This window comes from Parabacteroides sp. D25, from assembly GCF_000307475.1.
Taxonomy (GTDB): domain Bacteria; phylum Bacteroidota; class Bacteroidia; order Bacteroidales; family Tannerellaceae; genus Parabacteroides; species Parabacteroides distasonis.
Genome location: NZ_JH976510.1, coordinates 1 through 57,671 on the forward strand (window position 1 = coordinate 1; position 57,671 = coordinate 57,671).

Annotated in this window: 48 protein-coding genes and 2 rRNA genes (1 of these 50 running past the window's edge); 26 read left to right on the forward strand and 24 right to left on the reverse strand. The window is 43.9% G+C overall.

Translation table 11 applies throughout. The annotated features are described in order from the left end of the window. Window positions 1-154 (forward strand): 23S ribosomal RNA (locus tag HMPREF0999_RS20215); the annotation flags it as partial. A gap of 83 nt (window positions 155-237) precedes the next feature. After that, window positions 238-348 (forward strand): 5S ribosomal RNA (gene rrf / locus HMPREF0999_RS20220). Between the two features lie 112 nt (window positions 349-460). Here rrf and cobC read toward each other — a convergent pair. The 6 genes from cobC to cbiB are packed head-to-tail and all read right to left on the reverse strand — an operon-like array spanning window position 461 to window position 4,866. Continuing rightward, a complete protein-coding gene (cobC, locus tag HMPREF0999_RS20225; protein ID WP_008780962.1) occupies window positions 461-994 on the reverse strand; it encodes an alpha-ribazole phosphatase in 534 nt (177 codons plus the stop codon). A 2-nt stretch (window positions 995-996) separates the two neighbouring features. After that, on the reverse strand, window positions 997-1,746 hold the full coding sequence (locus HMPREF0999_RS20230) for an adenosylcobinamide-GDP ribazoletransferase (RefSeq protein ID WP_005855052.1): 750 nt from the start codon (window positions 1,744-1,746) through the stop codon (window positions 997-999). A gap of 1 nt (window position 1,747) precedes the next feature. Further along, the gene (cobT, locus tag HMPREF0999_RS20235) at window positions 1,748-2,788 is read right to left on the reverse strand and encodes a nicotinate-nucleotide--dimethylbenzimidazole phosphoribosyltransferase (protein ID WP_005855054.1); all 1,041 of its coding nucleotides are present in this window, start codon (window positions 2,786-2,788) and stop codon (window positions 1,748-1,750) included. Between the two features lie 30 nt (window positions 2,789-2,818). After that, a complete protein-coding gene (locus tag HMPREF0999_RS20240; RefSeq protein WP_008774497.1) occupies window positions 2,819-3,334 on the reverse strand; it encodes a bifunctional adenosylcobinamide kinase/adenosylcobinamide-phosphate guanylyltransferase in 516 nt (171 codons plus the stop codon). Then, a complete protein-coding gene (locus HMPREF0999_RS20245; protein ID WP_009276779.1) occupies window positions 3,327-3,896 on the reverse strand; it encodes a S4 domain-containing protein in 570 nt (189 codons plus the stop codon). Before HMPREF0999_RS20245 ends, HMPREF0999_RS20240 begins: the two co-directional genes overlap by 8 nt. Before the next feature lie 10 nt (window positions 3,897-3,906). Then, a complete protein-coding gene (gene cbiB, locus HMPREF0999_RS20250; protein ID WP_009276780.1) occupies window positions 3,907-4,866 on the reverse strand; it encodes an adenosylcobinamide-phosphate synthase CbiB in 960 nt (319 codons plus the stop codon). A gap of 381 nt (window positions 4,867-5,247) precedes the next feature. Here cbiB and HMPREF0999_RS20260 point away from each other — a divergent pair, with 381 nt between their 5' ends. From HMPREF0999_RS20260 to HMPREF0999_RS20320, 13 genes are all read left to right on the forward strand, one after another. After that, a complete protein-coding gene (locus tag HMPREF0999_RS20260; RefSeq protein ID WP_009276781.1) occupies window positions 5,248-5,799 on the forward strand; it encodes an RNA polymerase sigma-70 factor in 552 nt (183 codons plus the stop codon). A 61-nt stretch (window positions 5,800-5,860) separates the two neighbouring features. After that, on the forward strand, window positions 5,861-6,841 hold the full coding sequence (locus HMPREF0999_RS20265; protein WP_009018595.1) for a FecR family protein: 981 nt from the start codon (window positions 5,861-5,863) through the stop codon (window positions 6,839-6,841). Between the two features lie 295 nt (window positions 6,842-7,136). After that, window positions 7,137-10,427, forward strand: coding sequence for a TonB-dependent receptor (locus HMPREF0999_RS20270; RefSeq protein ID WP_009276782.1), 3,291 nt, complete (start codon window positions 7,137-7,139; stop codon window positions 10,425-10,427). A 10-nt stretch (window positions 10,428-10,437) separates the two neighbouring features. Then, the gene (locus HMPREF0999_RS20275; RefSeq protein WP_005855070.1) at window positions 10,438-12,210 is read left to right on the forward strand and encodes a RagB/SusD family nutrient uptake outer membrane protein; all 1,773 of its coding nucleotides are present in this window, start codon (window positions 10,438-10,440) and stop codon (window positions 12,208-12,210) included. Between the two features lie 3 nt (window positions 12,211-12,213). Next, entirely contained in the window at window positions 12,214-13,938 is a 1,725-nt protein-coding gene (locus HMPREF0999_RS20280) for an FAD-dependent oxidoreductase (RefSeq protein WP_005855072.1), read from the forward strand. A 284-nt stretch (window positions 13,939-14,222) separates the two neighbouring features. Next, window positions 14,223-14,579 (forward strand): 30S ribosomal protein S6, encoded by a 357-nt coding sequence (gene rpsF / locus HMPREF0999_RS20285; RefSeq protein WP_005865478.1) that lies wholly within the window; start codon window positions 14,223-14,225, stop codon window positions 14,577-14,579. Window positions 14,580-14,581: 2 nt separating this feature from the next. Then, entirely contained in the window at window positions 14,582-14,851 is a 270-nt protein-coding gene (rpsR, locus tag HMPREF0999_RS20290) for a 30S ribosomal protein S18 (RefSeq protein ID WP_005637107.1), read from the forward strand. Between the two features lie 21 nt (window positions 14,852-14,872). Next, window positions 14,873-15,319, forward strand: a complete 447-nt coding sequence (gene rplI / locus HMPREF0999_RS20295; RefSeq protein WP_009276783.1) for a 50S ribosomal protein L9 — start codon at window positions 14,873-14,875, stop codon at window positions 15,317-15,319. Window positions 15,320-15,454: 135 nt separating this feature from the next. Then, a complete protein-coding gene (locus HMPREF0999_RS20300) occupies window positions 15,455-16,618 on the forward strand; it encodes an N-acetylmuramoyl-L-alanine amidase (protein ID WP_009276784.1) in 1,164 nt (387 codons plus the stop codon). A gap of 37 nt (window positions 16,619-16,655) precedes the next feature. Beyond that, window positions 16,656-17,540 carry an MlaD family protein gene (locus HMPREF0999_RS20305; protein WP_005855082.1) on the forward strand — a complete coding sequence of 295 codons (885 nt, stop codon included), beginning with the start codon at window positions 16,656-16,658 and terminating at the stop codon, window positions 17,538-17,540. Between the two features lie 366 nt (window positions 17,541-17,906). Beyond that, window positions 17,907-19,304, forward strand: coding sequence for a chromosomal replication initiator protein DnaA (gene dnaA, locus HMPREF0999_RS20310; RefSeq protein ID WP_008774487.1), 1,398 nt, complete (start codon window positions 17,907-17,909; stop codon window positions 19,302-19,304). Between the two features lie 257 nt (window positions 19,305-19,561). After that, on the forward strand, window positions 19,562-22,102 hold the full coding sequence (locus tag HMPREF0999_RS20315) for an adenosylcobalamin-dependent ribonucleoside-diphosphate reductase (protein WP_005855085.1): 2,541 nt from the start codon (window positions 19,562-19,564) through the stop codon (window positions 22,100-22,102). Window positions 22,103-22,125: 23 nt separating this feature from the next. Next, complete coding sequence (locus HMPREF0999_RS20320; protein ID WP_009276785.1) at window positions 22,126-24,813, forward strand: 4-alpha-glucanotransferase; 2,688 nt, start codon at window positions 22,126-22,128, stop codon at window positions 24,811-24,813. 39 nt (window positions 24,814-24,852) lie between these two features. On the opposite strand, the gene HMPREF0999_RS20325 is transcribed toward HMPREF0999_RS20320, so the two are convergent. Continuing rightward, on the reverse strand, window positions 24,853-25,224 hold the full coding sequence (locus tag HMPREF0999_RS20325; protein WP_005855088.1) for a polymer-forming cytoskeletal protein: 372 nt from the start codon (window positions 25,222-25,224) through the stop codon (window positions 24,853-24,855). Between the two features lie 91 nt (window positions 25,225-25,315). Here HMPREF0999_RS20325 and folB point away from each other — a divergent pair, with 91 nt between their 5' ends. The 4 genes from folB to HMPREF0999_RS20345 all read left to right on the forward strand — a co-directional run bounded on the left by folB (window position 25,316) and on the right by HMPREF0999_RS20345 (window position 29,190). Next, window positions 25,316-25,684 carry a dihydroneopterin aldolase gene (gene folB, locus HMPREF0999_RS20330; protein ID WP_005855090.1) on the forward strand — a complete coding sequence of 123 codons (369 nt, stop codon included), beginning with the start codon at window positions 25,316-25,318 and terminating at the stop codon, window positions 25,682-25,684. Window positions 25,685-25,761: 77 nt separating this feature from the next. Then, window positions 25,762-27,198 (forward strand): monomeric [FeFe] hydrogenase, encoded by a 1,437-nt coding sequence (locus HMPREF0999_RS20335; protein ID WP_005855092.1) that lies wholly within the window; start codon window positions 25,762-25,764, stop codon window positions 27,196-27,198. A 5-nt stretch (window positions 27,199-27,203) separates the two neighbouring features. Then, window positions 27,204-28,451 (forward strand): PNGase F N-terminal domain-containing protein, encoded by a 1,248-nt coding sequence (locus HMPREF0999_RS20340; protein WP_009276786.1) that lies wholly within the window; start codon window positions 27,204-27,206, stop codon window positions 28,449-28,451. A 94-nt stretch (window positions 28,452-28,545) separates the two neighbouring features. Further along, window positions 28,546-29,190, forward strand: a complete 645-nt coding sequence (locus tag HMPREF0999_RS20345) for a MarC family protein (RefSeq protein ID WP_005855096.1) — start codon at window positions 28,546-28,548, stop codon at window positions 29,188-29,190. Window positions 29,191-29,225: 35 nt separating this feature from the next. On the opposite strand, the gene HMPREF0999_RS20350 is transcribed toward HMPREF0999_RS20345, so the two are convergent. Further along, window positions 29,226-29,462, reverse strand: coding sequence for a hypothetical protein (locus HMPREF0999_RS20350; protein ID WP_022192094.1), 237 nt, complete (start codon window positions 29,460-29,462; stop codon window positions 29,226-29,228). 104 nt (window positions 29,463-29,566) lie between these two features. Next, window positions 29,567-29,977, reverse strand: a complete 411-nt coding sequence (locus HMPREF0999_RS20355; protein WP_224202054.1) for a glycoside hydrolase family 20 zincin-like fold domain-containing protein — start codon at window positions 29,975-29,977, stop codon at window positions 29,567-29,569. Window positions 29,978-30,305: 328 nt separating this feature from the next. Between HMPREF0999_RS20355 and HMPREF0999_RS23040 the strand changes: the two genes are divergently transcribed. Genes HMPREF0999_RS23040 through HMPREF0999_RS20370 form a run of 3 tightly spaced genes read left to right on the forward strand, consistent with a single transcriptional unit; the run spans window position 30,306 to window position 33,108 of the window. Beyond that, window positions 30,306-30,662 carry a two-component regulator propeller domain-containing protein gene (locus HMPREF0999_RS23040; protein WP_226769916.1) on the forward strand — a complete coding sequence of 119 codons (357 nt, stop codon included), beginning with the start codon at window positions 30,306-30,308 and terminating at the stop codon, window positions 30,660-30,662. 2 nt (window positions 30,663-30,664) lie between these two features. Continuing rightward, window positions 30,665-32,650: a response regulator gene (locus HMPREF0999_RS20365; RefSeq protein ID WP_009276788.1), complete on the forward strand. Its 1,986-nt coding sequence runs from the start codon at window positions 30,665-30,667 to the stop codon at window positions 32,648-32,650. Between the two features lie 35 nt (window positions 32,651-32,685). Further along, window positions 32,686-33,108, forward strand: coding sequence for a phage integrase SAM-like domain-containing protein (locus HMPREF0999_RS20370; protein WP_009276789.1), 423 nt, complete (start codon window positions 32,686-32,688; stop codon window positions 33,106-33,108). A gap of 94 nt (window positions 33,109-33,202) precedes the next feature. Here HMPREF0999_RS20370 and HMPREF0999_RS20375 read toward each other — a convergent pair whose 3' ends face one another. The 5 genes from HMPREF0999_RS20375 to HMPREF0999_RS20395 all read right to left on the reverse strand — a co-directional run bounded on the left by HMPREF0999_RS20375 (window position 33,203) and on the right by HMPREF0999_RS20395 (window position 39,651). Further along, window positions 33,203-34,228 (reverse strand): glycosyltransferase family 2 protein, encoded by a 1,026-nt coding sequence (locus tag HMPREF0999_RS20375; RefSeq protein WP_009276790.1) that lies wholly within the window; start codon window positions 34,226-34,228, stop codon window positions 33,203-33,205. Further along, complete coding sequence (locus HMPREF0999_RS20380) at window positions 34,225-35,115, reverse strand: lysophospholipid acyltransferase family protein (protein ID WP_005865563.1); 891 nt, start codon at window positions 35,113-35,115, stop codon at window positions 34,225-34,227. The genes HMPREF0999_RS20375 and HMPREF0999_RS20380 overlap by 4 nt, the downstream gene beginning before the upstream one ends. 1 nt (window position 35,116) lies before the next feature. Continuing rightward, a complete protein-coding gene (gene mtaB, locus HMPREF0999_RS20385; protein WP_009276791.1) occupies window positions 35,117-36,451 on the reverse strand; it encodes a tRNA (N(6)-L-threonylcarbamoyladenosine(37)-C(2))-methylthiotransferase MtaB in 1,335 nt (444 codons plus the stop codon). 331 nt (window positions 36,452-36,782) lie between these two features. Further along, entirely contained in the window at window positions 36,783-37,850 is a 1,068-nt protein-coding gene (locus HMPREF0999_RS20390) for a 6-bladed beta-propeller (RefSeq protein WP_005855182.1), read from the reverse strand. Between the two features lie 85 nt (window positions 37,851-37,935). Beyond that, window positions 37,936-39,651 carry a family 20 glycosylhydrolase gene (locus HMPREF0999_RS20395; RefSeq protein WP_009276792.1) on the reverse strand — a complete coding sequence of 572 codons (1,716 nt, stop codon included), beginning with the start codon at window positions 39,649-39,651 and terminating at the stop codon, window positions 37,936-37,938. Between the two features lie 82 nt (window positions 39,652-39,733). Between HMPREF0999_RS20395 and HMPREF0999_RS20400 the strand changes: the two genes are divergently transcribed. The 3 genes from HMPREF0999_RS20400 (at window position 39,734) to HMPREF0999_RS20410 (ending at window position 43,966) form a co-directional block, all read left to right on the forward strand. Continuing rightward, complete coding sequence (locus HMPREF0999_RS20400) at window positions 39,734-41,398, forward strand: AMP-binding protein (protein ID WP_009276793.1); 1,665 nt, start codon at window positions 39,734-39,736, stop codon at window positions 41,396-41,398. 165 nt (window positions 41,399-41,563) lie between these two features. After that, window positions 41,564-41,779, forward strand: a complete 216-nt coding sequence (locus HMPREF0999_RS20405; RefSeq protein WP_005855187.1) for a hypothetical protein — start codon at window positions 41,564-41,566, stop codon at window positions 41,777-41,779. Between the two features lie 81 nt (window positions 41,780-41,860). Continuing rightward, on the forward strand, window positions 41,861-43,966 hold the full coding sequence (locus HMPREF0999_RS20410) for an outer membrane beta-barrel family protein (RefSeq protein WP_009276794.1): 2,106 nt from the start codon (window positions 41,861-41,863) through the stop codon (window positions 43,964-43,966). Here HMPREF0999_RS20410 and HMPREF0999_RS20415 read toward each other — a convergent pair. From HMPREF0999_RS20415 to HMPREF0999_RS20450, 7 genes are all read right to left on the reverse strand, one after another. Beyond that, on the reverse strand, window positions 43,961-45,271 hold the full coding sequence (locus tag HMPREF0999_RS20415; RefSeq protein WP_008780983.1) for an NAD(P)/FAD-dependent oxidoreductase: 1,311 nt from the start codon (window positions 45,269-45,271) through the stop codon (window positions 43,961-43,963). The two genes, HMPREF0999_RS20410 and HMPREF0999_RS20415, sit on opposite strands and share 6 nt — an antisense overlap. A 444-nt stretch (window positions 45,272-45,715) precedes the next feature. Next, window positions 45,716-46,561 carry a helix-turn-helix domain-containing protein gene (locus tag HMPREF0999_RS20425; protein ID WP_005865576.1) on the reverse strand — a complete coding sequence of 282 codons (846 nt, stop codon included), beginning with the start codon at window positions 46,559-46,561 and terminating at the stop codon, window positions 45,716-45,718. 351 nt (window positions 46,562-46,912) lie between these two features. Continuing rightward, a complete protein-coding gene (locus tag HMPREF0999_RS20430) occupies window positions 46,913-48,334 on the reverse strand; it encodes a sialate O-acetylesterase (RefSeq protein WP_005855197.1) in 1,422 nt (473 codons plus the stop codon). 81 nt (window positions 48,335-48,415) lie between these two features. Further along, window positions 48,416-49,615 (reverse strand): AGE family epimerase/isomerase, encoded by a 1,200-nt coding sequence (locus HMPREF0999_RS20435; RefSeq protein WP_009276795.1) that lies wholly within the window; start codon window positions 49,613-49,615, stop codon window positions 48,416-48,418. Beyond that, the gene (locus HMPREF0999_RS20440; RefSeq protein WP_005855201.1) at window positions 49,608-50,999 is read right to left on the reverse strand and encodes an MFS transporter; all 1,392 of its coding nucleotides are present in this window, start codon (window positions 50,997-50,999) and stop codon (window positions 49,608-49,610) included. The genes HMPREF0999_RS20435 and HMPREF0999_RS20440 overlap by 8 nt, the downstream gene beginning before the upstream one ends. A gap of 18 nt (window positions 51,000-51,017) precedes the next feature. After that, entirely contained in the window at window positions 51,018-52,190 is a 1,173-nt protein-coding gene (locus tag HMPREF0999_RS20445; protein WP_005855202.1) for a glycosidase, read from the reverse strand. A 100-nt stretch (window positions 52,191-52,290) separates the two neighbouring features. Then, entirely contained in the window at window positions 52,291-53,397 is a 1,107-nt protein-coding gene (locus HMPREF0999_RS20450; RefSeq protein ID WP_005855204.1) for a glycoside hydrolase family 26 protein, read from the reverse strand. 256 nt (window positions 53,398-53,653) lie between these two features. Between HMPREF0999_RS20450 and HMPREF0999_RS23355 the strand changes: the two genes are divergently transcribed. Beyond that, window positions 53,654-53,803 (forward strand): hypothetical protein, encoded by a 150-nt coding sequence (locus HMPREF0999_RS23355; RefSeq protein ID WP_309567981.1) that lies wholly within the window; start codon window positions 53,654-53,656, stop codon window positions 53,801-53,803. Between the two features lie 212 nt (window positions 53,804-54,015). Here the strand turns inward: HMPREF0999_RS23355 and HMPREF0999_RS20455 are convergent, their stop codons facing one another. The 3 genes in view from HMPREF0999_RS20455 to HMPREF0999_RS20465 are tightly spaced (at most 7 nt apart) and all read right to left on the reverse strand, a layout consistent with a single transcriptional unit that may run on beyond the window. Then, window positions 54,016-55,482 (reverse strand): TolB family protein, encoded by a 1,467-nt coding sequence (locus tag HMPREF0999_RS20455; protein ID WP_009276796.1) that lies wholly within the window; start codon window positions 55,480-55,482, stop codon window positions 54,016-54,018. Window positions 55,483-55,488: 6 nt separating this feature from the next. Continuing rightward, entirely contained in the window at window positions 55,489-57,258 is a 1,770-nt protein-coding gene (locus tag HMPREF0999_RS20460) for a DUF6057 family protein (RefSeq protein WP_009276797.1), read from the reverse strand. A 7-nt stretch (window positions 57,259-57,265) separates the two neighbouring features. Further along, window positions 57,266-57,671 carry the final stretch of a TolB family protein gene (locus HMPREF0999_RS20465; RefSeq protein WP_009276798.1) on the reverse strand. 1,067 nt of this gene lie beyond the right edge of the window, so the window shows 406 of its 1,473 coding nt (coding positions 1,068-1,473); its start codon lies off the right edge, out of view; it ends in the stop codon at window positions 57,266-57,268.

The window sequence follows — 57,671 nt, forward strand, 5'->3', positions numbered from 1 at the left end:
GATCGGATAAGTGCTGAAAGCATCTAAGTACGAAGCCGGCCTCAAGATTAGATCTCCCTCAAGGGTGGTTATAGACGATGACCTTGATAGGCCACAGGTGTAAGGGCGGCGACGTCCGAGCCGAGTGGTACTAATAGCCCGGGACTTTCCTCACAGTGAAGGTTGATATATTTTAAGACGATAAGGCGAAGCGAGTCTCTTCGGATTGATGTCCGGTCAAAATCTTGATAATGATATTAAGGTGGCTATAGCACGAGGGATCCACCTCTTCCCATTCCGAACAGAGAAGTTAAGCCTCGTCACGCCGATGGTACTGCGTAACAGTGGAAGAGTAGGTAGCCGCCGTCTTAGGTGAAAGGAGTCAGTCGAAAGATTGGCTCCTTTTTTTGTTATATGGCACCAGCCGTTGTAGAGATGTGGCGTGCCGCATCTTATCCTTTCGAAATGTGCCGGATTTTGGTTAATCCAGCACTAATTTTACGATAGCCCCGTAAGAGGGTACGTTCTTAAAAGCATCTTGCAAAGGATATTCGCCAGCGTAGACCCGGGCACAAGTCAATACCCCGCCATGCGCGAATAGGCATACCTTTTGCAGCTCGCTTTTGCGAAGCTCATTCAAGAAGTCGCTAACCCGGTCGTATTGATCTTGTAGGGATTCACCGTTTGGAGTCGGGTTATTAACCCAATCCTTGAACCAAGCCTCTGAGCGGGGATCGGAGGATAGCTCATTCCACGATTTCATTTCCCATTCCCCGAAATTCACCTCCTTGATACGGTCTTCTCTCTCCGCCTCCGGAAAGCCGCAATAATTAGCTAAGCGCACGCAGCGGGTAAGGGGACTTGTCCAAACCTTATCGAACGTATGATCGCTCAAGCCTTTTTTTACCTCTTCCGCCTCTTCCTCGAAGGTCGGTTTCAATGGAACATCGGTTTGCCCGTAGGCGTAGCCGGCGGGAACATCGACAGAGGTATGTCTGATTAAATAAATCTCCATAATTATATAGTTTGATAGATGATCACGAAACCCATATAGAAGCTTAACTCACTAAGAAGAAAAGTCGCTCCACAGCAGTCTCCCGTATATCCTTGTATCTTTCTCTTCATGAAAGAGGTAAGGAAATACCAAGTGATAACCGGGAATATACCCGCTAGTAAGTAAACAGGTTGGGGAAGCCATAATAATGGTAAGAAAGCACAAATGATGCTAAATACATATTCTCGAGAGGTCATTCGGCTATATACGGTCTTGTTCTTGGCTTCCTCCTCTTTCCTCGCGTAAGGCAGGCGATTGATGATCATGCTGGAGACGCCTTTGCAAAAAGGATCTCCAGCCAGTATGGCACATCCCGCTAGCTCGATCGGGAGACTGCTTACTAGTAGGTAGAATAGTCCGAAGTAGAAAATCAGTCCGATTACCCCATAGCTACCTATATGCGAGTCTTTCATGATCGCCAATATGCGTTCCCGGCTCGTGCCGCCGCCGAAACCGTCGAAGAAATCCGCCAGCCCGTCCTCATGCAGGCAGCCGGTTATCAGCAATCGGGTAATCATGGCGCATAAGATCGCCACGGATGGCGGAAGAATCAAGGAGGTAGCGTACAATACCAATACCGACAAACCAGCCGTCAGCCAACCGACCAACGCCCAATGGCTCACGATATTCTTGAAACAGGCCGCCGGAACCTCCGCCAACCGCCAGAACGGTAACCGAGTAAAGAATATAAACGCAGCGAGTATCCGCAACATATCAGAAATATTTGGTGATTGCCGCTTGCTTGAAACTATACATCTCGTTGATCATGCGAACGGCGGAGTCGAGTATCGGGTAAGCGCATACCGAGCCGGAACCTTCTCCCAGCCGTAGCCCTAGATCGAGCAATGCTTTTGCCCCCAAGAAATCCAGTATCCGTTTATGTCCGGCCTCGTCGCCGCAATGCCCGAATACGCAATACGATTGCATTTCCGGATATAAGCGGGAAGCCACCAATACGCAATTCGTCATGATAAAACCATCCACGAGGATAATCATCTTCAGTTCGGCGGCACGCAACATGCCTCCTACAGCCATAACCATCTCATACCCTCCGAAGTAGCGCATTACATCCAAGGCGCTTCCATCCCCTTTGTAATTCTCCAACGAGCGTTTCAGTACGTTGTATTTATGCCGTACGCCTTCGCTGTCCAGTCCGCTACCGGCCCCCACACAGTCGATCAATGGGATTTGCGTGAGGCAAGTCATCCACATGCTGGAAGCCGCCGTATTCCCGATACCCATCTCTCCGAAACTGATCACGTTACAGCCTTCGTTGTAACAATCCGTCACGATATCGGCTCCGTATTGAAGGGCTTTCTCCATTTCCTCCACGGTCATGGCCGCCTCGTGAAGAAAGTTACGGGTTCCTCCCTTGCGCACCTTGCGGTCGATAAGTTGGGGGATAACGGGGAAATCGAAATCCACGCCGCCATCCACGATCTTCAACTCAAACCCATGCTGGCGGGCAAGGTAGCAAACTCCCGCTCCTCCGTTCAAGAAATTATGGATCACTTGGCGAGTTACCTCCTTGGGAGATTTGCTTACACCCTCGTCGGCGATGCCGTGATCCGATGCATAGATTACGTTCACGGGATGACGCAAGACAGGCGATAAGGTTTGCTGGATCAATCCCACTTGCAGGGCGAGCGCCTCGAGCGTTCCCAATGAGCCTTTCGGCTTTGTCAGATTATCGATCTTGTCTTGTAAAGCGGCCTCCAGCCCTTTGTCCGGGGCCTCGATGTGAAATTGTATCATGATAGTAGTATTTTATATAAGTCGTTGTTCTTATTCCTTGATCTTGACGGGGATTCCGCTGACCATCAAGACAACCTCGTCCGCTTTAGAGGCGATATATTGGTTGAGCCAGCCTTGCATATCGGTAAATTTACGTTGCACCTCGTCTATCGGCACGCCTCCCATACCCAGCTCGTTCGTCACGAAGATCAAGTAGGCATCTTGCCGGGAGAGTTTATCGAACTCCGCTTTGAGGAGGGAGAGGGATAATTCCACGTCGCTTTGATTGTCGAAGAAGAAATTTGTCCCCCAAAGGGTTACGCAATCGATCACCACGACACGATCGGTAAGATCGTGGCGGCTCAAGTATTTCTCCTCCTCTATATTGGTCCACTCGGGTCCACGGTCTCGCTGGTGGCGTTCCACCCGCTTCCGGAACTCCTCGTCCCAGATGCGGGAGGTAGCTAGGTAAACCGGGTTGGGCGACAGCGATAAGGCGAGCCTCTGTGCGTATCCGCTCTTGCCGGACCGCTGTCCTCCAGTCACTAAGATCACTTTCTTACTCATCGCCTTCGTGATTCCTGTTTTTCCGGTGGGCGGCACGTTTAGCCTTGTTGATCGGATTGTTCTTGCTCGTCTTCCGAAGGGCGGCCGATTTCGGGTTGGCGGCGATCCGCTGCGCCACCGCCGATTTGCTCAGTGCCTTTCCGAACTTGGGGCGTAAGGCATCCCGCAATAACTTCTCCTCGTCGGTAAGCTTGGCGGTCTTGGATTTCCAGCCTCCCTCTTTCTGCGCCTTACGGGCGGCAGCGTATTTATTGAACTTTCCGAACTTCTCCATTTTAGCGCCTTCACGGCCTCCCTTGTTCTCGGGTTTCGCTTTCCGGAGCGTGCCGAGTAATTCTTTTTCTTGCTGCACCTCCTTTTTCTCCTCCTCTTGCAGGCGGATATATTTCTCTACGTTCAAGCGTTCACCGTCCACCAATACGACATCTTCCGCCGTGACCTTCTGGCCTACGTGCGGTTGCTTGCCGTTTACGGTTACCCGTTCCATCTCGATGAAATTGTCCGCTTCCCGGCGTGAGCAAACACCGGCTTCGCTTATCAGTTTGTTTAATCTAATTTCCATATTATTAATATTATATTATTAGTAAAATAAGGGTGACGATCACACCCATCACCAGTTCCGTATTACTATTCACTTGAATGGCGATACGCATATCCTCGGTCGTGAAAGGCCTCGCGTTCGTTCCGATATAAGGCTTCTCCACCGGTTTGCCGAAATAATCGTGCGTCCCCCCGAACTGGCAGTCCAAGACCGCCGCCAAGGCCGCTTCTGGATAACCGGAATTAGGGCTTGCGTGTTCAGGGCCGAAACGCCGTACGAAATCCCTTTTTCCCCAATTATTGGAGACCAGCAACATCAAATAGGCCGTGAGGCGGGCCGGGATGTAATTGGCGATATCGTCGATTTGCGCCGCTATCCGTCCGAACTCAAGGTAACGCTCATTCTTATAACCGATCATCGAGTCCAGTGTATTCACCATCTTGTAAGCCATCATCCCCGGCAACCCCAGCAGGGCAAACCAAAACATCGGGGCGATCACGCCGTCGCTTAAGTTCTCGGACAAGGTCTCCAACGCTGCCGCCCGTATCTCTTGCGGCGACAGGTTCGAGGTATCCCTCCCCACGATCCGTGCCACTTGCCGCCGTCCTTCTTCCGTGCTACGGTCCACGGCCTCGAACACCGCCTTCACTTCCTTGATAAGCGTCTTTCCGGATAGGCAATAAAATACGCCGACAGCCGTCAGCAACCCACTGAACTGCGGATGTATAATCCAAGCCCACGACAATATCCACTCGCAGATTAAATACACGCCAAGGATAAGCACGACTGCCAGTATGCCGCCTTTTAGGACCCGCTCGGAGCCTTTATTCAACTCTTTCTCTCCGGCGCTGATCGCTTTGCCAAACCATACGATAGGATGGGGCCAACCTTCCGGGTCTCCCAGCAACCGGTCGGATAACCAACCACCCAAAAAGGGCACGATCTTGAGTAAATTGATAGAATGATGTAACCAATACATATTGAATGTCATTGAAGGAACAAACTTAGACAAAAAAAAGAACATAAGGAAGCGGTAAGCGATTCTTCATCACACATTAGGCGAAAGAAACCTACATTTAAAGGATTTCGAGCGTAGACTTTCATATTCTACCATCCGTTGTATGATCATCCACCATCCGTTGCATGATCTTCTAACAGTTGGTGGATGATCATACAACGGATGGTAGAATATGAATAGGTACGGAGAAAACGGCTAAAGGATGCCTTTAGAAGCCTTAAATCTTCGGGAAGGGAGGGCTTGATATACGGGGGATTTCTTTCAATTTTGTATTTATTAACAAGAAAAGCGTTCTTACGGCCGGTTATTATTACTTTATTTGCTCCCACCGTATCGTGAAAGGAGTTAATCGAGATGACAGATGAAAAATCCATTTTAGAACAATTTGCCGCTGGAAATCATACCGCTTTCCGGGAATTGTTCATGCGTTACCATCTGAAAGTCTATTATTTCGTGCTGGGACTCGTGAAGTCCGAGAACGATGCCGAGGACTTGACCCAAGAGATTTTCCTAAAGCTTTGGACGCATCGGAGTCGTTTCACGGAAGTGAGGACGTTCGGTTCCTACCTCTATGTGCTGGCGAAGCATACGGCGTTCAATTATATCGAATCCCGCCGGGTGAATCTCGTGAGCTTGGAGAGTGCTTCGGAGGAAGACGAGGAGCGAAGTACGCCTTATGAGGATTTAGTCGCTAAGGATTTGCGATTGTTGGTGGATATGATTGTAGAGACCATGCCGCCACAGCGGAGGATGATCTACCGGATGAGCCGTAATGAGGGATTGTCGAACACAGAGATCGCCGAGAATTTACAACTCTCAAAAAAGACCGTGGAAAAACATTTGAATCTAGCGTTAAGGGAATTGCGGAACGTAGTATTGACTTTCCTTCTTGTTATGATATGTTAATGAATTGAGGGTAAAGTGAGAAAAGTAGGTCCTATAAACAAGATAAAATAGAAAAGCAGGAATGAGTCCTATAAAAAAGATATTAAAATACTTTTTCCATCATTCGTTCTCCGGGGAGATGGTGGATCGGGTACATCAACGATTGGCGGAGCCGGGAGACGAACGGGAAAAGGAAGAGGTTTTACGGGAGATCTGGAATGAGATCGGTTTTCCGGAGGCGGATAAACGAAGCGAGATGGCTTTCGCCCGGTTGGAGAATACATTGGACGTGAGGCCCCGTCCCTGTCTGCGTATCCCGGCATGGGTGCGTATCGCCGCTATCTGGCTGATCCCTTTGTTGTCGTTGGGTGTTTCTTATTATCTATATAGAGACGCACGGGATGTCAGGCAGCTCGCTTTTATGGAGCGGTTCGTACCTTCCGGCAAGCGGGAGCGGATCACCTTGCCCGATGGTAGCGAGGTCTGGTTGAATTCCGGTACCTTGCTGCTTTATCCATCCGACTTTATCGGGGATAAGCGAGAGATCTATCTGGTGGGAGAGGGATATTTCAAGGTGCGAAAACGTCCTGAGCAACCTTTCATTGTGCGGACGAAAGCGATGCGGGTACAAGTGTTGGGTACCGAGTTTAATTTATCCGCTTACTCGGACCAAGAGAAGATAACGACAACCTTGGAGGAAGGTTCCTTGAAGATCCTTCCTGATGATCCCTCGGTGGCTCCATGTATATTGAGTCCTAACGAGCAGCTTGTCTACATCCCTTCCCGGGGAAAGGTGGACGTGCGGCAGGTGGTGGGCTCGGATTACTCGGCATGGAAAGAGGGAGGCTTGTTGTTTAACAACGATTCTTTCGAGGATATTTTAAAAACCTTGGAACGTGTCTATAATGTGAAGGTGCATTTACGTACCTCCGCTTATCATTCCAACCGGCTTACGATCCATTTCAATAAGAATGAGTCATTGGTGAACATCATGATGCTGCTCAAGGAGATAGTACCTGGTTTAGAGTATCAGATCAAAGAGGATGGAGTCTATATTGATTAAAATGTATATTTCTTAGTCTTCTTTTAAAAGTGAAAGTATATATAGAAACGAGTGTGTTTACCAATTAGAAGTAAAAACTTTATCTCACTGTTTGTTTGTCGAGCTGAACAATAGATACGAGCTTTCGATAAACAGTTTGGTGTTTGTGTCCTTTGAAATTTCTATTACTCAATGTTCTGTGTTTTACATTTGTTAACTTTGTTCTGTTAGGTGTATCCTTCGTATTCCTTGTCCTAATAACGAGTACGTACTATAGAAGGAAATATAAATGTTTAACTAAAAAATCTAATATCGCATGAACAGGAATAAATCTATATGTATCACTATTCTTTGTTTGAGTCTTGCTATGGTTCGGAGTTTGCCTATTGATGCGCAAAAAGTGACATTTCATGACGGTTTTATCTCTTTAAAACAAGCATTTGAGAAACTAGAGTCAGTCTCGACTTATAAGATAGCCTATAATGACAGTCAATTGGATGTGTCGAGAAAGGTCTTGATGGATCAAAAAGAAATGGAAGTCTTGTTGGCCTTATCGCAATTGTTAAAGAATACGGGGTACACATATAAGACAAATGGAAATTACATACTTATTGTACCGGAGAAAGCGGATGATACCACGAAAGACAGAAAAAGAGTATCGGGTGTGATTGTCGATAACCAAGGTATCCCTGTGATTGGTGCAAATGTTGTGGAGAAGGGGACTGCAAACGGAACTATCACTGATATTGATGGGAAATTCACGTTAGAGGTAAGCGGTAATGCTACTCTTCAAGTCTCATATATCGGCTATAATACGCAAGAATTATCGGTCTCAGGAAAGACCGATTTCTCCGTTAAACTTGGCGAGGATACGCAAGCTTTAGACGAGGTGGTCGTTGTTGGATATGGAACACAAAAGAAGGTAAATCTGACGGGAGCGGTGCAAAGTATTTCTAGTCAGGATTTAACGAAGCGAAACCTTTCCAGTTCATCTCAAGCCTTACAAGGCTTGATACCGGGTATGGTTGTTACCCAAAGTTCCGGAGCTCCGGGAGCGACGGCCTCCATCCAAATCCGAGGAACGGGATCGATCAATTCAAATAGTGAGCCTTTGGTATTGATAGATGGAGTTGAGGGGGATATGAACTCTGTCGATATGAATGCGATAGAGTCTGTCTCTGTATTGAAAGATGCTGCATCAGCGTCGATCTATGGATCTCGTGCCTCTAATGGTGTCATTTTGGTGACAACCAAAAGGGCTAAAGAAAATAAATTATCGGTCTCTTATAATGGTTATGTAGGTTTTCGTACGCCTACCTCGACTCCTAATCCCGTAGATGCGGTCACTTATATGGAGGCTATCAATCAAGCGTGCGTTAATAATAATCAAGCCCCTCAATATTCGGAAGAGGTAATTAATGCCTATAAAACTTCTGGGGCAGATAATATTCATAGGTATGATACGAATTGGAAAGATTTAGTATTTGATGAAATCACGTTAACACATAATCATTCAATTAGTGTTAGTGGTGGTAGTGATGTGTTAAAGACATTTGTCAATGCTTCCTATAATTATGAGGATGGTTTAATACCAAATAATTCGTTCAAACGTACTGCTATTCGTTCAAACACGGACGTTAAGCTAACAGAGTGGCTTAGGGCGGGTTTAAACCTGAATATCCGTAGAAGCATTCAAAAAGACCCGACGAGTGGAACAAATAATATTATAAATAGTACGTTGCGTTTTACACCTCTTTTTGGGGCTGTTAATAATGATGGAACTTGGGGAAATGGCCAAAATGGTATCAATCCGTTAGCGCAAGCGATTGATGGTGGGGTTAAGGTCGTAGATAATAATGATATAGATGTAAAAGGAACTCTCGCTTTGACACCAATCAAAGGTATGGAGATCTTGGCCAGTTATGCCAGCAGGCGGTATGAGAATAAACAAGATAAGTTTCAGAATACCTATGATACTTATGAGGGTGGTAATTTTATCATGACTTATCCTACGACTAAATCTAGGTATGAGGAGTGGTATCAGTTGATTAAGAACCAGTTTAACGCTCAGGTGACTTATGAAAATACTTTCAATGAAAGGCATTATTTTAAGGGCTTTTTGGGATTTCAAACCGATGAGTTCAAAAATAAGTCGTTTGGTGGTTCACGTAATAATTATTACTATGATGGCTACGAGGAAATGAATCATGGGGATGCCTCTTCCTCTATGGTTAATGGTAATAGTTCTAAATTGACTATGATGTCATATTTCGCTCGCTTTAATTATACTTTTGCGGACAAATATTTAATCGAACTTACCGGACGTTACGATGGCTCATCAAGGTTCACTGCTAAAAATCGCTGGGGATTTTTTCCTTCAGTGTCTATTGGATGGCGAATATCAGAGGAACATTTCTTCGATCCATTAAAAGATGCGATTGATAATTTGAAGATCCGTGCTTCGTATGGTTCTTTAGGAAACCAAGACCTCAAGGACTATTATCCATATGCGTCTGTATTAGCCTTGGATGCCTCGTATTGGTTTGGAGATAGTAAAAATTATACTACAGGAATTTATTCCAATGCGTTGTCTAATCCTGAAATCTCTTGGGAGAAATCACAGCAGTTTGATTTTGGATTGGATATTACCGCTTTTAATACCCGTTTGGATGTGACGTTTGATTATTACATCCGTGAAATTAGCGATATGTTGCAACAATTTCCCGTGACTTATGCGGTTGGTTTGACTTCTCCATGGGAGAATGCGGGCAATATGAGAAATAACGGTTGGGATTTAAGCGTGATGTGGCATGATCGGATAGGAAAAGTGAAATATAACATTAGGGCTATGTTATCCGATGTAAAAAATGAGGTGACGGATCTGTATGGAAATAAGTATATTAATGATAATAATACGACACAAGAGGGATTCCCTATAAGTTCTTGGTATGGATATGTGGCTGATGGATATTTCCAGTCTAAAGAGGAGATTAATAGCTATCCAGTTTATGGGAATAATAAAGATAATGTAAAGCCCGGATATATAAAATATAAGGATATTAGTGGCCCTGAAGGGGTACCTGATGGCCAGATCACAGATGCGGATCGTACGATTATCGGTGATCCACAACCACGTTATTCTTTTAGTCTGAATCTAGGTGCGGAATGGAATAACTTTGATTTTAATGTGTTTTTACAAGGAGTGGGTAAACGGGATATATTCTTTAACGGAGCAGGAGCAAGGCCGTTTTGGATGGGAGGTACTGTTTACGAACATCAGTTGGATTCTTGGTCTGAAGAGAATCGAAATGCAGAATATCCTCTATTATTGATTGATGGTTCAGGCGGAGGAAACATGAATAATATTCCTTCTTCTTTTTGGGTAAAGAGTGGGGCTTATATGCGTTTAAAGAACGTGAGTGTAGGTTATTCATTGCCTAAGAATATATTAGGTAAATCAGGGCTTAGTAATGTGCGATTTTATCTAAGCGGCCAAAATCTACTCACAATAGCAAAAGGATATAAAGGATATGATCCTGAAGGTGATGTATCATCTTATTATCCGGTTACTCAGGTTTATACATTTGGTGTCGATATAAAATTTTAAAGGAAAGGTTATGAAAAGATACAGATTCATTTATACGATTTGCGTGTTACTTGTTTTTATTAATATATCATGCAGTGATTTTTTGGATGTAGAAGATACGAATCCGTCTTACACAAACGAGGGATTTTATACAAATGAGAACGCAATCAGAGAAGGGGCAACTGGTGTATATTCGAACTTATATATGCAGGTTGTAGGAGAACTCGCCCATACGACAATCTTTGATTTTTATACAGGGCTAGCTCTGGAAAGAAATGAGAATACGACGATTGGTGCGGGAGGTGGTTTAAATGCGGATAACAGCGATATACTTAAATTCTGGTCCCAACTTTATACGAACGTAGCGAGAGCAAACGCATTTTTAACAGGAGTGAGGCCGAATATGGATGATCTTAGTAAGAAGTCTTTACAGTATGTATCGGAGGTCCGTGTGTTAAGAGCGTATTATTATTATCTGTTAATCGCTTTATGGGGGGATGTGCCTTTTTATACAGAACCTCCCACTTCCGATCAGTATGAGGTGGAAAAAACATCAAGGGTTAAAATATTGGATTTTATTATAAACGAATGTAATGAAGCTACCGAATATCTAGATTGGATCGCAATGGATAGAGGACGTGTTGATAAATCATTTGCGTATGGTCTTATCAATCGTATGGCTTTATTAGGGGGGAGTTTAGATTTCGGAGGAAAAAGTACTGAATATTTTAAAATAGCCGCTGAAGCAGCCTCAAAAGTGATCGGGAAACGTTTGCTGGCATTGAACTACGAGGATTTGTTTGTCGTGGAAGGACAGGCGAAAGCAGATGTCCGAAACGAGATGATTTTGGAGATGATCTATAATGTTGATGGTACGAATGTTCACAGGAATTGGACTGGATTTGGTTTTGTCTCTCGTATGCAAGGACAAACGTCTCGACATCCGAGTATGCTGTTGGCAGATACTTATGAATGTATAGATGGGAAACGTATTGATGAATCTCCACTATATGATGTACATCACCCACAAAAGAACAGGGACCCTCGTTTCAAGGCTACTTTATGGATGCATGGAGATACAGCTACTTGTAATAATGGTTCTTTGAATACCGTTATTATCAATGCCTATGATGACGAGACACAACAATATAATTATACGACTGGTGAATGGGAGGTTAGAAATAATGATGATATAAATAGCGCTGCAGCTTGGGCTAGTTTTACCAATGCCGGGTGTGGTTATATTATAGCTAAATATAGTAAAGAAACATCTCAAAATATTAGCTATACAAGTCAAAATGTACCAATCATGCGGTATGCGGAAATCTTACTTGGTTATGCGGAAGCGAAGATTGAACTAGGGGAGTTGGATCAGAGCGTTTATGACGCAATCAATCAAGTACGAAATCGTGTAGGGATGCCCAATGTATCGGCTGATAGAATCGGAAATATAGAGAAAATGCGTCAATTAGTAAGAAGAGAGCGTAAGGTAGAATTCGCTATTGAAGGATTGCATCTGATCGATATGAGAAGATGGGGAATTGGGGATTTAGAAAATGAGAAACCGATGTATGGTCGTCCTATCGAGGAAATTCGTTATAAAGGTTTGTCTGAGACCGATATTCCTTATTTTAAGAAATCGGATCGTCATGATTTAAATGATATTCCTGATTATGAGTCTTATAAAGAGAAATTGAAAGTAAGGGACGCAAATCGTTATTGGGATGCTAAATTTGAGTTATGGCCTATTCCTCAACAAGAATTGGATCGTAATCCTAAATTAGTTCAAAATAAAGGGTATTAAAATATGAAACGACGAGATTTTTTGACTTATAGTTTATTGACAGGAGGAAGCTCGCTTTTGCTTCCTCTTGTGACAGCTTGCCAAAAAGGGAATAAGATTTCCTCTTCCATGCCGATTGAAGGAGGAGCGAAAGTAGAGGAAATGAAAGCTGATATTGTGGTTGTTGGAGGAGGAATGGGCGGTTGTGCAACTGCGTTAGCCGCTTGTAGAAATGGTATGAATGTAATTCTTACGGAAGAAACGGATTGGATTGGTGGACAGGTTTCTCAGCAAGGTGTACCGCCAGACGAACATAAATGGATTGAGTCTGGTGGAGCTACCGCATCTTATCGAATGTATAGAAATAAAATACGTGATTTTTATCGGTATCATTATCATTTAACAGAGGCGGCTCGTAATAATCCATATCTAAATCCGGGTAATGGTGGTGTATCTAAAATATGCCATGAACCGATGGTTTCTGTGGAGGTCTTGATGGAAATGCTAATGCCTTATGTTAGTGCGGGAAAATTACAAATTTTGTTAAATCATAAGGCTCAAAGTTCCGATGTGCAGGGAGATGAAGTGTTAGCTGTTACTGTACGAGATAGACAAAATGGAGAACTTGTTACCTTGACCGCTCCTTATTTTGTGGATGCGACAGAGTGTGGTGATTTACTACCACTGACGAAGACTGAATATGTAACAGGTTCGGAGTCGCAAGAAGATACAAAAGAGCTGCATGCTGCTAAGCAGTCAAATCCTTTGAATAATCAGGCTTTTACTGTTTGTTTTGCGATGGAATACATACCGGGAGAAGATTGGACGATCGATAAGCCAGATAATTATACGTTTTGGGCTAACTATATACCAAATTTAACTCCTGCATGGCCAGGTAAATTGTTGAGTATGACCTATCCGACACCATCTACATTAAAACCTAATCATGCCGTCTGTATTCCTGATGGAACACCAACGGATGCTTTTAACTTTTGGATGTATCGTAGAATTATAGATCAGCATAATTTTCTTCCAGATACTTACCAAGGGAGCACGACTCTTGTTAATTGGCCTCAGAATGATTATATGTTAGGGAATATTATAGATGTGCCCGAGAATGAATTTCAGAAGCATGTGGATGCCGCAAAAGCTTTGAATCTTTCATTGTTATATTGGTTACAGACTGAAGCCCCACGACCAGATGGTGGTGTTGGTTGGAAGGGATTAAGGCTCCGTAAAAATTTGCTTGGTACGAAAGATGGAATGGCTAAATATCCTTATATAAGGGAGTCACGCCGCATTAAAGCGGAATTTAGAATTTTAGAGGAGCATGTGGGCGAAGAGAATAGGAAGTTGATATCAGGAGAAACAACTGCTGCTGCATTTTATGATAGTGTTGGTATTGGTTATTATCATATAGATTTGCATCCTTCTTGTGGAGGAGACAATTATATAGATTTCAACTCTCTTCGTTTTCAAATACCGTTAGGTGCTTTATTACCACAGCGGGTAAATAATTTGTTCCCTGCATGTAAAAATATAGGGACGACTCACATAACAAATGGGTGTTATCGTACCCATCCAGTAGAGTGGGGAATAGGAGAAGCTGTAGGTTTATTAATTACCTATGCCAGTAAAAAGCAAATATCCGCTCGTATTATTCGCAGCGATAAGAATATGCTAACGGATTTCCAGCAATGGATTCAAAAAGAAGGAGTCGAGATTGCATGGAAAAAAGAACTTGTGTAAATATTGTGTGTTGGTAAAAATTAGGATTGGAGAACCGTATTAATGGAATCAAGAAATGAATTCTTGTTTTGTTGATACGGTTCTTTTCTTTTTATGTCAAGAAAATGTTTTTACCTTTAGACGGGCAAAAAGAATCCCGAATGAGTGGGTATGGATTTTTTTTGCTAAAACATGTTAATAGAAAGTTTTTTCTTTTTAATAATATGTATTTGTTTGTCAGTTACGAAATAATCACTACCTTTGCACCGCAAAATTTTTTATTAATCAATATTAAACAGCGTTTTATGAACAATTACGAAACCGTTTTCATTTTGACTCCCGTTTTGTCTGACGCTCAGATGAAGGAAGCGGTAGAGAAATTCACGAACCTTCTGAAAGCTCAAGGAGCTGAGATCGTGAATGAAGAGAACTGGGGCTTGCGCAAGTTAGCTTATCCTATCGACAAGAAGACAACAGGCTTCTACCAGTTGGTTGAATTCAAGGCAGATCCTAGTGTTATCGCTACGTTGGAGTTGAACTTCCGTCGTGACGAGCGTGTGATCCGCTTCTTGACTTTCCGTCAAGACAAGTATGCCGCAGAATATGCAGCTAAGAGAAGAAATCTGAAATCATCTAAAGAAACAGTAAAGGAGAATAATTAATTATGGCAGCAACTCAATCAGAAATCAGATATTTAACTCCGCCTTCAGTAGACGTTAAGAAGAAAAAATATTGCCGTTTCAAAAAGAACGGTATCAAGTATATCGATTATAAGGATCCTGAATTCTTGAAGAAATTCTTGAACGAGCAAGGTAAGATCCTTCCGCGTCGTATCACTGGTACTTCCTTGAAGTTCCAACGTCGTGTGGCTCAGGCTGTAAAGCGTGCTCGTCACTTGGCTTTGCTTCCTTACGTAACCGATTTGATGAAATAATTAATTAAGAGGAGACAGAATATGCAAGTTATTTTGAAAGAAGATGTAGTGAATTTAGGCTACAAAGACGATATCGTAACAGTAAAAGACGGTTACGGACGTAACTTTCTAATCCCCACGGGTAAGGCAGTGATCGCTTCAGAGTCTGCTAAGAAAGTATTGGCTGAGAACTTGAAGCAACGCGCCCACAAATTGGCTAAGATCAAGGAAGACGCTCAGGCTTTGGCCGCTAAGTTAGAGGGTGTAGCTTTGACGATTGGTGCTAAGACTAGCTCTACAGGTACGATCTTCGGTTCTGTAACGAATATCCAAGTTGCTGAGGCTTTGGCTAAGGCTGGTTTTGAGAATATCGATCGTAAGATTATCTATATCAAGGAGTCTGTTAAGGAAGTAGGTAGCTATAAGGCTATTTTGAAACTTCACAAAGAGGTTTCCGTTGAGGTTCCTTTCGAGGTTGTTTCTGAATAATAGATACTTTAATATATCATGAAAGAGGGTAGTTTCGAAACTACCCTCTTTTTTTGTTTTAATTATAAAAAAAGACATCTGTCAATCAGCAAAAAAGCACTACATTTGTCTCCAAATTTGCAATAATTTTAGAAAGTGAGCAAAAAGTCTTTTCTATATATTAACTTGCTATTTGCGTTGTTTTTTTTCTTGCCCGGACTTCAGGCGAGAGAGAAGACTTTTACGGTCGTGATCGATGCCGGGCATGGCGGTAAGGACCCGGGCGCTAGAGGGGCGAATATTAATGAGAAGGAGATAAATCTCGCTGTCGCCTTAAAATTGGGTCGATTGATAGAGAATGACGCGGAGGATGTGCGTGTGATCTATACTCGTAAGACGGATCGTTTTATCGAGTTGGACGAACGTGCGAATATAGCGAACCGCAATAAGGCGGATCTTTTCGTGTCTATCCATACGAATGCCGTAAAGCGTGGAAGTACCGTGCAAGGTACGGAGACGTATACGCTGGGTTTGGCCCGTAGCGAAGAGAACTTAGAGGTGGCTATGAGCGAGAACTCAGCGATCTTGTTGGAGGATAATTATCAACAACGGTATGAGGGATTTGACCCGAACTCTTCGGAGTCATATATCATTTTCGAGTTTATGCAGAATAAGCATATGGAGCAAAGTATTAGTTTGGCTTCCGAGATACAGAAATCGTTCAGGGCTTGTAAGCGGGTGGACCGTGGCGTAAGACAGGCTGGTTTTTTGGTGCTTCGTAAAACGAGCATGCCCAGTGTTCTGGTCGAGTTGGGGTATATCTCGAATCGTCAAGAAGAGCAGTTCATGAGAACCGCCGCCGGACAAAATAAATTGGCGGAAGCGTTGTACGATGCTTTTTGCAAATATAAGAAGAATTACGATCGTCGTAAAGGAAATATTTCCGGAGCTGTCGTTGCTCCCGTAGCGAATGAGGAAACTCCGCCTCCGGGGAGCGAGGCTGATATCTTAAATAAAAAACAGCAAGCCACAAGACAGAAAAACTCAGTTTCTTCTACCACTTCCGTGAACAGGAACACGAAAGGAAAGGTTATATATAAGATACAATTCTTGACTTCCAATAAGAAGCTTCCTGCGAACTCCCGGTTATTTAAGGGGTACAAGAACGTGGATTTCTATGTGGAGAAAGGTATCTATAAATACACGTATGGCGAGACTTCGGATTTTAACTCGATCCGGAAGATGCGCCGAACGATCGCAAAAGATTTTAAAGATGCTTTCATCATCGCTTTTAAGGATGGGAAGAAGGTGAAATATTAATGATTTAGGAATAAATTATACATTATAAATAAAGGAAATGAAAAGTGTATTCACTAAAGAGGCGAAGATCGGACTTGTGACGATCGTAAGTCTGGCGTTATTGTATTTAGGCATTAATTATCTGAAGGGTATTAACCTGTTTCAACCGGTGAACCATTACTACGTATCATTCAGCAACGTAAAGGGGGTGACGATTTCCAGCCCTGTATTTGTGGATGGTTTTAAGGTGGGATTGGTTCGTGATATTATTTATGACTATGATACGACCGGTAAGATCATCGTTGAGGTTAGTTTGGAAGATAAGATGAGGCTGAATAAGGGAAGTTATATAGCGGTTGTCAATACTTTCTTAAGCGGAGCTGAGTTGCATATCCATTTGAACACTTACGTGGATGACTTTTTGAAGCCGGGTTCTACGCTTGAGGGACGAATGGAAGAGGATATGATGCAATCCGTACAGGAGAAGATCTTGCCAAGCGTTGAGAACCTTTTGCCGAAGATCGACACGATCTTGGGTAGCTTGCAAACCTTGATCGCTCATCCGGCCTTGGCTCAATCCTTGAATCATATCGAAAAAACGACTAGTAACCTAGAGGTGTCTACCCGTCAGTTGAATCAGATGTTGAGTAAGGATGTACCGGGTATCGTGAATAACTTGAAGACGATGACGGATAATTTCTCGGAGGTGAGCGCCAACTTGAAAGAATTGGATTTGGCTACAACGGTCAATTCCATCAATGCGACCTTGGCGAACTTGAAGTTGACTACGGATAAATTGAATTCGACGGATAATAGCATCGGCTTGTTGTTAAACGACAAAGGATTGTATGATAATCTGAACAGCACGATGGACAACGCCTCTAAGCTATTGCTTGATTTGCGGGAGAATCCGAAGAGATACGTGCATTTCTCTGTTTTTTGATTATGTTAAAAAATCATAGCATAAAAGACGTTATTTAGAATCATTCTAATTAGACAAAAAGTTAGGGGACTCCTGCTGATTATACGTATAAGGCCTTTAGGTAAAGTGAGATAGATACTTCCTGAGGCCTTATTCCGTCACCGGACGTCAGCGTTTACGCTTTTGTAGAGGTCTCTAAAATAAAGGGTTTTTGAACATTGGTCGATCTAAATAGCAGTAAATCAGATAGGTATTAGTAACTATCTGAATCTAAAAGGGATATTGAAAATTCATATTTACCAAACAAAATAGCACTTTTTTTTTCGGAATTAATTTCTAAACTTTGTAGTCCGAATGTAAAAAGTATTAGTGGGAGAGAAAGAAAACATGCAGACTGATTATCAAACATTGTGGAATAAGTGCCTTGCGGTCATAAAGGATATTGTGCCTAAGGCAGCTTTTGACACATGGTTCGTACCTATCGTTCCGTTATCATACGAAGACAAGAAGTTTACCATACAGGTGCCTAGTCAATTCTTCTATGAGTATCTGGAAGAGAAGTATGTTAATGTTTTGAAAGTTACATTGTATCGTGTAATCGGTCAAGGAACCATTCTTAACTACCGTATCATGGTGGATAAGACAACTGGTGGTACGGTTGATTATCCGGCGGAGAATGCTTCCACCGCTGTAAAGAAAGTCACTCCCAAGGACGCTAACAAGGCTCCGAATCCATTTATGACGACTGCTCCGCAGGATTTGGACCCTCAGTTGAACCCGAAGTATAATTTTGATAATTATTTCGAGGGTACGAGCAATAAGCTGGTTCGTACGGCGGGTGAGGCTGTTGCCCAGAATCCGGGAAAGACTACGTTTAACCCGTTGTTTATTTTTGGTCCGTCAGGAGTGGGTAAAACTCACTTATGCCATGCGATCGGAACCCGTATCCGGGAGTTGCATCCGGAAAAGAAAGTGTTATATGTATCTTCGCATTTGTTCCGGGTACAGTTTACAGATGCTATCCGTAAGAATACGACTAATGACTTCTTGAATTTCTATCAAAATATCGATGTGCTGCTGTTGGATGATATACAGGAGTTGATCGGTATGGATAAGACTCAAAATACATTCTTCCATATTTTCAACCACCTGCACCAGTTAGGTAAGCAGCTTATCTTGACTTCTGATAAACCTCCTGTGGATTTGCAAGGGATGGAAGAGCGCTTGATCACCCGTTTAAAATGGGGATTGACGGCTGAGTTGAGCCGTCCGGATCTGGATCTACGTAAAAAGATACTGAAGAATAAGATCAACCATGACGGAATCATGATTCCGGATGAGGTCTTTAACTTTATCGCTAATAATGTGACGGAGAATGTCCGTGACTTGGAAGGTATTCTCGTCTCTTTAATGGCTAATGCGGTTATCAATAATCGTGAGATCGATCTGCCGTTGACGAAACGTGTGGTTAGCCAAGCGGTTCGGTTGGAGAAGAAACAGATCTCCGTACAGATGATTCAGGAGATCGTTTGCAAGTATTTCAACTTGGAGCAATCGGTTATCCAGACTAATTCCCGTAAACGTGAGATCGTGCAAGCCCGTCAGATCACGATGTATTTGGCGAAGAAATATACGGACTCCTCTTTTTCCCATATTGGAAAGATCGTAGGAAAGAAAGACCATGCGACGGTCTTGCATGCTTGTAAGACGATCAAAGACCAGATTGAGACTAGTAAGTCTTTCCGGTCTTCCGTAGAGGAAATCGAGGTCTTGCTCAAGAACTAAATTAAGAATCCCTATATAGTAGGATAAGGACGTCTCTCTAAAGAGGCGTCCTTCTTTGTTTTGGAAGATCCGTATAAGTGTTAAGTTTTCTTTTTGGAAAACTATTTGATGCTTAGTTTTGTTTAAGTAGTTGAAAATGTGGAGTTGCAAGTTTTGTTTTGGAAAACTTTTCAATAAGTATTCTTTTTAACGTAGGGTAATTTGGATAACTGGTAAAGTATGCGTAAACTTGCAGTCGCAAAATAAATATAATAATTGTGGATCGTAAAACTTACACTTTTGACGAAGCGTTTAAGGCTTCATTGGATTACTTTACCGGTGACGAGCTCGCCGCTAAAGTATGGGTAAATAAATATGCCTTGAAGGATGCGTTTGGAAATATCTATGAGGAATCTCCGAATGATATGCATCATCGCTTGGCAAGTGAGATTGCCCGTGTGGAAAAAAAGTATCCGAATCCGTTGTCGGAACAAGAACTTTTCGACCTGTTTGATCATTTCCGCTACATCGTTCCGCAAGGAAGTCCGATGACGGGAATTGGCAATGATTATCAAATTGCCTCACTCTCTAATTGTTTTGTTATCGGATTGGACGGGCAAGCGGATTCGTATGGTGCGATTATTCGTATTGACGAAGAACAGGTACAATTAATGAAGCGCCGTGGTGGTGTAGGCCATGATCTTTCGCATATTCGCCCGAAAGGTTCTCCGGTTAAGAATTCTGCGTTGACTTCTACCGGGTTGGTTCCGTTTATGGAACGTTATTCGAATTCCACCCGTGAGGTGGCCCAAGATGGCCGTCGTGGAGCTTTGATGCTGAGCGTTTCTATTAAACATCCGGACTCGGAGGCGTTTATCGACGCTAAGATGACGGAAGGTAAGGTTACAGGTGCAAATGTATCTGTGAAGATTGATGATGATTTCATGAATGCCGCGGTTAATGGCGGTACCTATAAGCAACAATATCCAATTGATTCGGATTCTCCCGTTTATGTGAAGGATATCGATGCTTCTGGCTTATGGAAAAAAATTATTCATAACGCTTGGAAATCCGCTGAACCGGGTGTGCTATTCTGGGACACGATCTTACGTGAGTCTGTACCAGACTGCTATGCGGATCTGGGGTTCCGTACGGTTTCCACGAATCCTTGTGGCGAGATACCTCTTTGTCCGTATGATAGTTGCCGTTTGTTAGCGATCAATTTATATTCATATGTGGTAAATCCGTTCACTCCGGACGCTTATTTCGATTATGATTTGTTCAAGAAGCATGTAGGTTTGGCCCAGCGGATTATGGATGATATTATTGATTTGGAGTCGGAGAAGATCGAGATGATCTTGGCTAAGATCGACTCGGATCCGGAATCCATGGAGGTAAGACAAACAGAGCGTCATTTGTGGGAAAAGATCCAACGAAAGACTTTGCAAGGACGCCGTACAGGTGTGGGCATTACGGCGGAAGGCGATATGATTGCCGCTTTAGGTTTGCGTTATGGAACAGAAGAAGCAACCGATTGTGCGGAACTTATACAAAAGACATTAGCTTTGGCCGCTTATCGTTCATCCGTAATGTTGGCGAAAGAACGTGGTGCCTTTGAGATATTCGATGCGAAGCGTGAGGAAAAAAATCCGTTCATCAACCGTTTGCGTGAGGCTGATCCTGCTTTATATGAGGATATGTTGAAATACGGCCGTCGTAATATCGCTTGCTTAACAATCGCTCCGACAGGAACGACTAGCTTGATGACACAAACCACTTCCGGTATAGAGCCGGTATTCTTGCCGGTATATAAGCGCCGCCGCAAAGTAAACCCGAACGATTCCGAGGCTCGTGTGGATTTCGTGGATGAGACAGGCGACGCTTTCGAGGAGTATATCGTATTCCATCATAAGTTTGTAACGTGGATGCAAGCGAATGGTTATTCGGCAAGTAAGAAATATACACAAGAAGAAGTGGAGGAGCTAGTTGCTAAGTCTCCTTATTATAAAGCGACTTCCAATGATGTCGATTGGTTACAAAAAGTCCGTATGCAAGGACGCATTCAGAAATGGGTGGACCATTCTATCAGCGTAACGATCAATTTGCCGAACGATGTAAGTGAGGAGTTGGTAGATTCTTTGTATGTTGAGGCATGGAGATGCGGATGTAAAGGATGTACTGTTTATCGAGATGGTTCTCGTTCCGGTGTCTTGATTGCGACAGATAAAAAGAAGAAAAAAGAGGATTGCAACTGCATGCAACCACCGGTTATCGTATCTACCCGTCCTCGTGAATTGGATGCGGATGTGGTAAAATTCCAGAATAACCGTGAGAAATGGATCGCTTTCGTCGGCTTGTTAAATGGCCGTCCGTATGAGATCTTTACCGGTTTGGCCGATGATGACGAGGGTATCATGTTACCTAAAAACGTTTCTAAAGGTACGATCATCAAGAGCTATGATGAGGATGGTAATAAGCATTACGACTTCCAGTTCAAGAATAAACGCGGTTATAAAATGACAATCGAAGGCTTGGATGGCAAGTTTAATCCGGAATATTGGAACTATGCTAAATTGATTTCCGGTGTGCTCCGTTACGGAATGCCTATCGATCAGGTTATAAAACTGGTACAGGGTATGGAGTTGAATAGCGAGTCTATCAATACTTGGAAGAATGGCGTGGAACGGGCCTTGAAGAAATATTTACCGAACGGCATGGAAGCGAAAGGGCAGAAATGTCCGAACTGTGGGTTGGAGACCTTGATTTATCAAGAAGGTTGTTTGATCTGCACGAATTGCGGAGCCTCTAAATGCGGTTAAATAATTGACTAAATCTATATACCATGAAAGTCACTTTTAATATAAACTTCCATACCGTTTGGGGACAGAAGTTATGTGTAGTGGGCTCCATACCGGAATTAGGCTCTTGGGAACCTGCTTTGGCTAAGGAGATGAATTACTCTGGGGATGGAAACTGGAAACTGGAACTGGATCTTCCACCCGATATAAAAGATATAGAATATAGATATTTCTTAAGTGTTAATGATAAGCAGATCTTTGAGGAGTGGGAGAAGAATCACCGGATTGTATTGGATGGACAATCTGATTCTTACATCCTTTATGATTATTGGCAAATCCGTCCGGATAATCTAGCCTTTTATTCTTCGGCTTTCACCAAAAGTTTATTCGCTCATCCCTGCAATACACATGAGAGGGTCGTTAGAAGTGGAAGAAAATTGGTGATAAAGATATCCGCTCCCCGGGTGGAAAAGAATCAGTGTGTAGCCATTACTGGAAATCAAGAATGCTTAGGTAACTGGCATCCGGACAAGGCTTTATTGCTGAGTTGCGATACTTTCCCGGAATGGCATATTGATTTAGACGCTGCGGAGATACGGTATCCTTTAGAATATAAATTTTTGGTTTGGGATAATGATTCCCGTCAACCTTTGTATTGGGAGAGTGATGAGAATCGTATTCTAAGTCTTGTTCCCCAGAAACAGGGTGAGACCGTTGTTATATCTGGTCTTTACTTCCGGGATAGCTTACCGTTATGGCGTTGTGCCGGCTCGGTTATCCCCGTCTTTTCCTTGCGCTCGGAAAAGAGCTTTGGAGTAGGTGATTTGGGAGATTTACACATGTTGGTGGATTGGGCTAGAAAGACGCACCAACGTATCATTCAAGTATTACCTATGAATGATACGACAATGACCCATACTTGGGTGGATTCCTATCCGTATAGCGCTATTTCTATTTATGCCCTTCATCCCATGTATGTGGATTTATCGGCTTTGGGGACCTTGAAAGATCCGGAGAGAGCAGCTTTTTATGCAGGGAAGCAAAAAGAATTAAACGCAAAAGATACGGTTGATTACGAGGAAGTACTGAAATATAAATTGGGTTATTGTCAAGAATATTTCGCAGGGGAGGGTAAGGCCGTATTAGATACGCCGGAGTTTAAAGAGTTCTTGGCGCAAAATGAGTCATGGTTGATGCCTTACGCTACTTATTGTTTCTTGCGGGAAAGTTATGGGACATCGGATTTCTCTCAATGGCAAGGTAATTCTACTTACAATAAGACACGTGTTCGCGCCCTATGCCGGGAAGATAGTGACGCATGGCCGGAGATCTCGTTCTCTTATTTCTTGCAATATGTATTGCACAACCAGTTCAAGTCGGTATCGGATTATGCCCGTAAGAATGGAGTTGTATTGAAAGGTGATTTACCCATTGGCGTGAGCCGCACTAGTGTAGAGGCTTGGACGGAACCGAAATATTTTAATATGAATGGTCAAGCGGGTGCTCCCCCCGATGACTTTTCCATGAACGGTCAGAACTGGCTGTTCCCGACTTATAACTGGGATGCGATGGAGAAAGATAATTTCTCTTGGTGGAAAAAACGCTTCGCTAAGTTAAGTGATTATTTCGATTGTTTCCGTATAGATCACATCTTGGGATTTTTCCGAATATGGGAGGTTCCTTGTGAATATGTGCAAGGGCTTTGTGGTCATTTCAATCCAGCGTTGCCGTTCTCGAGAGAAGAGATCGAGCAGTATGGATTGAATTTTAACGAATCTCGTTTCACGACCCCACATATCAATCGACAATTTTTATCGGAATTGTTTGAGGAAAATACAGAAGAGGTGATAGGTGCTTATTTGGCACAATCCTCCTCCCGGCATTATGTGTTAAAACCGTTCTGTGATACGCAAAGGAAGATTGAGGCGTTGTTTGCGGATAAGGCGGATCCAGTTTCCCTACGGATCAAGAATGGCCTGTTTACGATTGCGAATGAGGTATTATTTCTTCGTGACCCAAGAGAGACCGATAAGTTCCATCCCCGGATCTCGGCGAATCAATCCTATATCTATCGGGAATTGAGTGGTTCCGACCGTTATGCGTTCGATCAGTTATACTGGCATTTCTTCTATCATCGCCATAATGATTTTTGGAAGGCGCAAGCGTTTAAGCGTTTGACACCGTTGGTCGCGTCCACGGAGATGTTGGTTTGTGGAGAGGATCTAGGTATGATCCCCGCCTCTGTTCCCGAGGTTATGAATAAGTTGCAAATACTAAGCCTTGAGATTGAGCGTATGCCGAAGAGTCCGCAGCGGGAATTTTCCGATATGTTTAATTTGCCTTATCATTCCGTTTGTACGACTTCTACACATGATATGACTCCTCTTCGTAATTGGTGGAAAGAAGATCCGGAGAAGACACAGCGTTATTACAACCATGTATTGCAACGGATCGGTGAGGCCCCGGATGAATGTACGGCTGAAATCGTTGCCCAGATTATTTCTAATCATTTGAAGACTCGTTCCATGCTGACGATTATTCCGTTGCAGGATTGGTTTGCTATGGATGATTCTATCAAGCGAAAGGATATAGAATCCGAGCGTATTAACGTTCCTGCGAATTCAACGCATTATTGGCGCTACCGGATGCATATTACGTTGGAACAGCTTTTGCAGGCTGATAACCTGAATAATAAGATAGTCTCGTTGATAAAAGAGGCTGGACGAAAATAAGAAAGACTAAGGGCCGTATCGAAAAGTGCGGCCCTCAGTCTATTTGTCCGCTTTCTTTTTCTCGGAACACATCGAGCAGGCTCCGTTGAACCGTGCGTTTGGTTCGATCTCTAGGGATTGGGTATATATATCTCCCTTGATAATTGCTGTTGATTTTAGAATAAGCTTTGCGCTTACTTTTACGGAGCCATCTACCTCACCGAGAATCTCAGCATTCTCGGATACGATATTGCCTGTTACGCTACCTTTGGGGCCGATAACGATCTTGCCGTTGCAACTGATGTCCCCTTCTACTTTTCCATCCAAGCGAAAGTCTGTCTCTGTGATAATATTACCCTTTATCGTTGTCCCCGCAGCCAAGGCGTTGTGTAATCCGCCTGCGGAATTTTCATCTTTTTGTTTTATTCCCATCATAATGTGTTGTTACTTGGTTGACAAATATAAGACTATTTTTTTGCAGGAAGGTTTACTTTCTATACATTTACAGATAAATTAAAAGATTATGACAACAAAGATTGAATTACGAAGGATGACATTCTATGCCTATCATGGCGTGGCACCCCAAGAGACCCGGGTTGGGAATACTTTTATCGTAGATTTGATACTGACAGCGCCGTTGGAGAATGCGGTATGGAGCGACGATTTAAGCGATACGATCAATTACGCCACAGTATATGAAACCGTGAAAGCAGAAATGGCTATCCCCTCGAGACTTCTTGAGCACGCGGCGGGGCGTATCTTGAAGGCTTTGAAAGAGAGATTTCCACAGATCACGGAGGTGGAACTTGTCTTGTCTAAATTAAATCCTCCGTTTGGCGGAGATATTCATAGTGCTTCGATAATTCTTAAAGAAAGCTTTCTTTCTGTTTAGAAACTTTTATTTACCTTCGCGTTTGTAAAGAAGTGATGCGATATACGATATACTAAAAGCACAAATACGATAACATTATGGCATTTACCAACAACGTAATGATTGTTCGTCACGGATTGCTGGCGAAGTTAGTAAAGCTCTGGAAAGAAAACCGTCTTCTAGAAGAAATAGATCGCTTACCGATCGAGTTGAGTCCCCGAAAATCGAAAGTGAGGGGCCGTTGCTGTGTACATAAGGAACGTGCCGTCTGGAAATACAAGACCTTGCCTTTGCTTGGTTTTGATATGCAGGACGAGGAAGATGAGTTGACACCGCTTTCAGAGTATGCGAAGCGTGCCTTGTTCCGCTCGGAGAATAAGAAGGAAAATATCATGTGTGTAGTGGATGAGGCGTGTTCCTCTTGTGTCTCCGTGAATTATGAGATCACGAATCTTTGCCGGGGTTGCGTGGCTCGTAGTTGTTATATGAACTGCCCGAAGGACGCTATCCGATTCAAGAAAAACGGTCAGGCCGAGATTGATCATGAAACTTGTATCAGCTGTGGTAAATGCCACCAAAGCTGTCCGTACCATGCCATCGTTTATATCCCGATCCCTTGCGAGGAAGTTTGTCCGGTTAAGGCGATCAGCAAGGACGAGTATGGGGTGGAGCATATCGACGAGTCTAAATGTATATATTGCGGTAAATGTGTGAATGCTTGTCCGTTCGGTGCTATCTTCGAGATCTCGCAAGTATTCGATATCTTGCAACGCTTGCGGAATAAGGAACAGATGGTAGCGATTGTCGCTCCGTCTATCTTAGCTCAGTTTAGCGCTCCGAAGGAAAAAGTGTATGGCGCTATCAAGTCCTTGGGATTCGAGGAAGTGGTTGAGGTGGCGCAAGGCGCTATGGAAACCACCCGTCATGAGGCGGAAGAATTGATCGAGAAATTGAAAGAAGGACAACCGTTCATGACCACTAGTTGCTGTCCGTCTTACGTGCAATTGGCCGAGAAACATATCCCGGATTTAAAGAAATACATCTCTTCTACTGGATCTCCGATGTATTATACGGCCCGTATCGTGAAGGAAAAATATCCGGATGCGAAGATCGTGTTTGTTGGCCCGTGCGTGGCGAAACGAAAAGAGGTGAAACTAGATCCGTGCGTGGATTTTACACTTACGTTTGAGGAAGTAGGTTCCGTATTGGAGGGATTGGGTATCAAGATCGAGGAGGCCCAGCCTTTCTCTGTATTATTTAACGCTGTCCGTGAGGCGCATGGCTTCGCCCAAAGTGGTGGTGTGATCAACGCCGTTAAGGTTTATTTGAAGGACGAGAACGTAAATGCCGTGCAGGTAGCCAACCTGACAAAGAAAAATGTGGCATTATTACGTGCTTATGCTAAAACCGGAAAGGCTCCCGCGCAGTTTATAGAAGTGATGGCTTGCGAGGGCGGTTGTGTGACCGGTCCTTGTACGCACGCCGATAAGACTGCCGGACAAAAGCAGCTTATTAAGGAGCTTACTAAATTCTAGACAAAATGATTAAAAAATTGGTTTTATTTGTCTCCTTGACGGGAGTTTTTCTATGTACCGCTTCTTGCGGACATAAAGAATTACCGTCAATGGGAGATTATTCCGTACGGGTATTTAATGAAACCCACGTACGTTTCGCTCCGGATGTATATCCCGCCGCTTTTAACGCTCCGGGACCGGACAGTATCTATCATTTGGTGAATGGCCGTATTATCTTGAAGAAGGTAACATTGCCGGAATATAAGCGAAACGTTTCCGTCAAACTCCGGGTTACGGTAGCTTCGAATGGAGATCGCTGGGATAAATCCGGCTCTTGTTTTGTATTGCCAAATGCCTCGGGCATTAATTTGTTGAATATCGCTAAAGGCGAGAAGGAGTTTCCTGCGGTGGATAGCGTGAAACTGGAGAAGATGATCGGTATCATCCCCGGGACGGATTATCAACCTACCGTGGAATTGATGCGTTTCATGACTCCGTTCGGAGTAGGGCATTACAGTAGTCCCGAGGATAGCTTGACGAAACATCGTAAACCTGTGTATGTCGACCATTGGGAGGATAGCGTAAGCTGGGAGCAAGACATAACCGATTTGTATCCTCTTCTGGAAGGTGGCGCTTATGTTGGGATCTTTATCGATACATGGACACTGGAAGGATACGTCGCTAGCATGACGATCGATGTGGACGAGTCCGATCTGACTTGCGACGCTTTGCCGAAGAAACATGTAGAGCCGTTGATGAATACGGTTTATTATATCGGGCAGGAATATCCGGATATATTCGCCCGGAAGGACGTGTCATTGGATTTTGATATTCCTCAAGGCGCACGTGATGTCCGTCTGAAATATATCGTTACGGGACATGGCGGTCATTCCGGTGGTGATGAGTTCGTGGAGAAACAGAATATTGTATCTGTTGATGGAGTTCCTGTCTTGGATTTTGTTCCTTGGCGTACGGACTGCGCTTCTTTCCGTCGTTTTAATCCGGCTACCGGGGTTTGGTTGAGAAAGCGTCTGGCTGCCTATATCACCGAGAAGGGTTATTCGGAGAAAGAAGTAGAGGAACCCTTGGCGTCTTCGGATCTTTCCCGCTCTAATTGGTGTCCCGGATCGGACGTGATACCGGAAGAGGTGGAGCTGAAGGATATCCAACCCGGCCATCATACGCTGACGGTGAGTATTCCGGAAGCGGCAGAAGTGGATGGGAATAAGCTGAATCATTGGTTGGTCTCAGCCTATTTGGTCTGGGATGAGTAAATAATGTGATAATATGTTATGTACCAATGTGCCAATCATGCTCTCTTCAACTAATTGGCATATTGGCACATTAGCCAATTAAAAAATTATTGATATGGAAGACTTGTTACCTTTCGCCCTATTATGTTTCACTTCGTTTTTTACGTTGACCAATCCACTCGGTACGATGCCGGTTTTCTTGACCATGACCAATGGTATGAATGACCATGAGCGGAAAGCGATTGTCCGAAGGGCCACGATCGTGTCGTTCATCACCTTGATGGTTTTTACTTTCTCCGGTCAGTTCCTGTTTAAGTTCTTTGGTATCTCCTCGAACGGCTTTCGCATAGCTGGCGGCTTTATTATCTTCAAGATTGGGTTTGATATGCTTCAAGCACGCTACTCGAACGCGAAGTTGAAAGAGGAAGAGGTGAAAACCTATGCGGATGATATATCCATTACTCCTCTGGCAATCCCGATGTTGTGCGGTCCGGGAGCGATCGCCAACGCAATCATGCTTATGGATGACGCCTCGACACTCAGCTTAAAGGGTACGTTGATTGGTATTATCGCATTGGTTTATTTTATCACGTTCTTGATCTTACAAGCTTCTACCCGTTTGGTACGGATATTGGGAGAGACTGGAAATAACGTGATGATGCGTTTGATGGGATTGATACTGATGGTGATCGCCGTGGAATGTTTCGTAAGCGGATTGAAGCCTATCTTGATCGATATCTTGCGTGAGGCGATGGGCTAACAAATTACCAGACCAGCTTCTTTCTGCGATGGGCGCTAAATATTGGAATAACCTTTTTTATCCTCATCGCAATCGGAGATATTTGCTTTCCAGATAAGTAGCTCTGCTTGGAACGGGAGATACGATATGATATCATGGGTGTGTGTTGTTCCGTTTGAGATCGTGATCTTCTTGGATTTAGCATACAGGTTCATATCCTTCATTTTTTGCTGTCCTTCAGGTGTCGTATCATGAACTTCTTGTGTGAAATGAAGTCTGTTTATTTTTAACATGGCTAGGTGATCGATTAATTCTTTGAGATTATCCTTCGAGATGAGAGTGAAAGGTGTGTGTATTGCCACGGTCCGATTGCTGTATCGGGGGCCATCTAGTATGGTCATTCCCGGTACGTTCCATTGAATATCTCTACCTGAGTTGGGCTGTTTATTGCTGGAGGAAGCAGAAAACGTAAGGTTTGCGTTGCGTAAAAGAAACCTTTTTGTCCGGATGCTTTTATTAGAATACAAGAGGGGGCTATATTCAGTTTATAATGTTCGGCCGCTAGTTCTCTGTCTGTGCGGAATATGATATTGGCTCGTTTGTCTTGTATTTTTATTTCCGGGGTGAATCCGGCGGAAAGCGTGAACAGATCGGTCAACTCCCGAGCGATCATAGCCTGTTTTTCATTTTCTACACTGATGAGGGTTGCCTTGTTGAATGTGAAATCACCTTTGTCTGATACACTTTGCAAGGGGAAAGGAATGATCTCCGGTTTTTCGTCCGGAAGGAAACATTTTACAAGTATCATAACCAAAATAATAAAATATATACCCGTTGTACGTAACATAAGAATAATTTTTAATGATATGCTTTTTTGTTTAATTTTTCACTTGCTGCAAATCTATGCTTTAAGGATATTTTCTTGAGTCCAAAATCGTCCGTGAAAATTCAAAAAACGTTTTTTTATACTCTGCAAGCCTTATATTTCGGACGATTTAGTGTTTTTGCCGAACAATGGGTGATATACAACTATGCGAGTATTTTGGAAGTTTTTACAATTATATCTATTGCTGTTTTTAGTGTGTTTAACAGAGTCTCTTTATGCAGCTCCTAGGTATTATTTTAAACAAATTTCTTTGGAAAACGGATTATCGCAGTCTTCCGTAAAATGTGTGCTGGTAGATGAAAGAGGGGTTATGTGGATTGGTACCCGATTTGGGTTGAATCGTTTCGATAGGGAAAAGATTACCGTTTATCAGGAGGAGAGGGAGAATCCGCATTCTCTTCCTTATAATGATATAGTTTTTTTGGAGGAAGATGCGGAGGGAAATATTGGGGTAGGAACCAGTTGCGGATTGGCATATTTCGATCGTGGTACTTTCCGGAACCTGCTTTTGAGTCTTCTTCCGGTAATATTTATATTTCTGGAGTGGAAGGGCTGGTTAGGATACGGCCCGGCTATGACATTCATGAGGAAGAGGATTTTTCTGTGAGCATGATTAATTTGGCTTTAGATGGGTTACCGATTCATCCTGATGGTATATCCGGGGAACAGGCTATTTCCATTCCGTGGGATTATGTTTCCCTTGGGTTAAGTGTTATCGTGAAAGAGAAGGATTTGATGCGGAAGAAATTATTCCGTTTTTACATCAAGGGAGACCGTGAGGAGTTGTTGGAGACTTCAAGCCATGCGTTTACATTTCCGGCGCTTTCTCCGGGCAACTATGAATTATGGGTTTCCTATAGCAAGAAGAATGGAGACTGGAGTGTTCCTTTGAGATTATTGACGGTAGATGTGGAGCCTCCTTTGTGGAGACGCGCTTGGTTTCTGATCGCGATGGGGGTGATCGCGTTTGCGGCAATTGGAGGGATGATCTGGTCTGTTATGCGACGCAAAGAACGGAAACTTGCTTGGGCCATGAAAGAACATGAACGAAAGTTTTATGAGGAAAAAGTCCGTTTCATGGTGAACATCAGCCATGAATTACGTACGCCGCTTACTTTGATCTATGCTCCGCTCAAACGTTTGCTGAAATCCGGAAAGGTGACGGATAAAGATGTATCCCGGCAATTGGATGGTTTGTTGTTGCAGACTTGCCGGATGCGGGAGATCGTCGATATGGTGCTCGATGCCCAGAAGTCTGATACGAACGGCGATGTTATGGATATTCGTTTTTACGATCTTAACGATTGGATACGATCGGTAACGGATGATTTTATCATGGAATTCGAAGCCCGTAGGATTTCTGTGCGGTTCCAGTTGGATGCTTCGGTAGAGAAAGTACCCTTTGATACTTCCAAATGCCGTGTCGTTTTATCTAATTTATTGATAAATGCGATGAAATTCAGCGATCCGGATACCTCATTAGTCATTGGTACGGAGCGTATGGATAAGAATGTGCGGGTTTTCCTTGCGGACCAGGGAATCGGATTGAGACATGTGGATATAAACCGTCTTTTTACCTGTTTTTACCAAGGTGAACACGACCGTAAAGGGAGTGGGATCGGGTTGGCTTATGCCCGGAAACTTATAGAGTTGCATGGCGGAAGTATAGGTGCTTACAATAATGAGGATGTAGGTGCCACTTTCTATTTCGACCTTCCTTTCACGCAAGCGTTTGCTGCCGCGGAACCGGATAGCGTTATCGATTTAAGCGTGAAGGGCACTGACAAGCCGGAAACAGATGTGTGCGGGGTACAGGTAGATACGGAGCTTGCTAAATATACATTGTTGGTGGTTGAAGATGAGATAGAGCTGCGTAACTACTTACTCGGTGTCTTGCAGGCAGAGTTTAAGGAGGTTTTTGTAGCCGGAGACGGGGAAGAGGCTTGGGAAATCTTGGGTCAATGTCAGCCGGATATTGTAATCAGTGATGTCATGATGCCTCGGACTGATGGTTTTGAGCTGTGTTACCGAATCAAGAACGACGTAGCGGTTAGCCATATTCCTGTGGTTCTGTTGACCGCAAGGGTGGATCAAGCAAGCTCGGTAGAGGGGGATAAATCAGGGGCGGATATCTATTTGGCGAAGCCGTTTGATATAGATTCCTTGTTGGTGATTCTGCGGAATATATTAAGACAACGAGACCTACTTCGTGTGCGTTATCGTGAGTCCGGTTGTCTATTCTCTCCAAAAGAGGATGCGACAAGCAATGCGGACGAACAATTCATGTGTAAATTGAATACGTTGCTTCGGGAGAACTTGAGTAATCCGGATTTGAATGTGCCTTTTATCGCCTCTGCGATGGCGATGAGTAGAACGACGCTTTATAGCAAGTTCAGTCATTTGTCGGATGTCTCGGTTGGTGATTATGTGATTCGGTTTCGTATGGTCGAGGCTTCTCGGTTGCTTTCATCTCATAAGGATATGAGTATTCAGGAAGTAGCGGACCGTGTCGGTTTTTCCAGCGCTCGTTATTTTAGTACGGCTTTTAAACAAAGCTATGGGGTCACTCCAACCGAATATCGTCGAAATAATTAAGTGTTAGTTGCCGATCTCCAAAAACTGAAACCGGAATGTTGGACTATTTGAGAAAAGAGATTGGACTCCTTCATGATAGCGGTCAATTCAGTACTTCCCGTAATTATTTACGAATATTGAACAGCTTTTCCTCTTTTTTAGAGAATTGTGATATACCTCTCACCGCATTAGACTCCGATACGGCTTGCAAATATGAGAAATGGCTATGGGGAAGGAGAGTGAGTAAGAATAGTAGCTCATTTTATATGAGAATCTTGCGTGCCGCTTATAATAAAGCTGTACAAGAGCAACTTGTGGAGCAAGCTTTTCCTTTTCATGAGGTATATACCGGGATCGCCAAGACATCGAAACGTGCCGTTAGTGAAAAGACCATTTTGAAGTTGCAGAGACTTGACCTGTCTTATTCATTGGCTTTGGCTCTCTCCCGGGATTTCTTTTTTTATCGGGTGGTTTTTTGATATCCATTTTACAGGGATTGATACTTAAAATCTTATATATTTTTTGCGAACCGGTCTTCTTTTCTCCTTAGGGGAAGTAAGAAGGCCGGTTTCTTTATCGTCTATCCTTTATCACTTTGAATGTCCTCTTCCCTTTTAGATAAAATGCCAGAATTAAACTGTCCCGCATAAGTTCCGGGATGGTGCTCAGTGTTCTTTTCTCCAGATTCTCTTTACGCTTAGGCGTATATTCCGGTTTGAGTTGGTGATAGGCTTTCCGTGCCTCATAAACAGCTTTGGCGTTCGCGAAATGTCCTTCCAGCAGGAACTTTGCGGCGGCGATATAGTCTAGCCAAAAGCGGACACACATCACATGCTTTAGATCTTCTTCCCGGGAATTCTTGTAAAGCATCAATAAGCTGTTTCGGAAATTCAAGAAAGTCTTGCGGGGACTTTCCGCGTTCAAGGTGGCTCCACCGACATGGTAAACGATGGATTGTGGGACGCATATCAACCGATATCCCCGGGAACGTAAACGCCAACACATATCGACCTCCTCTTGATGTGCGAAGAATCCGGCATCCAATCCCCCGACTTCCTTATACGTAGCCGTGCGAACGAATAAGCAGGCTCCTGTCGCCCATAAGATATCGGCGGGAGTGTCGTATTGTCCCTCGTCCTTTTCCACGATATGCAAGATTCTCCCCCGACAAAATGGATAGCCGTATTTATCAATGTATCCTCCGGCCGCACCTGCGTACTCGAAGTATTCTTTATTTCGTTGAGCCCGTATTTTGGGTTGGACACAAGCGATTGACGGATCAGAGTCGAGAGTGGAAATCGGGGCATCTAACCAATTGGGAGTAACTTCTACGTCGCTGTTTAATAAAACGCAATATTCATGGTCGAGCCTTTTGAGCGCTTGATTATATCCTTCGGCAAATCCGTAGTTCTGGTCGAGGCAGATAATGCTGACCGTGGGGAATTTTGCTTTCAACATCTTGATCGAGTCATCGGTAGAACCGTTGTCTGCTACGATAACCTCCGCCCATTCCGGAGAGTTGGATACGACGGAAGGAAGGAATTCCTCCATTAGCTTTCTTCCGTTCCAGTTTAAGATGACAATCGCTACTTTTTTCATCCTTGTTGCTCGTGTTTATGTTTCCAACGTTTATGGGTCCATAGCCAGTAAGCCGGATCACGCAAGATCATTTTCTCTAAAAGTCGTGCGTATCGCTCGGTGATGTAATTCTCCGGAGTCTCTTTTGGATTCTCCGTAATCAGCTTCATGTCTACGGTGTAATATCCTCTTTTTACCTTTTGGGTATCGAGGAAGATCACAGGCAGGTTCAGTTTCCGTGCGATACGCTCCGGACCGGTTAATATGGCTGTATCTTGATGAAGGAACTCGGTCCAATAATGCAGGTTGGCCTTGCTGGGTGTCTGGTCCGCCAAGAAGATGACGACTGATTTGGTTTTGTCTTGTTTTAACTTGATGATATCCCGTATCGTATCGTTTTTCTTGATGCCGAAAGAACCGAACTGTGTCCTGAGATCGGCGAATAGCTTATCAAAGGCCTTGTTGTTTAACGGACGGTATATCTGATAGATGCGTGAGTCCTCGAAACGGGTGGTCGATCCGGAGAACCATTCCCAGTTGCCATAATGCCCCATCGTGAGGATGAAGCAAGTATGGCCTTTCTCCATAAGTTGGTCAACCAATTCCGGGTTCTTCAGATAGGCTCGCTGTTGTATCTCATCCAGAGAGATATGGGCCAATTTAATCGTTTCCACGATATAATCGGCGAAATGATGGTAGAACCGGCGTTCCAACTGACGCCACTCAGCCTTGGATTTATCCGGGAAAGAGGCGGTTATATTACGGCGCACTACTTTTACCCGGTATCCGGCTATCTTATAGATAAGGACATATAGGATGTCTGATAACACGTATAAAGCCCGCATGGGAAGTAAGGCGTGTACTTTTACCCAGCTATAAAGAAAGGCATATTGTATTTTATCCCACATCTCAGTTGACGGTTGATGATTGATTGTTGACTATTAATGCGGTGCGATCCTCATTCCAGCCGCCTAGTACGACTTTGCGGGTCTCATTGACCAAGGTGGCATCATAAGGGATTTCTACCTTTATATAGTTCTCGGTGAAACCGTGCATCTTGCCGTCTTTCTTGGTATGCTCGAATAAGACATTCGCTTCCTGTCCGATATGGGCCTCATAAAAGGCATGTAGTTTCCGATCCGAGATATCCAAGAGTTGTTGGCTGCGTGCATGCTTGGTCTTCGGATCTACCACGTGATCGATCTTCAACGCTTGGGTTCCGGGGCGTTCCGAATAGCTGAACACGTGAAGTTGGCTTATATCCAAACTGCCTATGAATTGGCGTGCCTCCTCGAAGTACTCGTCTGTCTCGCCACGGGTTCCAACGATTACGTCTACGCCGATAAAGGCATGCGGCATTACTTCCTTGATCTTTTCGATCTTATGACGGAAAAGGGCGGTGTCGTAACGGCGGCGCATTAATTGCAAGACAGCATCGCTGCCGCTTTGTAAAGGGATATGGAAATGAGGTGCGAAACGTTTGCTGTGAGCCACGAAGTCTATTGCCTCGTCGGTAATCAGATTCGGCTCGATGGAAGAGATACGATAGCGTACGATTCCATCTACCTCATCCAAAGCCCGGATTAAGTCGATAAAGGTCTCGTCGGTACTTTTGCCGAAGTCCCCGATATTCACGCCTGTCAATACGATCTCCTTGCCTCCTTTACGTGCGACTTCCTGCGCCTGTTCCACCATGCTGGCGATCGTCCCGTTCCGGCTTCTTCCGCGGGCGAAGGGTATGGTGCAATAAGAGCAATAATAATCGCATCCGTCTTGTACTTTCAAGAAATGACGGGTACGGTCGTCCGCCGAGCAGGAAGGGGAGAAGGAACGTATATCCTTGCTTTGTGAGGCGATAACCGCTCCACCATTTTCTTTCTTCTCTAGGTTCTCCAGATATTGAAGGATCTCTAATTTCTGTTCGGCGCCAAGAACCAAGTCAACGCCTTCTATATGGGAGACTTCCTCCGGCTTCAACTGTGCGTAGCAACCGGTCACCACGATAAAGGCACCGGGGTGTTGTTTACCGATCCGGCGAATCGCTTGCCGGCATTTCTTGTCGGCTAGTTCCGTTACGGAGCAAGTATTCACCACGCATATATCCGCTTTTTCACCGGGGCGCACCTTGCGTACCCCTTGTTCGGCTAATAGCTTTCCAATGGTAGAGGTCTCCGCGAAATTTAGTTTGCAACCCAGCGTATAATAAGCGGCCTTTTTATTGTTAAATACGGTCTGATCTATCATTTTCGATTTAGTTAGAGTGCAAAGGTACTAATTAAGCCCGGATTAGTAAAGAGTTCGGATTGAGATGGACTTAAAAACTCTTTACTATTGCATAAATAGTTTTCCGGAAGCTTATCTATTCTTTTTTGCTATTGGATATATTCTACAAACCACGGCGTGGTTTGTGCGATTCACGTCGTGGTCTGTATAAACCATGACGTGGTCTGTAAAAACCATGCCGTGAACTAAGGAATAGATACAGTCAAGCAACATTATTTATGAAGACTTGTTATCGAATAGTCCTTGCTGCGGCCTTGTTTTGTTTATTGTGCCGATAGAGGAAATACGGCAACTAGGGTTCCACTAAGATTAATACCGGATTGTTATCATTCTCGGGTTGCTCCCAGTCGATTAGGTAACGGTTGTCGTTTGAGATGTATTTGGGAGTGAAATAGGCTTCTTCGGGAAGTTCAAATGAGTTTTCCGGGTATATGAATTGTACATAGGCTAATTGCTTCTCCGCTATATCATAATATAATGTATAGGTATCTTTATCAGAGAAGTTATGCATATAGAGCCGGTCTCCGATTTGCCCGGGTATGACAGGGATTGTCTTTGTCCTGAACAGGTCGTTTTTTATATCGTCTATCGTGATATTATAACGGAGTTCCTCGGGTGTTCGGTATTTACCTAGATCGAGGACGGCATAAGGAGTTAGCTTCATGTCGTTGGAAACTTTAAATATCGTATCGCAGAACAACTCCTTAAATGCGGCAATCTTATTTCCGTCGAAAGGACGGAACTCATAGGTAAATGTCATGACGAAAGGAGGTTCTGTATAAGATTTATAGTAAGGTATGCTATCCGATATGACTATATCTTGGCAAAAATAGAACCGAATGGGTGCGTTGCCAGAGAGGTTGGGTACGTGACCTAGGATAACGTTCGTCTTAGGGAGGGGATAAAATCCCCGGATGTTCTTATCCGGAATTTGAATGGTTTGGTGGAATTTCCCTTGCCAATCGTATATCTTTATCCGAGTGGGGCTATCTTTTATATAAATAAGATGATCATGAGGTTCTAGTCCGGATATACGACTAAACTCATCCGGACCTCCTCCTTGTTTGCCGATATCGTATAAATATTTTCCTGCCAAGTCGAAAACGGAAGCTCTGTTATCATGCTGTACCAATAGCTTATCGCCATGTTTAATAATGCGGGAGATGTATTTGATCAAGATTGAGTCATTCGTTTGCAGAGGGATGAATTGGATGGATTTCGCCCATTTCTTTAAGGCTACTTCTTGAGGCTGATGGTCAAAAACAGTTGCTAGGTCAATTGTTATACATTCCTCTGATTTCTCGCTTGTGCCGGTACAAGCGGTTAGTAATATCGCAAATATAATAAGCCATTTATTCATAAAAATATCTTTGTCCTAAAGTTGATAGGACAAAGATATTTAATTTGTTTCGAAATATTCGTAATATTATGAAGATTTTGTACTGTTATTTCCAATCCACTAAGGATGATTTAAAATAGTTCCAATCGGCCTTTTCCCATAAGGGGGCTTGCGCACCAAGTCTTACTTTATATTCGTCCCAATGTGTGTTCTCTACTTTGGACCAACCTTTTTCGGCGACACCTGCCAAACGAGGCATTAACAGGAATTGCAGATCTCTGAAATTGGTGATCGTCTCGCACCAGATAGCGGCTTCTATACCCGCTACATCTTTTTGAGGATTCTCTACAGTCGGGTTGAAGGTCATCGGGTCCCAGTCGTACATTTCTTGGATCGTTTGTTTCTCGTAGGCGGCCATACCTAAACGTTCTTGCTCCGCGTTTTGGGTGGAGTCCGCGCTTGGTTCCAGATATTTATGGTCCAGATAAACGTAACCGCTCGGCGAGAGAATCACTTTCGCTTTTTTGGATATCCCAAGACCCGGATCTTTTGGTGCCTCTTTCATGAATTCTGCGAATAAGGCCATGATCTCTTTATATTCGGCAGGTATATTATCTTTTTTCTTAGAAGAGTCCTCGTTTTTTTGCTTCAGATAAATCCAGTGCTGGATGACATCGCCTTCCGAGATATCCGCACGGGCGGTTTCTTGCCAGCCGACCATTTTCTTTCCATTCTTCAATACGATTTCCCGTGTCTTATTTATAAAACGGACGAACTTATCATGGGGTAAGCCGATCGCCTCGTCACCTCCGATATGAATGTAGTTTCCGGGTGCTAAAGCGGCTAGCTCCGCGATAACATCCTCCGTAAATTGCATCGCTTTCGGATCATCTACGTCGAGGGCATTGAAGGCCTGTCCCGGGATGTTAACATTGGTCTTGAATTTGACAGCGTTCTTAAAGTCCGGATAAGCGGCGAATATGGCAGCTGTATGCCCCGGGATATCTACTTCCGGGATGATCGTGATGAAGCGTTCGTTCGCGTAATTAACGAGATCCTTGAATTCCTCTTGCGTATAATAGCCTCCTTTTCTCCCGTTGTTGGGAAGTTGACCTCCTATTTCCGCTAGCTCGGGATATTTCTTGATCTCGATACGCCAGCCTTGGTTATCGGAAAGATGCATATGCAGTACGTTCATCTTATATAAGGCGATCATATCGATCACTTGTTTCACTTCCTCGGGATCGAAGAAGCAACGAGATACATCGAAAGAAAGCCCACGCCAAGCGAAACGAGGTGAGTCCTTCACTTCCAGTAGCGGTAGATAAATCTTCTCGCCTCCGGGTTGTAGATTACCACCCACGATTTGTTTCAAGGTAGTGATACCTCGATAGATACCTTCTAGGGTAGTGGCCTTGATGTAGATGTTTCTCTTTTGGATGGAGAGGGAGTAAGACTCATCTACGGGGACACTATCTTTCGGACTCAATCCATAAGCTTTTGGCAGGTCGGCGAACTCTTTCGGATCTGTCAACTCGAGGAAGATGATGCAATTCGATTCTTTGTCTGAGGCGGAAGCCAGCTTGATGCCGGATAGCTTTTCTATCTCGTTGGATAGCAACTCGCCCATACCCTTTAAGGATTCGTCCGCATAACCGATCTCGATGCCGGGATGGATCGTGAATGTACCTTCGCCTACTGTCATTTGGGCCGGAGCGGGGATAATGCTTACGCTTCTTTCTCCAACATCTGGGGATGAACAGGCGATAAATGTAATAAAACTACAGAGGGTCAATGCCCATGCGAGAGTGATTCTTTTCATTCTTATTTTAAATTTATAGGTTATATCATGGCAAAAGTAAGGATTTGTTTTTACTTTTACGCGAATTTCACAAAAGTGTGCTATGATCAAAGAGAATTTCATTAAGATTTACGAGGAGAGTTTCAAGGAAAACTGGGCCTTGCCGGCATTAACGGATTACGGGAAAGGTAAGACCTTTACTTTCGGTGATGTGGCGACGGAGATCGCACGTATTCATCTTTTATTCCATGAGTGCCAAGTCCGTCGTGGAGACAAGATCGCGTTGATCGGTAAAGACAGCTCCCGTTGGTGCATCGCTTATATGGCGGTTGTTACTTATGGGGCGATTATCGTGCCTATTCTTCAGGACTTTAATCCGAATGATGTACATCATATTATTAACCACTCGGAATCTGTCTTTTTGTTTGTTAGCGACCGGATTTGGGATTCTTTGGAGGAAGATAAGATCGAAGAGGTTCGCGGTGTATTCTCTCTTTCTGATTATCGTTGCTTGCATCAACGGGATGGGGAGAATATCCAGAAGTTGATGAAATCGCTGGATGAGAAGATGACCGAGAAATATCCGGATGGCTTCACCCAAGAGGATATCAAATACGCTGAGCTGGATAATGACAAGGTGGTAGAGATCAACTATACATCGGGTACGACCGGATTTAGCAAAGGGGTTATGTTGACGGGGAATAATTTAGCCGGAAACGTGACGTATGCCCGGACACTGGATCTATTGTTCCGGGGTGAACGTGAGTTATGTTTCCTGCCTCTGGCCCATGCCTATAGTTGCGCTTTCAATTTATTGGTACCCATGGCATTCGGTGTGCATGTCTATTTATTAGGTAAGGTGCCGTCTCCTAAGATCTTATTAAAGGCATTCGAGGAGGTGAAGCCGAACTTGATCTTGATGGTTCCCCTGATTTTGGAGAAGATCTATAAGAAGATGATCCTTCCTCAGTTGAATAAGCGAACCTTGAAGTTGGCCTTGAATATCCCACTGTTGGATTCACGTATCTATGCGCAGATCCGCAAACATTTGGTGGATGCCTTGGGAGGACGTTTCCGTGAAGTGATCGTGGGGGGCGCCGCCATGAATCAAGAAGTAACGGATTTCTTGTATAAGATCAAATTCCCGTTCACGATCGGTTATGGTATGACGGAATGTGGCCCGTTGATCAGTTATGACCATAATAATGAGTATGTGCCCGGTTCTTGCGGACAGATCTTGAAAGGGATCATGAAAGTCCGTATCGATTCGGAAGACCCTTATAATAAGGTAGGCGAGATTCAAGTATCGGGCGAGAACGTAATGAAAGGCTATTATAAGAATGATGAGGCAACCCAAAATGTCTTCACGGAAGATGGCTGGCTAAGGACGGGTGATTTGGGTACGATCGATCATGACAACCGTATTTTTATACGTGGACGTAGCAAGACGATGATCTTGGGCGCTAGCGGACAAAATATTTATCCGGAAGAGATTGAATCCAAATTGAACAATTTGCCATTCGTGATGGAGAGTTTGGTCGTGGAGAAAAACGGGAAATTGATCGGGATGGTGTATCCGGATTACGATACGGTGGATAGTACGGGTATCTCGCATACGGATCTTCCAGTTATCATGGAACAAAATAGGATAGAGTTGAACAAGCTCTTGGCTCCTTACGAAACGATCTCGGAGATACAATTGTATCCGACAGAATTTGAGAAAACACCGAAGAAAAGTATTAAGCGTTACCTGTACAGTAATTATTGATAAATAAATAGAAAGCAAACGCAGCTAATATTCAGCATATTGTAAAAGCGGTAGAAAATAATTCAAAAAAAAACGTCTTATGTTGTACAACATATATGATTAATACATACATTTGCATCGTTTTACAACAACAAGATATTATAGACCGTTTAAATTAAGAACAAAATGAAAAAGTTAGTTGCATTTGCTGCTGTTATCGCAGCTGTATCATTCGCATCTTGTGGCAACAAATCTGCTGAATCTACCGAATCTGTTGCTGAAACAGAAGAGGCTACTGTAGTTGAGGAAGCTCCTGTAGTAGAAGAGGATGCTGCCGCTACTGATTCTGTAGCTGTTGAGGTTACTGACTCTGTTGCCGTAGAAGCTGCTCCTGCTGAATAATAATCAGTAAACGAGTTTTGAGGACAGTCTGTATGCGTTGAACATACAGACTTTTTTTGTTTATAAACCATAGATAATGATATGAGACAAATTTTACTTCTTCCATTGGCCGCTCTATTGGCTATGCCGGTATTCTCGCAGACTCCTGCCGATACGACGCTTACGATTCGGAATATAGAGATTCAGGGTACCCGTTTCGCCGGGTTGAGCGAGAGGGGTGGGATGAAAATCTTGCGGGTAGATAATAACTTGAGTAGCGTTACCAATACGGCGGCGGATGCTTTTCGCCAATTGCCTTCTGTCATAACCGATATGGAAGGAGCCGTTACATACAGGGGCTCCGGTAATGTCGGGATGCTTGTCGATGGAGTTCCTTACGGTTTGCTGGAAGAATATAGCGGTGACGTGCTGATCCAACTTCCCGCCCTGTTCTTTAACCAGATCTCATTAGGGGCATTTCCTCCGATTAATGCGGTGCCGGATGGTGACGCGGGCATACTCAATCTGGTGCCTCGTATGTATGGAACGGGAGATTCCCCTCTATATGTTACGCTTGGGGCGGGATGGAATGAGCGATATAACGCAGGAGCGGTATTGAATTTGCATCCCGGAAAATTCCATATCAATGCGAAATACAATTATAGGAGGGAATACCGGGAACGATCTTTCAGCAAATCGACCGCGACCGCTAAAAACCGGACGGAGATGAATAATAATGCCACGGCTCGTCCGGACGTACATGTGGCGGATATGAAAGTAGACTATGATCTTTCCGCGAAAGACCGGATCACCGTGCATGGCCTGTATCATTTGATGGATTATAGCCGGTATGGACGCATTAACAACCGGGTATTCAACCCGAAAGGGGAGCAAATGAAGTACGTGATCCGTAACCGGTATAACGACCAGCGCCAGGAAGCTTATGCCGCCGAAGCGTATTGGAACCATGAGATTTCGGAGAATCAAGGTTTTTATACCGTATTCAACTATAATAATTTCTCGTATGATGAGGATAATGATTTCAAGAATGAGAATCCTCAAAACGGGAATATCGTCTCGGAGGATAACCAATCTATCGACCATACGAAACATAATTATTTCTGGGGATTTGGATATGGGCAGGAGATCGATGGTTGGGATTTCAAGCTTGGTTATATAGGTCGTGTGCGAAACGAGGATTATCTGACGGCTGCTTTTGATAAGGTTGACGGTAGTTTTGAGTTAAGTCCGGCGAAATCGTATAATTACGATTTCAACCGTTATCTGAATTTGATCTATGCGGACGTGGTTAAGAATTGGGGCGCTTTTAACGCAGAGATAGGGATACAGGCGGAATTTAGTCATTTTAAGATGGATGAGTTTAGCCCTTCTTGGATCAACGATCCTTATTGGCAGGGGATAAAAGGCAAAGAGAACAAGAGTTCCCGTTTTCATTTGTATCCTCGTTCCCGTTTTACTTATGAGGTGAATAAGAGCAATCGCTTAAGCTTGAGTTATCAGCAACGGGCGATTCGTCCGAATGGCAGCTATTTGTGCTCTTTCTTGAATAACAGTGATCCTACCCATATCATACAGGGGAATCCGGACTTGAAGGATGAGTTTATCCATAACGTAGAGCTAGGATATCAGTTCTCGGCTCCCCGTCTCCGTTTGACTCCGGCTATTTATTACCGGAATCGTACGAATCGTATCATGGAAACCGCTAGCCAAGTAAATGACGAGACGGTTTGGAAGAAAGAGAATATCGGACATAGCCAAGCAGTCGGAGCCGACTTGTCCGGTAGCTGGAATCCGGTACGTATCTTGACGGTCGGTTTCTCCGGGGATATCTATCGGGACGAGATCGATGGGCGTACGATAGGCTATGACGAGAAGAAATCCTTGGTTTGCTGGGATGTGAAGGGGAATGTAAACGTAAGTATTACGCCGACTACGGATTTTCAGGTAGACGGCTTCTACGTTTCCGACCAGCTTACGCCTCAAGGTAAGATCAAAGGCCGTTATAGCGTAAATGCCGGTCTCTCTCAATATTTCCTCAATCGTAAATTATGCGCGAACTTAAGTATCAACAATATATTCGATAGTTTAGAAGAAACAACGATTATTGATGCCCCGAACTTAGAAATGACGCAAAAGCGCAATCGTGATGCCCGGGTAGCTTGGCTTACGTTGACTTATAGTTTATAAAGTAGGTTCCGTGCCCTGTGTTCCATCTTGTTTGTGCTTTTGGATGAACAAGATGAAACGCATGGAACGGTCGTACGTGAAATAATTCCAGATCCAGTCGATCAGTACAATTAGCTTATTCTTGATTCCTAAGATGGAACGTAAATGTACGAGCATCCAAACCAACCATGCCGTAAATCCATGTAATTTCACCTTATTTAAATCGGCAACCGCTTTATTCCTGCCGACAGTAGCTAAAGTTCCTAAATTCTTATAATGGAAAGGTCTCGGTTTTTTTAGAGCCTCGATCCGTTGTAGATTTTCGGCTAATAACTCACCTTGCTGAATCGCTACCTGAGCGACTTGCGGATGTCCGTTCGGGTAATCCGGTTCTGCCATCCAGCAGACATCTCCTATGGCGAATATATTGGATAAGCCTTTTACTTGATTACATTCATTGACGATAATCCGTTCCCCCCGGGTCAAGAGTTCTCCTTCGATATGATCGAAATGCACCGCTTTCACACCACTTACCCAAAGTAAGGTTCTAGTGGGTATGGTTTGGCCGTCATCTAAGAAAACGTTCCCATCCTTATAGTCCACGACACGCTTCTGAAGAATGATGTTAACGCCCATATCCTCAAGGAAGCGTTTAGCGTTGGAGGAGGCTTCCGGAGACATGGCCCCTAGTAATTTAGAGGACCCTTCTATCAGATAGATATTCATATGAAAGTTTCCTAGATCCGGATAGTCTTTCGGCAAAACAAACCGTTTCATCTCGGATAAGGCGCCGGATACTTCTACACCTGTAGCCCCTCCACCTACAACAACTATATTTAGCAAAGCTTGCTTCTCGTCCGGGTCCGTACAAGTAGTCGCTTTCTCTAAATTAATTAATAAGGTGTCTCGTAAAGCTAACGCCTCTTCTACCGTTTTCATGGGTAGAGACTGTTCCTCGATCGTTTTGTTTCCAAAGAAGTTGGTGATAGTTCCAGCGGCGATTACAAGATAATCATATTCCAATTCGCCGATGGAGGTTTGAATGGTATGCCCTTTCGGATTGACGCCATAGACCTCTGCCAACCGGAAGTAAAAGTTCTTTCTCTTCTGGAATATCTTTCGATATGGAAAGGATATTTCATTATATTCTAAGCCGGAGGACGCTACTTGATAAAGCAGGGGAGGAAACTGGTGATAGTTGTTCTTGTCGATTAAGACTACTTGAAACTTGCTCTTTTTCAATTTCTCAGCTAGTTTTAACCCCCCAAATCCGCCCCCGATAATTACGACCCGCTTTTTGTCTGTGTAAGGAATGTTGAAGCCCATGATCTAAACGCTTTTTTTATATAAACATAGAAAGAAGCGAATTGGTTCTTCCGTTAATTATTAATGAATGTAAGCGGGTAGAGGCTTTATTTACAGGAAGGTTTATCGTGTTTCGGGGAAATACGTTTCTTTACCTTCCGCTTCAATCGCAAAAACTGCAATATGGAAAGTATACGCATCAAGATTATGAATAAGATAACCCCTAGCAAAATATAGCAAATTATCGGCGATGTCATTTTACCCTCTTCTTCACAAATTTTATCCCAGTCTTTAATTTGGAATAGTAAAACATAAAAAAATATGGTGGTCATTATACACTATCTTTTATTAGATCATCCATACGGATAGGTGTCTAAAATCAATGAGGCAAAGATAAATGAGTATAACTTATTAGGAGTTATACAACTTGACAATTTAAATGTATATTCTGATAGGGGGTGTTTTTTACAACGATTTAAGTTTTTTCCTTAGCTCCGTGGGACTATATCCAAAGCGTGCCTTGCAAAATTTGTAGAAATGCGAATGCGAGGAGAAATCGAATTCATCTATTATATTCTTAAAATCATCCTCGCTGTTAGCTATGGCGACCAATAGTCGTTTGGATTTCTCTTGCATCAGCCATTCGTAGGCTGGAATACCGAAAACTTTTTTAAACTTCATCCGAAAGGAATTTACTCCGTAACCTATCATTTGAGCTAGATCTGTTACTGTTTTAGCTTTTATATAATTCTCGGCGATGAGTCTCTCAAACTCTGCTGAATGCGTACTTGATAAATAGAAAAAGTAGTCTAATTCCTCTTTTCTATAAAGCTTTTTCAGTAAGTAGAATAATTCCGTTCTCTTTAATTCATACAAAGGGTAGTTCAGGAAATTATTTTCAAGATATTGTCCGACAAGTTCTAGAAAACCGTATAAAGGTTCCACTATTTTCAGTTCTATCCACTTAGAGATAGGTTGAGGTAATATTCCGTACGGATGTTGGTAATACGGTAACTCATTCATCGTTAAACTGTCAAAAAAGAAAATGATGATTTTTGAACCTAGTGTGATATCATATGTGTAATTTTCAAATGATCTTAGAAAGATCATATACTGTTCACCGATTGTTTTCTTTTCTTCTTTAGTGGAATATATAGTTATGGATCCGCTTAAGATAAAAATAATCATATCGCTGGATAAACCAGATAGGGTTTGTGTTATTTCCTCTGACATCAATATGATACTAAAGCCAGCGTGTAAGATTCGGTTTTCAGATGTTTCCGGAGAAATTCTGTTAATAAGCTTGTTCATAAAATTATTGTTATTTAGTTTGTCATACAAATATTTCCCCCTTCAGTAAATCTAGATGCAAAAAAAGCGCAATGTATTAGTATGGTCTGTATACAAACTATCATTTTTTGTATACATTATGATATGAATGAAAAATAAATAGGAATCAGAGGAGGTCTCTGATTCCTTGTAAAATAAGATCTCCCATTTTTTTATGGGAAGAATTAAGTTCACTAATACTTTAGGAGGGTAATTTCTATTATCACAATAGAATGAAATAAAAACTAAATACGTCTTACAGATGAAAATAAGACATTACGTGTGAACAAGCTTGAATATTATAACGTATTGTATTTTATTTTCTTAGTCGTTTTATTTATCCGTGCGGAATGGAAGCACCGGTAATCCTTGTACGTTTTGCAAGTTGCCAATTTGGAAATTCCGGAAGCCATAACGAACGGCTATTGGGGCTTTTACGTCTGGAGCTGAGATAATAACGGTTTTTTTGTTAGCGTCTATAGTTGCGTTAGCCTTGTGGAAACGCATGTCTTTTCCGGCTATCTCGAAGCCTATGATCCCGTTATCTCGATTGAAGCCATCTTCCGCATTCTTGAAAAAAAGAATGATTTTATCTTTATCTACTTCCATATGATCGTATTGGGGGCCCTCACAAGCGATGGTTGTATAACCATAGGTTTTGTTTAGAGCCATATAACAAAGACGCTCACCGATCTTTTGTTTTTCTTTGGGGTGTATTTGCCGTTTCTCGTAATCCTGTACCAGATCGTTCGTGGAAACAATACCGCTATTGGGGATCAACCGGGTAGCTTTGTATTGCTCTTCACGAAGGTACGCGGCTTGGTCTCCTTCTCCATATTCGTAAGGGGCGATTTCTACCAGATAGAAAGGTAATTCTTCTTGTCCCCATAATCCTCTCCAATGTTCTACCATTGTCGCTAGGCGTTTAGCGTAGTCCGGGTGTCCGACATTTGACTCTCCTTGATACCATAGGAAACCTCTGACCGTATATTTGCTGGCCGGTTTCAGCATTCCGTTATACATGATCATGGGTTGTAGCATCGGATGGATTTTCTCATCGTTACCCGCTAAGGATAGATCGATATCGCTATAATTCCGCAGGATGTCTTTGGGCAACCAACCTTCAACCGTGGAACCGCCCCAGCTACAATTGATGATACCTACCGGGACATTCAATACCTCGGTCAATAGGGTCGCGAAGAAATAGGCGGTAGCTCCGAACTCCGGGGCGTTTCGCGGATCACATACTTTCCATTCGCCACCTACCGGATAATCTTTCGGTTCCAAGGCTCCGACCCGTTGGATCGTAGCGTAACGGATCGAGTTCTTATATTTCCCGGATGTAGCGATAGCGTGGTTTCCTCCCTCGATAGGGCAGTGCCAGAAACCTCTTAATGGCATTTCCATATTGGATTGGCCGGAACCGAACCATACCTCGCCGATCAGAAGATCATGCAAGACAATCTTGTCTTGTCCATTCTTTAATGTTAACTGTTGCTTTTCGAAACTGGCCGAGGGCGTCTGAACCCAGATTTCCCATCTGCCTTGATCGTTTACTTGGGCCGTGTATTCCGTATTGTCCCAAGAACTACGGACTTTCAGGCTTGAATTTGGGGTTGCATTTCCCCAGAGCCGTACTTTAGTGGCTTGTTGGAGTACCATGTTGTCGCTTACCAAAGCTGGCAGCTTGATCTCGGCCCGGAGGTTCACCAAACCGAGAAGGAGGCCTATCACCATCCAATAGAATTTGTTCATATCGCTTGTTTTTTTGATGTCGGAAGCTTCCGACGGTTGTTAATCTGATAAAAAAGAGCCGGCAGGCGGTCTGCCGGACGGTTATTCGCCGGCAAGTCGTTCGATAATCTCCATACACATCCGTCCGTTGTGATAGGGACATTTCCAGAAACCGGCCTTGTCATCCTCGCGATTGATCTCGTGATCGAGCGATACGCTCCAATGCCATTCCCCTTGTTCCTTGTCGATCAAATAACGCTGAATGAATTTCCAGCATGTATAGGCTGTGCCTAAGGCAGGCTCATCTCCGAAATGTTGATACAAGTTGAAATGACCCACTACATTCTCGGCTTGCACCCACCAATGCAGGTCCGTGTCGGCTTTCTTCTCATTCGGGTGATACTCGTAAATGAGGCTACCGTTCGCTAATAACCCGTCTTCGGCCGCTATCGCTACCTTTTGAACCAAGGGCTCTACTTTCTGAAGAATCTCGTTGTCTCCCAATTCGATAGCGGCCTCATGCAGTAACCAAGATGCCTCTATATCATGACCATAGGAGATGATACGGTATTTGCTTTCCCAATCCTCGTTGAAAAAGAGGTTTAAATGATAGGTACGGTGATCCAGAATCTTGTCGGTGAAAATCAGGATCAAGTTTCGGAGTTGTTTTTTGAGGTGCTCGTCTTTCCATACCCGATACAAGTTAGTATAAGGTTCGAGGATATGCAGATGGGTGTTCATAGTTTTTTTCTCATTCTCATCCTTGTCGCTTAGTCGCATATCCTCTATCAGTTTCCAGTCTTTCGTAAAGGCTTCCATATAACCGTTCTTTTCCGGGTCGAAACTATATTGTTCGATTGCCTTGAAGAGACGGATCGCATAATCCAACGCTTCTTTATCTCCGGTAGCCCGGTTGTACTCGCTTAATCCGTAGATAGCGAATCCTAAGGCGTAGATTTGCTTTTTGGTTTGCACGGGTTGACCGGTATAGTCTAATTCCCAGTAAATACCCTCGAATTCTTGGTCGTAGAATTTATAGATAAGGTAACGTTTGGCACGGGTCGCCGTTTCCAGATATTCCGGCTTTCGTAATAAACGGTATGCGGCGGAGAATGTCCATAGGATACGGGCGTTCAAGATGGCGCCTTTAGGGGCATGTACGACTCGTTGATTGTTTCCCGTGATTTGCCCATGGAAACCACCATACTCACTATCTATCATTCGGTTCATCCAGAAAGGGAGGATATTGTTCTCTAGCTCCCATTGAACCTCGTTTTGTAAATCTTCGGTGATTTTATTCATTTGTTTCTTTTCTTTTGGTTTCTAACGTAGCGGTGATTTCCTTCATCTTTGTCTCGCTAAGCGGGTAGAAGGCGATAAATACAACGGACAGGATCGTACCTACGGCCGGTAAGAAACTGAGGAACATCTTGATTCCGCTAATCGTTTCCTCGCTTTGTACGGTATTGGCCTGAAACCCGAAGAAAGCGAGTAGCCAGCCTGTGATTGCCGTGCCGATCGCCCATCCGAATTTCTGGCTCATGGACGAGGAACTGAAGATCAATCCTGTGGCACGGTTCCCTGTTTTTAGTTCTGAGTAGTCCGTGCAATCGGCATACATGGACCAAAGTAGGGGGAAAATACTACCGGCACAAATACTGATGAACACTTGGAACGTGAATATCAGGGCTAGATCCGTCTTGTCGAGCCAGAAAAAGAGGATGCTTAAAACCGAGGCGATCAGCATGGAGCCCATATAGGTTCTTTTCTTTCCGATCTGGTTGCTTAATGGGGCGGCCAAGATCACGCCGACAATATTGGCCGCCTGTCCTACCGCCAGATATAATCCGCTTAAGACGAAGGAGACTCCGAAAAGAGATACATTGGCATAGGCTTCCTCAATGATAAAGTATTTGAAATAATATACGGTAGCCCCGTCGCGGATGGAATTGAAAACCAGAGCGGAGACACCTGCTCCCAATAGTATCCACCAAGGCTTGTTGTGCAATAGATCTCTCAAGTCATCTTTTAACGAGCCTTGTTGCTCTTTAATCGGTTTTACCCGTTCTTTTGTCCATGCGAAACATCCATAAAAGAGAATGGCGCACAGGATAGCGATAACTACGACAGCCATGGTCCATCCATGTTGTTGATCCGCCAATTCATCGCTATTTCCACTAAAGAAACGCACCATCGGCATGAATAGCAACAGGGCTATAAAACTGCCAATATAGGCGAATACCATACGGTACGTAGAAAGGGTATTACGGTCTTGTGGCAACGGGCTCATTACTCCAAGCAAGGACGCATAAGGCACGTTTATAGCGGAGTACACCATCATCATCAAGGAATAGGTGATATAGGCATAGATCAAATTACCTGTTTGTCCGAAAGAAGGAGTCATGAAAGTGAGCACTCCGATAGCGGCGAACGGGATCGCCAGCCAAAGCAAATAAGGGCGAAATTTTCCCCAGCGTGTTTGCGTACGATCCGCCGCAACGCCGACAATCGGGTCAAAGACCGAGTCCCATATACGAGTTATCAAAAACATCGTACCTACGGCTGCTGCCGGTAATCCGAATACGTCCGTATAGAAAATCATCAAGTAAGCGCCAAACAGTTTCCAGAACATGGACGATGCCATGTCCCCGAAACCGTAGCCTATCTTCTCTGTTAGTTTAATCATATGAGTGGTTTTTGTAGGTTATTTCAGGAGTGGAAGATTTCGATCGATTAGCTTTTTCAGCGTCTCGACAGATGCGGTCGTAGTCAGCCCGTCGGCCGGAGTGTTCATGCAGTAATCTACCAATTTATCGATTGTGGATACAGCCACGTGCATACGGGTATCGGAAGACGCATAGTAAATATACACGGTTCCATCCTCATCCGCGATCCATCCGTTAGAGAATAAAACGTTGGATACATCGCCGATCCGTTCCTCATTTTCCGGAGCCATGAAATAGCCGGCGGGTGTGGCGATAGGTCTCGTGGGATCTTCCAATGCGGTCATATACATATAAAGCACGTAACGTAATCCGGCGGCGCATCCCCGTACGCCATGGGCGAGATGTAACCAGCCTCTCGGTGTCTTGATCGGGTGGGGGCCTTCGCCATTTTTCACTTCCTTGATCGTATGGTAGTAACGTTGGTCGATGATGGTTTCTTCCTTGACTTCGGCGTGCGTGATATCATCAATCAAGGCCCATCCGATACCACCGCCACTTCCTGCGTCGATAAATCCGTCTTGGGGGCGGGTGTAAAGGGCGTATTTGCCATTTACGAATTCCGGATGTAATACGACGTTACGTTGTTGGCTCTTGGTCTTTAAATCCGGGAGACGTTCCCAGTTTTTCAAGTCTTTTGTCCGGGCGATAGCTGCCGTGGCGGTTGCCGAGGATAGATCTCCGGGAGCTGCGTTCGGGTCATGGCGCTCGGCGCAAAAGATTCCGTAAACCCAGCCGTCTTCATGAGCGGTTAGGCGCATGTCGTAAATATTCGTGGCCGGGACAAGATCGTCCGGCATGGTTACCGGGTAATCCCAAAAGCGGAAATTGTCTACTCCGTTCGGGCTTTCGGCTACGGCGAAGAAGGATTTACGGTCGCTTCCTTCTACACGTACCATTAATATATATTTGTCATTCCATTTGATCGCACCGGAGTTCATGGTTGCGTTCATGCCGATGCGTTCCATCAAGTAGGGGTTTGTCTTTTCATTTAAGTCATATCTCCAGAAGATCGGGGTATGCGCGGCTGTCAGTACAGGGTGTTGATAACGGGTGAAGATTCCGTTTCCGTCTTCTAAAGGGATATTTTTCCGGCTTAACAAGGTTTCGTGTTTAGCGAAGAGTTCGTTTACTTTTTCTTGAAATTGTTCCATGATGTTTTTGCTTTAAATGATATTATCAGATGGTGGGAGACGGGGCACGCCCCGTCTCTACAACTGGATATGACGTGATTTATCTGGTTTATGTATGATGTTATTTATATAGGTTGATATCGGAGGCGAACAATGTTTTCGGATTTTCAAAGAACTTCTTGAAATCCTCGGCAGAGGCTTGTCCGGGATAAGGGCCAAAAAAGTGAGTGACTTTTTCACGGGCGTTTCTCCATACCAATACATAAGCGACCGGATATTTCTCCATGGCAGGCAGCAGGGTTCCCGTCCACCATGTGGAGTCTGGTACCCCTTCGTAGCCGGTCTCCGTGATCGCTATGATCTTATGGTTGGCTTTGCCTATGCTGTCTATTACGGAAAGACTGGTATCCATGCTTTTCAAGAAGAAATCCTTATCTTCCCGTTGGTAAGCGTCGAAGCCTAGGACGTCGATCAAGTCATGTCCGGGGTAACGTTCCAGATAAGACGCTTGATCCCGCGGCTCCGTACCTGTGGAATAAGCGTAAACGATCTGGTCTGCCGCTCCGTGAGCGTTTAGATAATCGGCGGTCATTCGCCATAGCGCCTTGTATTCATCCGTGGTACATAAATTCTGTCCCCACCAGAACCAACTTCCGGTGTGTTCGTGCCAAGGACGGAATAGGACGGGAATCTTGGTGCCATCGCTTGTTTTCAAGGAAAGGATGAAATCATTCACTTTGCCTAGCCAACTTTGGAATTTCTCATAGTTCTCCCCTTCCGGAAGGATCGATTTCACGACAGCATGGTCTGATACGTCCCAAGCGTCCCCTCCGGTTTTAGGGTTACGGGGATGCCAACTTAAAGATACCAAGCCTCCCCGGTTATATTGGTTGATGATTTCCTTGCGTATTTTCTCGAAAGGTACTTTATCAAGGCTTTTATCTCCCCCGAGTTCGATCTCTCCAAGATCAAAGCTGATAACGGCCGGATAATCGCCGCATACTTTTTGCACGTCTGAGCCTCCTTCGTCAAATTCCCATCCGATCCCATAAACCGTATCATCGTGATGTCCGAACATGATTCCTTTTTGTGGAGTCGCACGTAGGTTCTCTATTAAACGTTCTCTCGGCGAAACCTGTTCGCTTGTCGGTTCTAGTCCTTTCTTCGACGGTGAACAGGCGATTAGTGCCCCTAGGCATAACATGGTAATTAATTTCGTGTTCTTCATGATAACTGTCTTTCTTTATGAACGCAAATGTAAGAGGTATCGGGCAGACAATCTAGTATTATTTTATCTGATAGCGATATTATTTTCATTTTAACCGGAACGGTTGTTTGATTTGGAATTCATTGTTATCTTTGTGCATGTTAATTAATCAAATAGAATGACTATGGGAAAATGGAATGATTTACAAGAACAAGTGAAGGAAGGGAGAGAATGAGAGAAAGCCCGAAAGGAGAATTTGGGAAAGTTCTTTTATGATTTGGCGAAACTGACTTTTGCGGGTGTAGTTATATGTGGGGTTATCCCGTTGTATAAGAATCCGAATGATTTTTCACAGTGGGTAATGCTCATAACAGGTTTAGGAGGTACAGGAATGATTGCGGTTTGTGCAAATAGAATATTTAAATAATAACAGATATGAATAACATGACATTTTTGTTTTTAATTATTATCGTGGTAATGGGGATATTTCTTGCATGGACTTATACCAAATCCGGTAAGAAATGGCTGAAGAACCTATAGCGAACATCTAGATATAGAACTATACCCAATACACGGATCTTATGGAATTATTTATTTTTTCTATAAGATCCGTGTATTGTTTTTGGTAACCCTTGGTTTCTAGTTCCCAACTTGAACCTGTATACGCTCTTTTGAAGTTATCCTCTTCTCAAATACTTTCGTGTCCAGCAGAATAGGGGCATTGACGAAATCCGGGACATTATAGGAATAGACAGAGCGATCGTAATAGGTTTCCGGATCTTCCTGGGGAAGGAGAAAGGGCTTGCTTATCTTGCCATTCTCATCCATGCTTGCCAGATAAAGGTGGGTATAAAGGCCGTCACCCCGGCGGCTACTGAAGACAAACCAGCGGGAGTTGCTACTCCAGTTGTGAAAGCTTTCGGTATCATCGCTATTTACTTCGGATAGCTCGCGGAGGTCTCCGCTTGTCAAGTCCAGTAACCATAGATTCGCCTCTTTATGCCAGATCGAAAAGTTTCCGTAATCGGATAAGGTGAACATAATATATTTGCCGTCATAGGAAGGGCGGGGAAAAGATACGCTTTTCCCTAAAGCCTCAGCGTTCACCAACGTATCGATACGGCTCCCGAATGTACCGGCAGAGGGATCAAAATCGATACTACATAAATTATATCTTATCTCTTTATATTCTTCGGGAATCTTTTTAGCTTCGGCGGAACAAAAGTAAAGCGTACGACCATCCGGGGAGAACGCAGGGAAGGTCTCGAACCTGTCTTTCTTTTGCAAAGAATCGCAAAGGAGTAGACGATGATCTGCCGGATGGTAAACGACTATATCAGATTCCAAATCCAATACTTCTACCCGCTCGTCCTTAACCGTATGGAACGATTGTCGGGTGTTGTTCGTGGAATACGCTATATATTCGCCTCCGGGATGCCAGTAGGGATAGACGCAAGCGGCGATTGTCTGATCTGTTTTCGTGTTGAGGTATTCATCCTTATTGTCGGTTCTCATAAAAGTGGCTCCATGCGTTCCTCGGATGTGAAGACTGAAATGGCTCGGGTCCGTACGGTTAAAGGCATGGCAGTTTACGCACATACCTTTGACCAGCGTGTTTTCCACCAAAGGTCTTTCTTTATGAGACGATAGATCACGCTCATAAATACCCATACGGCTGTAGACTTCATAACCGGGAGCGATCTTTCGGTATACTAAGCCGTAATCGATCGGGTGGGGGCTGATGTACATGGGGAAAGGTTTGTAAGTACTCCATTTACCCTCTTGCTTGATACTGACAGTAAAGAGTAAACTATCGCCTTGATTGGAGATGAGCAGTTGTTTCCACTCTTTTTCCGGGAAATTGACATGCTTCGCGTTTATATGCACCTCTTTGCCTTGGCACCCTTTTACGATAACATCTATCCGCTCATAGGAGGTATCCGTATAAGAGAAATTCATAGGTGCTATCGTGGCGGGTATTGTCACCCCGATATAATCCGGATAGATGGACGGGTATTTCTCTATTTGTTCGGGGGATACTACCGAATCCCCACAAGCGGTAAATAACGCTATACATATACTATATAATAAGATAAGCTTTCTCATGGCCGTTTATTTTCTGAATAATAAGTAATACCAAAATGTCTTCTCGTATTTTGGGCGAAGGATAGGCTCGGAGTCTTTCTGCGTCATATAAACACGGGCGAACTCGCTTACCCCTTCCAATACGTTGCGGGAGATGCTCCAAGGAAGGCCTTGGAAATTAGGATGCTGCTGTGTCCAAATGAAAATCAATGCCTCTTGATAAGAGATGGGTATGTGGTTATAGCCCAGATCTTTTCCCTGCGGATAATATTTCATGAAACGTTCCAGATCCTTCTTTTGCAAGACATAGGCTAACATATACTCGAAAGCCATCCGGTTACTTTTGTTATGTTGCAGCAATAAGCCTAGCATGACATCCATTTCCGTGTCGCTGAACAAGAAATCTTCTGTATATCGGGCTTTTCTCAACCATCCCCATTCGGGATGCTTCTCTATCTTTTCATCGTTATTTAGATAGCTCATGGCGTTGGTCGCCCATTTCTTATAGAACAAGGTATGCTGCAAAGCCCGCAGGTATTTGGCGGCGACAGCGTATTGTCCATTGATCAAGTTGGTCTCGGCCAGACGCATATAGGCACGTCCGCTTTTCTTATAGTCGGGGATAGCCTCCATCGCTTCGAACATATAGCGTTGTGAGGAGTTGATCATTCCCAGATGATAGAATATCTCGCTGGTAGGGAGCGGTGAGGTGAAATCTCTTTGGAAGGTGGGGATCAATCCTTCCGTTCCATTTTGGTAGAAATGGAACATGCGATCCCCTAATTGCCCGGTCTTGGCGAGAGCCAGATTTAAGCAGGTCACGGAGAAAGGAGAATTAGGCTCTTTGTTTTCCGCCGCCTTGATGATCTGGTTCCATTGTTTCATGCGGGTGAGGTAGTCGTATTTCATAGCCTCCTCCTTATCCGAATTGCTGGCGGCATAGATCCATGTGCCACCACCGATAAGGAGCAGGGTGGAGATAATACCCATCCATGCCTTAGTGCTCTTTACGGGTGGGGGAAATAAAGCAAGTGCCCCGGGGGTTATGGCAACGGTAGCAATAACAAGTAACAGGGTGTTGGGAACGATCATGGGGAAACGATAATAATCGATGCCGGTCATGAGGCTAAGCAATGGATATTGCGTAAGGCTTTGTGCCAATAGGGGGCATAGGATTCCAAGCAAGATGTAGATAGGAATCCATATATAGGATTTGTTGGATACGATTGGTACGGGTTTGATGCAATGCCCGATTGCTACTCCGATAACGAAGATGAAATAGGCCCCACCACCTACGATCCAGTAGAGTACCGGCATTATTAGGAGCGTATAGATTATTCGTCCCCATGGATGAGTGATTTTTCGCTGGATGATTAAGGCGAAGAGGGCGAGAGTTATGGAGACAGGGAATGCCAGCAGGGCATTCTCATCACATAAAAATACCCAGAGCAGGATAGAGGGGAGAAAGCTGAACGGATACCAAAAGTCGGAAGTCCCCATTTGTTTGGCCAGCCAGTTTATTTGCCGTTGGATAAGCACGAGAACGATCGCCAAGATAGTAGCCCCTGCCCAAGCGAAATAATAGAACTGCGTCAGGAACTCCGCTATATATTCAGCGATACCTCCGGGATGGAGACATTTGTCGATTCCATATTCCGGCGTGAACAGGAATAACTGGAATTGCTCGTGGTAATGTAAATGATGAGGATAATAAAGTCCCCAAAACAGGCAAATCGCACAGCCGAATAATAAGGAGGCGATTCCTCTTATGTATCTATATTTACGTGTATTTTCCATGATTCTATTATTTAAAAGTCTCAGCTTCCTCGTCGTAGTAGATCTCTTGTACATCTTCAGCGTCGAAAGGAAGCTCGCTAGTGGATAATTCAGGTATATTATAAGATTTCAACGTGATATCGTAATGTTCCGGATCCTCTTGCGGGAGTACGAACGGTTTATAGGCTTTTCCCGTACTATCCACGTAAGAGAAATAAGGCTTTCCGTATAGTCCGTCATCCCGCTTACTGGCAAAGACAAACCAATGGCTGTTAGAGGACCAGCTATGGTAGGTATCCGATTTATCGGAGTTGACGGCAGGTAAGGTATCTATTTTCCCGGTCTGGAGGTTCATCATATGCAGGTCTGTTTCTCGGTGCCAGATCGGGAAGGTTCCATAATCGGCTACCGTGAAAAGCAGGTATTTACCGTCG

Excerpts from the sequence above, each read along its gene's own strand:
- HMPREF0999_RS20460 (WP_009276797.1), bottom strand. The coding sequence starts at position 57,258 with ATGGAAAATACACGTAAATATAGATACATAAGAGGAATCGCCTCCTTA.
- HMPREF0999_RS20350 (WP_022192094.1), bottom strand. The coding sequence starts at position 29,462 with ATGTTAAAAATAAACAGACTTCATTTCACACAAGAAGTTCATGATACG.
- HMPREF0999_RS20405 (WP_005855187.1), top strand. The coding sequence starts at position 41,564 with ATGAAAAAGTTAGTTGCATTTGCTGCTGTTATCGCAGCTGTATCATTC.
- folB (WP_005855090.1), top strand. The coding sequence starts at position 25,316 with ATGACAACAAAGATTGAATTACGAAGGATGACATTCTATGCCTATCAT.
- HMPREF0999_RS20450 (WP_005855204.1), bottom strand. The coding sequence starts at position 53,397 with ATGAAGAACACGAAATTAATTACCATGTTATGCCTAGGGGCACTAATC.
- HMPREF0999_RS20340 (WP_009276786.1), top strand. The coding sequence starts at position 27,204 with ATGATTAAAAAATTGGTTTTATTTGTCTCCTTGACGGGAGTTTTTCTA.
- rpsR (WP_005637107.1), top strand. The coding sequence starts at position 14,582 with ATGGCAGCAACTCAATCAGAAATCAGATATTTAACTCCGCCTTCAGTA.
- HMPREF0999_RS20430 (WP_005855197.1), bottom strand. The coding sequence starts at position 48,334 with ATGAACAAATTCTATTGGATGGTGATAGGCCTCCTTCTCGGTTTGGTG.
- HMPREF0999_RS20345 (WP_005855096.1), top strand. The coding sequence starts at position 28,546 with ATGGAAGACTTGTTACCTTTCGCCCTATTATGTTTCACTTCGTTTTTT.
- HMPREF0999_RS20270 (WP_009276782.1), top strand. The coding sequence starts at position 7,137 with ATGAACAGGAATAAATCTATATGTATCACTATTCTTTGTTTGAGTCTT.
- HMPREF0999_RS20380 (WP_005865563.1), bottom strand. The coding sequence starts at position 35,115 with ATGTGGGATAAAATACAATATGCCTTTCTTTATAGCTGGGTAAAAGTA.
- HMPREF0999_RS20260 (WP_009276781.1), top strand. The coding sequence starts at position 5,248 with ATGACAGATGAAAAATCCATTTTAGAACAATTTGCCGCTGGAAATCAT.
- mtaB (WP_009276791.1), bottom strand. The coding sequence starts at position 36,451 with ATGATAGATCAGACCGTATTTAACAATAAAAAGGCCGCTTATTATACG.
- HMPREF0999_RS20320 (WP_009276785.1), top strand. The coding sequence starts at position 22,126 with ATGAAAGTCACTTTTAATATAAACTTCCATACCGTTTGGGGACAGAAG.
- rpsF (WP_005865478.1), top strand. The coding sequence starts at position 14,223 with ATGAACAATTACGAAACCGTTTTCATTTTGACTCCCGTTTTGTCTGAC.
- HMPREF0999_RS20355 (WP_224202054.1), bottom strand. The coding sequence starts at position 29,977 with ATGATACTTGTAAAATGTTTCCTTCCGGACGAAAAACCGGAGATCATT.
- HMPREF0999_RS20415 (WP_008780983.1), bottom strand. The coding sequence starts at position 45,271 with ATGGGCTTCAACATTCCTTACACAGACAAAAAGCGGGTCGTAATTATC.
- HMPREF0999_RS20265 (WP_009018595.1), top strand. The coding sequence starts at position 5,861 with ATGAGTCCTATAAAAAAGATATTAAAATACTTTTTCCATCATTCGTTC.
- HMPREF0999_RS20325 (WP_005855088.1), bottom strand. The coding sequence starts at position 25,224 with ATGGGAATAAAACAAAAAGATGAAAATTCCGCAGGCGGATTACACAAC.
- HMPREF0999_RS20240 (WP_008774497.1), bottom strand. The coding sequence starts at position 3,334 with ATGAGTAAGAAAGTGATCTTAGTGACTGGAGGACAGCGGTCCGGCAAG.
- dnaA (WP_008774487.1), top strand. The coding sequence starts at position 17,907 with ATGCAGACTGATTATCAAACATTGTGGAATAAGTGCCTTGCGGTCATA.
- cobC (WP_008780962.1), bottom strand. The coding sequence starts at position 994 with ATGGAGATTTATTTAATCAGACATACCTCTGTCGATGTTCCCGCCGGC.
- HMPREF0999_RS20435 (WP_009276795.1), bottom strand. The coding sequence starts at position 49,615 with ATGAATAAAATCACCGAAGATTTACAAAACGAGGTTCAATGGGAGCTA.
- HMPREF0999_RS20230 (WP_005855052.1), bottom strand. The coding sequence starts at position 1,746 with ATGTTGCGGATACTCGCTGCGTTTATATTCTTTACTCGGTTACCGTTC.
- HMPREF0999_RS20245 (WP_009276779.1), bottom strand. The coding sequence starts at position 3,896 with ATGGAAATTAGATTAAACAAACTGATAAGCGAAGCCGGTGTTTGCTCA.
- HMPREF0999_RS20280 (WP_005855072.1), top strand. The coding sequence starts at position 12,214 with ATGAAACGACGAGATTTTTTGACTTATAGTTTATTGACAGGAGGAAGC.
- HMPREF0999_RS20375 (WP_009276790.1), bottom strand. The coding sequence starts at position 34,228 with ATGAAAAAAGTAGCGATTGTCATCTTAAACTGGAACGGAAGAAAGCTA.
- HMPREF0999_RS20370 (WP_009276789.1), top strand. The coding sequence starts at position 32,686 with ATGTTGGACTATTTGAGAAAAGAGATTGGACTCCTTCATGATAGCGGT.
- HMPREF0999_RS20425 (WP_005865576.1), bottom strand. The coding sequence starts at position 46,561 with ATGAACAAGCTTATTAACAGAATTTCTCCGGAAACATCTGAAAACCGA.
- HMPREF0999_RS20455 (WP_009276796.1), bottom strand. The coding sequence starts at position 55,482 with ATGAGAAAGCTTATCTTATTATATAGTATATGTATAGCGTTATTTACC.
- HMPREF0999_RS20305 (WP_005855082.1), top strand. The coding sequence starts at position 16,656 with ATGAAAAGTGTATTCACTAAAGAGGCGAAGATCGGACTTGTGACGATC.
- HMPREF0999_RS20275 (WP_005855070.1), top strand. The coding sequence starts at position 10,438 with ATGAAAAGATACAGATTCATTTATACGATTTGCGTGTTACTTGTTTTT.
- HMPREF0999_RS20395 (WP_009276792.1), bottom strand. The coding sequence starts at position 39,651 with ATGAAAAGAATCACTCTCGCATGGGCATTGACCCTCTGTAGTTTTATT.
- cobT (WP_005855054.1), bottom strand. The coding sequence starts at position 2,788 with ATGATACAATTTCACATCGAGGCCCCGGACAAAGGGCTGGAGGCCGCT.
- HMPREF0999_RS20440 (WP_005855201.1), bottom strand. The coding sequence starts at position 50,999 with ATGATTAAACTAACAGAGAAGATAGGCTACGGTTTCGGGGACATGGCA.
- rplI (WP_009276783.1), top strand. The coding sequence starts at position 14,873 with ATGCAAGTTATTTTGAAAGAAGATGTAGTGAATTTAGGCTACAAAGAC.
- HMPREF0999_RS20390 (WP_005855182.1), bottom strand. The coding sequence starts at position 37,850 with ATGAATAAATGGCTTATTATATTTGCGATATTACTAACCGCTTGTACC.
- HMPREF0999_RS20335 (WP_005855092.1), top strand. The coding sequence starts at position 25,762 with ATGGCATTTACCAACAACGTAATGATTGTTCGTCACGGATTGCTGGCG.
- HMPREF0999_RS20445 (WP_005855202.1), bottom strand. The coding sequence starts at position 52,190 with ATGGAACAATTTCAAGAAAAAGTAAACGAACTCTTCGCTAAACACGAA.
- HMPREF0999_RS20365 (WP_009276788.1), top strand. The coding sequence starts at position 30,665 with ATGATTAATTTGGCTTTAGATGGGTTACCGATTCATCCTGATGGTATA.
- cbiB (WP_009276780.1), bottom strand. The coding sequence starts at position 4,866 with ATGACATTCAATATGTATTGGTTACATCATTCTATCAATTTACTCAAG.
- HMPREF0999_RS20400 (WP_009276793.1), top strand. The coding sequence starts at position 39,734 with ATGATCAAAGAGAATTTCATTAAGATTTACGAGGAGAGTTTCAAGGAA.
- HMPREF0999_RS20410 (WP_009276794.1), top strand. The coding sequence starts at position 41,861 with ATGAGACAAATTTTACTTCTTCCATTGGCCGCTCTATTGGCTATGCCG.